Below are 57,671 nucleotides of genomic sequence, written 5' to 3'. Positions count from 1 at the left end.
GGATGAAAGCAATGACCTGTGGACCACTTATCAGCGTGTGCAGGAAAACCTGATTAAGGGAGGAATCAGTGGCCGTAATGCTAAAGGTGGACGGACGCATACCCGTGCTGTGCGTGGCATTGATGGGGATGTGAAGCTTAACCGTGCGCTTTGGGTGATGGCAGAAACACTGCTCACGCAACTGCAGTAGACGTTTCATGTTGCCATATTGTTAATGTCGGACATTACCTGTCCGCATTGCGACGTACTAGCGGTCCTCACTCCCCGGGGATGGCCTGAAACTCCCGTCACATCTGGCTTTTGCAGAAATGAAAAATAGTTACTGCGGTGTCCATACCCTGACCGCGCCCCTCTTTAAAGTAATCACATCATTTTCAGTCAGTTAACTTTCCCGGAGAACTTCTCATGACACAGGCAGAACGTCGCCATGACCGACTGGCGGTCAGGCTGTCGCTGATAATCAGCCGCCTGGTTGCCGGGGAAACGTTGAGTGTGCGTAAGCTGGCGGCAGAGTTTGGCGTATCGGTACGCACGCTGCGACGGGATTTTCGTGAACGTCTTATGTACCTCGACCTTGAGTATCAGTCCGGCTATTGCCGCCTGCGCACCGCTGGCAGTGAGATGCAGATGGTGCCTGATGTGCTTATCTTTGCCCACCGCAGCGGGCTGGCCGGGCTTTTTCCGGGCCTTGACCGCCGACTGGTGAATGCGTTGTTGATGTGTGATGAAGCTCCATGCGTTATACCACCTGCCAGTCCGGCATCCTCACCGTCAGAACCTCTGTCATTCTGGCGACTGGTTCAGGCAATTACTGACCGCAGAAAAGTCACACTGCTTGCTGACGGGCAGCGCTGCGAGCGATTGGCTCCGTGCCGGTTACTCATCCACCAGCAGACCTGGTATCTGATTGCCGAGCATAACGGACATATTGCCGTGTTCACGCTGGATGAAATTCATCTGGTTCAGCCCCTGCAGGAGTCTTTCAGACGTAACGACAATTTATGCCGTCTGGCTGAAGACCCGGTGTTCATTCAGGCCTTACCCCATTTTCGATTTATTCAGCAGTCACTGCTTGCGTTTGTTCCGGTTGATAACAGGCCGGAATAGCGCAACTTTTTATCCACCGGGCAGCAAAGAGGAGTCCGATGCTGTTATCGCCAGAGTTGTCAAAAACCGGGGTATCCAGCCGACTCCTCGCCCTAACACTGCCCACTGATGTACCGGTGGGTATTATCCGGGGCATTTATGTATTCACAAAAACTATTCATCTGATTTCAGTAAGGAAAAAAATGAAACTGATTAAATTATTACCTCTGCTGGCAATGGTTGCTGGCTCCAGCTTTGCTGCATCACCGGAGAGTACGGTCAAAGCATCAGGCTGTCTGGCGGTAAACGATATGCTTGAGAACCTCAATTCGCGGGAGTCTTGTGTTTCAGTCGATATCACCAGAACATTATCTGAAGGCCGTTATCTGGCGGTTGCTAACCTGAGTAACGGCAACATCTACCCGGTCCGCATAACCCTCAGTGAGGGTGTCATTACCGCACGTCCGGATACGGATGAAATTGATAAGCTCAATCAGCAGCAGGCGCAGAAGCGCCGGGAAGAGCAGTTACAGAAAAAGCGCGATTATTACAAAGCTCATCCACAAAAAGAGAGCGACTTCGATAAAGCGAAAAAGGCACATCTGAACCTTACTCAATATCACTCAGCCGCCTGCAGGGCCATTGGTCAAAAAGTATGGGATTCCATTAATGAAGATGTGTCGTGCCTGATGATTGAGAATGCACAGCCGATCAGTGATAACACTCAAACAGGAACAGCCATTCTGAGCGGGCCAGGTGCGAGCAAATTTAAGCTCCCGGTGAAGTTCAGCGTGTTCAGCGAGGATTTTATCCGTGTTGACGCCGATATTGCTCCAGCTGCGCTGGCACAGCTAAAGGCACAGATAGACACATATAAAGAAAAACTGAACCAGCGCTAATGAACTAAAAAGGATAACAGTATGAAAATTAAACACTGTTTGCCTGTCCTGCTGTCTCTGCTGACCCCGGCCATCACTCATGCAACGGTAACTGAACAACAGTGGGGCGAATGGTACGGTAATACGGGCGGTATGGAGTTTGCACTCAGCAGCGACAATCAGGCCGGAGAGAAGCTGACCATCAGTTGCAGCAATAAAAAGATGGTTGTGGCCTGGCAGCTCCCGAAGGAGGATTACCGCGCCACCTCTGATGAAGGAATGAGCGAGGTGTACCTTCTGATAAACGATGAAAAATACTCGCTTGAGAATGAAACTCTGCTCCCGGGCGAGACTGTTCCGGCTCAGGTGGCTTTTGAAGCACTGAAGCACACAGGAGCAAAAGACACACTGGCTTTCACCGCCTTTCAGTCAGGGGAATCGAAACCGTTCAGTGCCCGTGGCTTGCACGATGCGCTAAAAGATATCACCTGGCAGGATTGTCTCGATCAACCCTGACGGCTTTTCACATTAGTCATTCGACCAGCCCTGTTGCACATGTGCAACAGGGCTTTTTACTTTTTAAGGTCTTCAACATGCCTGAATCCCCGTTACTACCACCTGGTTCTTTTACCCGGCAGCAGGCCAAAGTCATTATCAGTCTGTACCACAACGTCACCATCGAAGATGACCAGAACACGCATTTTCGTCTGGTTGTGCGCGACGATGATGGCGGCATGGTCTGGCGTGCATGGAATTTTGAGCCCGATGCCGGTGCAGGACTCAACCCAAATATCCGGCGCTATGGCATCCGCAGGACGTTACTCACCGACTGACAAACCCCATTCCCGACGGCCATTTCCTGACCATCCTTTATTACCCCACACGCCAGCCCTCGCCGCTGGCGTTTTTTATTAACGGAGACATTTACATGACAACGCAGACACAGCACGACCTCGTACTCGCTAACCAATCCGAATTTGAACTGACCGTCACGCAGGTACCCGACGAACAGCGTATCGATTTCTGGCCTCGGCACTTTGGCACCATTCCGCAGTGGATAACCCTGGAGCCACGTATTTTTGCATGGATGGACCGCTTCTGTGAGGCCTACAGCGGCGGTATCTGGTCCTTTTACACCCTCAGCAATGGCGGCGCGTTTATGGCCTCTGACGCTGACGATAAATGGCATATGTTCAACAGCATGAACGGCAATGGTGCCCAAATGAGTGCAGAAGCCGCAGGTATCGCTGTCTGCCTGATTGAATACAGCCATCACGCCTGTCGCACCGAATGCGATGCCATGACGGAGCACTATCGCCGCCTGCGGGACTATGCCCTGCAGCATCCTGAAGCCCACGCCATTTTGCGCATCATTGACTGACCAGAGGAACAACGAATGAAACAGCTGTCCTTTTTACCCGGTGAGATGACGCCACAGGACCGGCGTCTCATTCAGCGTGCTCTCAGGGCTCTGGACCGACACCTGCATGAGCCCGGGGGGGTCTTCACCACCACACATGCTGTCCGTGAATGGCTGCGACTGCATATGGCCGCGCTTGAGCGGGAAGAGTTCCGGGTGCTGTATCTGGACAACCAGAATCAGCTTATTGCCCATGAGACGCTCTTTAGCGGCACGATTAACCGCACCGAGGTGTATCCCCGGGAGGTCGTTAAGCGTGCCCTGTATTTCAATGCCGCAGCGGTGATACTGGCGCATAACCATCCTTCCGGTGAGACGACGCCCAGCCAGGCTGATAAAGCCCTCACGCAGCGACTGGTGCAGGTACTTCAGCTGGTGGATATCCGTGTCCCTGACCATCTGATTGTCGGTGGCAGGCAAATCTATTCGTTCGCGGAACACGGTCTGCTGTGAGGTATGACATGAAAATTATCAGTAAACGCCGGGCGATGACGATTTACCGCCAGCATCCTGAGTCCCGAATCTTTCGATACTGCACCGGCAAATACCAGTGGCACGGTAGCGTCTGTCATTACACAGGCAGGGAAGTTCCGGATATCACAGGAGTGCTGGCGGTATACGCCGAACGCCGCCAGAACCGCAACGAACCGTATGTCTGTCTGATGAGTATCACCCTGAACTGATAATAAAGGAGGTTATAAATGAGCAACATCACATGGGGCCTGCAGCGGGATATCACGCCACGCCTGGGAGCCCGTCTGGTACAGGAAGGAAACCGGCTGCATTATTTAGCTGACCGGGCCAGCATCACCGGCAAGTTCAGTGACGCCGAATGCCAGAAGCTGAATGAAACATTCCCGCACTTTATCAGCCAGATGGAATCGATGCTTACCACCGGGGAGGTGAATCCCCGACAGGCCCACTGCGTCATCCTATACCACAACGGTTTTACCTGCGAAGCCGATACCCTTGGCAGTTGCGGCTACGTATACATCGCAGTTTATCCCACTCAACGCTAACTAATTTCACGAGAGCAAGCATGAAACCTCAACCTGCTACAATTTCGCGGGCGACGAAGCCTTCTCTGTCGCCCCTGACTGTCTGGCAAATCTTACTGACACGCCTGCTTGAACAGCACTATGGCCTGACACTGAACGACACGCCATTCAGTGATGAAACTGTGATTCAGGAACACATTGATGCCGGTATCACACTGGCTGATGCCGTGAATTTTCTGGTGGAAAAATACGAGCTGGTCCGTATCGACAGGAAGGGATTTAGCTGGCAGGAACAATCTCCTTATCTACGGGCTGTAGATATTCTGCGGGCAAGACAGGCAACTGGCCTGTTGCGATAAAGCCGTAATATTTCGACATGCTGAATCTTGCGAACCTCCTTCCCGAATTACATTCCTGATCTGTCTTCCTTATTTACTCATTTCAACATGCGCCTGCTACTCCCGGCAGGCGTGTTTGCTTTTATATGGAAAAAATCATGCAAACAGAAGCTGAAGTCTTAACTGACCATAATGAGCTAATTTGCTCGACCAGTATTGAACGTATCGTCACAGGACGTGATGCTGCGCTGAGCGAAATAGAAGTCCTGATCCATCAGCTTGATGACATCTCTCGGCTAACCTCCAGCATCGGTGGTGATGTGGCAGAGCATTGGGCGATGCGACAGGGCCATTCCTTTGACTGCTGGCTGATGCAACCCGTGGACAAAGCGATGCCGATTATAATCCGCAATATCGATCGCAGCATCTGGCGCGATCTGATGCTGAAGTCCGGGATGTTGACCTTAATGGATGCCGAGGCTCGTAGTCAGTGGGCTAAAAACCTCGAAGAGGGTGATCTTCCGGCCATCAGCGAAGCCAACATCCTGAGTACCTTTGAACAACTCCACCACAATAAACAGGATGTTTTCGAACGAGGGATTATCAACGTATTCAAAGGGCTAAGCTGGAACTATAAAACCAACAATCCTTGCTGTTTCGGTAGGAAGATCATCATCAATAATCTGGTGAAGCATAACCGATGGGGCTACAGCCTGAATTGGGGCTGGCGGCTCGATCAGTTAGCCGATCTGGAGCGGATGTTCTATTTGTTGGATGGTAAAACTCTTCCCGATAATCGGCATGATGTTTCCATCCGGTTTATGGAATTTGTGCGTGATAATCCGGATCAGCAAGTTTTCGAGGACGAACTTTTTATCATTAGATATTTTCGGAAAGGCAGTGGGCATATTACTTTCAAACGCCATGATTTAATTGAATGTATGAACGATATCATCGCAAAACACTATCCTGGATTACTAGGTAGCCGTTATTGAAGATTTTGACGCTTGAGGCTAACAAGCTTATGATCCAGCTTAATTTCTTTTCCTCATGAAGGGACTGGTATGGGCAACAGAATGTGGATGATTCGTGGCGATGGCGGCAAGCTCTATGACGATTTTCGCGATAAGCAAATTGTAGGCATCGGTTGGTCTCAGCTGGCTCCATTAGTCAAACCCGGCCTGTCCCGAGCCCAGTTACTCGCCTTATACCAGGAGGCAGATCCCTTAACAAAGCTGGGAACAGCCCGTTCTGGTGCATCGCAGGTCTGGCGTTTTGTGAATGAGATCCAAAAGGGTGATTGGGTTATTACCTATTCGCCAGCCAATCGTACTTATCTGCTAGGTAAGGTTACATCTGATTTCCAGTACCACCCTGAATGGGTAGAAGAGGGGATGGGAATCGCTCGACAGGTTAAATGGAATACTGAAGAAATCGATCGCGATCGATTGTCTGTTGCTACCAAAAACACATTGGGCTCCACGCTGACGGTTTTCCAGCTTCCAGAATATGCTCTAGAAGAGCTTTTGCAGGATAAGAAACCTACGGTAGATGTGATTACTCAGAATCCAATTGCGATGGATGAAGATGAGGTCGTTTCTGATCCGCTCCGCGATATGGAAATGCTCGCGTTTGAAGGTATCAAAGATCGCATCAACTCTCTTGACTGGGACGAGATGCAAAATCTGGTTGCCGGAGTTTTACGCAGTATGGGCTATAAAACGCAGGTGTCACCTGCGGGAGCCGATCGGGGTAAAGATATCATTGCTTCACCTGATGGATTCGGTTTTGAAAATCCACGTATTATCGTTGAGGTAAAACATCGCAGGGAGCAAATGGGAAGCCAACAGATCCGCAGCTTTATCGGAGGTCGCCATAAAGACGATCGCGGGCTTTATGTCAGTACCGGTGGTTTTACAAAAGATGCTCGATATGAAGCCGACCGTTCTACGATACCACTAACGCTCTGGACGCTTGATGATCTCGTCCGTGCGCTTATTGAGAACTATGAGCAAGTGGATATTGAGACCAAACTTTTGGTACCTCTGAAGAAAACTTTCCTGCCTGCCTGAATCTTGCTTTGACTGCCATATCGGTGTTTTACTGGTATGGCTTTATACCTACTTGCGATGTCTGTTTTTTGTACGGATTTTAACTTGTGGGTACAAGTGCGGGTATAACCATTTATGCCTGTTTATAAATTACATTTGTATCAGTCTATTAGGTGTGAAATTCGAGTCCGGCCTTCGCACCAAAAACGAAAAATAAACGTCAACGGGCTTGCCGGAAACCGCGCCACACAAGATTTGCCATTTCAACAATAGATCGCCTCGCCCTGACTCCCGAACCTCAACTAATTCAACAAGGTAATGCCGAAAATCACGCCCACCCAACAGAACTCCCCCTCATCACCTCTTTGCTGAATGTATCGTCGTTAGCCAGCGGGTGGTGTTTTCAGCCAGAGCATCGTTCCTGAAGAGGGCGCTGCCGGATACCACGCGATCGACGCCGCTGGCAATGATCTCCGGGAGTTCTTCCAGGGTTAGCGAACCGTCAACGGCCAGCAGAATGGAATCTCGCTTGCCGGATGCATTGAGTAATGCGACAACCTGGGCGATGCGCCTCAGCAAGGCTGACCTGCTGAGCTTGCTACCGTAGCCAGGATTCACCGCCAGAATTTGCACGATCTCAACGTCTTCAATAACCGGCAGAATGTGTTCCAGTGGTGTTGCCGGGCACAGGCTAATCCCTCGCAACACCGGCATCGTACCACCGGAGACTTCTGCAGTTTGCTCACCAAGCCAATGGAGCATATGGTGCAGATGCGGCGCGTTTTCCACCTGTAACGTGACGCAGTGCGCGCCCGCCTTTACGCTTGCCTGCACGACGGGCCAGGGATTATCCACCATCAGGTGAACATCCTTAATCATCTGCTGTGGCAGTTGCGCGATAGCCCAGGGACCAACGGTGAACTGAGGGCAAAAATGGCCGTCCATCAGATCCAGGTGAAGAACAGGTTGTTCAAGCGCGCGAAGATGTTGCTGGTACTCATTGAGTTTGAGCCACTGGCCGGCAAGAATACCGATGCTTAACGGGTAGCGCTTCATCAACGATACGCACTCTGCGCGATTCAAACCGGAAAAGGGACGGTTCATTTTTGAGATCCTTATGGCATCAGTCCATTGAAGACGCGTTTTTTTCGTGGGCAGCTCATCAGCGATTCCAGTTTTTCAACGCAGGCGAGGTAGTGGGGCGTTGTTTTATGGAACGCCACGGCGGCTTCATCCTTATAGGCTTCATAAATATAAAAGCGGCTCTTAACCTCCGGATCCTGCAACACATCAAAACGCAGATTCCCCTCTTCACGCACAGACCCCAGATGATTGAGGCGAAATACGTCGATAAATTCGTCAACCTTATCGTCGTGGACGTTAATTTCCACCAGAGTGACATGCATACTGTTCTCCTTGAAACGCATGGGCCCGCCAGGCAGGCCCATGACCTTTTAGTTTTTCTCGCTCAGATAGAGTTCATACGCGCGTTCAGCGGTTTCATTGCGATGTACCACCGCGTGGACGGCCTTCATCATGGCGACAGGGTGATCGGACTGGAAGATGTTACGTCCCATATCCACACCGGATGCCCCCTGGTCGATGGCCTGCCAGCACATCTCAAGCGCTTCACGTTCAGGTAATTTTTTACCGCCGGCGATAACAATCGGGACCGGGCAACCCGCGGCGATGCGCTCAAAACCTTTATCGACATAGTAGGTCTTGATGATCTGCGCCCCCATTTCTGCGGCGATACGGGTGGCGAGTGAGAAGTAGCGCTGATCGCGCACCATGTCTTTCCCCACGCCGGTTACCGCCATCGTCGGCATACCGACTTTGATGCCGGCATCGATCAACTGAATGATATTTTTGATCGACTGGTGCTCGTACTCACTGCCGATATACACCTGTGCCGCCACGGCGCAACTGTTGAGACGAACGGCATCATCAATGGAAAGTGCGACCGCCTCATTGCTAAGCTCGGTGAGAATAGAGTTAGCGCCTGAGGCGCGCAGGACCACCGGCTTGTTGGTGGCGGGTGGCACGACACTGCGCAGGATGCCACGTGTGCACATCAGCACATCGGCGAGCGGGAACAGCGGGGCGATATTGATATCAATACGCTCCAGTCCCGTCGTCGGCCCCTGAAAATAGCCATGGTCAAACGCGAGCATGACCGTTCTTCCCGTCTCAGGATTAAAAATGCGCGACAGTCGGGACTGCATCCCCCAGTCAAGCGCGCCGCATCCCTTAAGCGTGAACGGGGTGTTGCGCTGCGGCGTATCGGTATGGAAATCCTTGCCATCTTTGATGTCATCTAAATCAGCCATTTTTTACTCCATGGTTAAGGAATGAAACTCAGAAATCGTATTTGTCGATGTTCTCTTTGGTGAACACCACGCGTTCAGGCAGAAGCACAATGCCGTTGCCTTTCGCTTCATAGCTGTAGCCCTGAACGCTGTTCGGCGAGACCTCGACCTGGCCCACGCCCGGAATGTCCAGCTTGTCGCCGGTATTCATGTCGCCTTTTTTCAGCAACGCGTCAGCCACGTATACGGAGATCTTGCCCTGCTGGACCACGTCCCAGAGGCCAAACTCTTTCACCGTGCCGCGTTCAACATAAGGACGCATCACGTTTGGCGTACTGAAACCGACAATCGCCACGCTGGTGTTTTTCAGGTTTTCAGCGGCCTGAGCGGCGGCGGGAAGGGCGTTGGCATCCGGTGCGATGATGGCGTCAAGATCGGCATACGCTTTAATGATGCCTTCTGCGGTTTGCAGCGATTTGGTGGCGTCGTTATAGCCAAACTGAGTGGTGACGACTTCCCAGCCCGGATGATCTTTGGCGATTTTGTCTTTTGCCTCTTTCACCCACTGGTTCTGATCGGTCACGGTCGGGCTGGAGTAGAAGAAGGCTACTTTGGCTTTCTCTTTTTTGACCTGGTTTGCGGCCATATCGACCAGCATGCCGCCTAACTGAGCAGGCGTGCCCTGGTTGATATAGTACGAACGGCATTCCGGCTTGGTGTCAGAATCCCAGGTCAGCACTTTCACGCCGCGCTGCATGGCGCGTTTTAACGCCGGACATAAACCATCCGGCGACACGGCGGAAACCACAATGGCGTTATACCCCTGGTTGACGAAGTTATTGATGAGCTGAACCTGACCGGACACGCTGGGCTCCGTCGGACCGTCATAGGTGACATCGACGCCCAGCGCTTTGCCCGCCTCCAGGGCACCGTTACCGCCACTGGTAAAGAATCCCACGCCAACCAGTTTGGGGATAAACGCGATTCGCTCTGCGGCATAAGCGTTGAGGGTGAACGCCGCCAGGCTAAGGGTACTGATTACGGCAATTTTTTTAATGCTCTGAATAGTCATGTACTTTTCCTTTAGGGCAATGGGTTTCAGGCCTGCCGGATAGCGCGACGACGCGCCAGCCAGTCTTTAATTTGCTGACGATGCAGGCTGACGGAACGACCTACGACAACGACAATAAGTAATGCGCCGGAGAGGGCGCTGGATACCTGATTGGGCACGCCAGCCATCTGCAACCCCTGCTGCAGATAGCCCACTAACAGCGCGGCGATGGCAGTACCGAGAATGGACCCGGAGCCGCCGTAGATATTGGCACCACCGAGAACGACCGCCGTGATGGCCGGCATCAGGAAGGAGGCGCCCAGATCGGAACGCGCAGAGCCAAAGTAAGAGACCAGCAGCACCGCGGCGACCGCCGAGGCAAAACCGGTCATCGCGTACAGCGCGTACAGCGTCCGGTTCACCGGGATAGCGCTATACAGCGCCACGCGGGGGCTCTGCCCAATCAGAAAGACATTTCGTCCGGCGTGGGTTCGATGCATCAGTAACCAGAAAAAGAGCACGCTGACGAGAAAGAAGATCAGCGGCACGGGCAGGCCCAACACATCGAGGTTGGCAAAATCGGTGAAGCCCTGTGGGAAGCCGCCGATACCTTCATAACCGGTCGCCCCTGCCATCCCCGAAAGCAGCAATGCGCTGCCGCCGAACAGGTATAACGTTCCCAGGGTGATGACCAGAGGGTTTACGCCCGTGTAGATAATCAGCCCGGCGTTGATCAGTCCGCACAGCGCGCCCAGCGCGAGCGTCAGGACAATGGCCAGCGGCAGCGGGATGCCGCCCTGGAACATCACGCCCAGCGCGATGGCGCACAATCCCATTGTGGAACCAAAAGAGATATCGATCCCACCGCTGACGATCACCATGGTTAAAGGCAGGGCGACAATACCAATGCAGATAAAGTCGCTGGTGCTGAACAGCAGAACGTTCAGATCCAGCAGGCGTGGGTTCAGGGCGCCGAATCCCAGAATTTCAATCACCAGTAGCGCGGCGAGCGCCAGTTCCCAGCCGTAACGATGTAAACGAGTCATCAGGCAACCTCACGTTTTTTGGCGGTGCGCACGGTATCCGCTGCGCTTTTTGCCGACGGATGCGGCTGGGGCGGCGGAGTGAAGCGGGCATATTTTTGCCGGCGGATATTACGTTCCAGCGCGCAGCGCAGGCGGCCATCAAATACCAGCACTGCCAGCAGAACCAGACCGGCAATAAAGTCATTCCACCAGGCCGGAATGCGCAGCAGGACCAGTACGCTATCGATTTGCGTCAGGAAATAGGCACCGAGCACGGCACCAACGATCGTCCCGGAACCGCCCAGCAGGCTGATTCCCCCCAGCACACAGGCGGCAATGGCTTTCATTTCCAGCCCGGTTCCCGTCTGATTAGGGATAAAGCCAATCTGTGAGGCAAAGACGATCCCGGCCAGCGCCGCCATGCAGCCATTGAGCGAGAAGGCCAGAATACGGATGGCTTCGGTACGCACGCCCAGTTGCCGCGCGCCCTGCAAATTATCTCCGGTGGCATAAAAACAACGGCCAAAAGCGGTTTTTGCCAGCAGCCAGGCCATCAGCAGCATCAGCAGCAGGGTCAGCCAGCCGATGGCGGAGATCCCAAGGAAAACCGGAGCAGAGAGTTGCTTAAGCTGCGCCGGCAGTCCTTCAATCCATTTACCGCCCGTCCAGAGCAGCATGACGCCGCGATACAGGCCCAGTGTGCCCAGCGTGGCGACAATCGCCGGGATTTTCAGCCAGGCGACCAGCACACCATTGATAAATCCTGCCAGCAGTCCCAGTAACAGCGTCGCGACGCAGGCCACAGGCAAGGGATATCCTGCGTTCAACAGCAGCCCCAACAGTACGGCGCACATCCCGGTTATCGATCCGACCGATACGTCGATATTGCGGGTCAGCATCACCAGCGTCGCCCCCATCGCCAGCAGCATGAGGATTTGGGCGCTGCTGAAGATCATCGTCAGCGTCTGAACGCTGAGGTACTGGCTGTCAAGCATCCCCGGTAGAACGAACAGCAGCAGCACAGCCAACAGTGCGGTTGCCTCGCGGTTATTCTGGATAAATTTCAACATGGCGCTTCCCCGGAATGTGGTGTAGTCCCTGACGTGCGGTCGCCAAACGCTACGTGCATGATGGTGTCGACATTAATCTCGTCGCCTTGCAGGGCATCGTCGCCCGTTTCCCCCTGGTGCATGACGTAAACGCGATCGGCCATCTGTTCGATCTCTTCCAGGTCAGACGAGATGAACAGCACCGCAACATTCTGCGCCGCAATACTGCGGAGCAACTGATAGATGTCGTTACGGGCAGAGACGTCCACCCCGCGCGTCGGCTCATCGACAATCAGCACCTGCGGCGAGGCTTCGAGGCATTTGGCAATCAGAATTTTTTGCTGATTACCGCCGGAGAGCGTACGGGCAGGCTGTTCGGAATCGTTCAGCTTAATATTGAGCGCGCGACGATAGCGTTCGAGCGTGGCGCTGTCTTTTGCCGGATTTGCCCAGAAACCGCTGTGGTTGTGGGTTAACGCGCAAACATTCCACGCCAGCGAGGCGTCCAGATTCAGCCCTGACGATTGCCGATCTTCCGGCAGATACACCAGGCCGTGTTGCAGACGTTCGCGCGTGGAAAGCGCGGAGATATCTTTGCCGCCGAGCACCACGCTTCCGGCTCGCAGAGGCCGTAGCCCGTAAAGCGTTTCGGCAAGCTCGGTGCGCCCGGCACCGACCAGACCGGCCAGACCTAATATTTCCCCGGCGCGGACCTCGAAGCTGATGTTCATAAACCCTTCGCCGGTCAGATTCTCGAGGCTCAACACCGGCGTGCCCGCGTCGTGCTGCGGACGGTTGCCGGGTAGTTCCAGCCACAGTTTCTGTGTCGCACTTAGCGCGTTTGTGCGTGAGGCGGGCGTGATGGCCTGGATAATCTCGTCAGTGGTCAGTTCCGCCGTTTTCCCGGAAAGCGCAATGGTGCCGTCCCGCATCACGCTAATGTAATCCGCTATCTGGCGTATCTCTGGCAGCTTGTGGGAGATAAAGACGATCCCCACGCCGGTGCTCAACAATTCACGCAGGCGGCTGAATAAGCGATCGGTTTCCGCAGGCGTCAGCGAGGCGGTGGGTTCATCGAGGATCAAAATTCGCGAATCACGCATCAGCCCGCGCATGATTTCGACCATTTGTCGGTCGGCCACATCCAGTGAACCTGCCGGGCTGTTGATATCAAACTGGCAGCCCAGCGCGGCCAGCATTGCGCTCATTTTTTGCGTCGAGCTCTGGTGTTTGGGCAGACCAAAGAGAATGTTCTCTTTTACCGTCAGGCTGGGGAAGAGCAGCGGCTCCTGCGGCACAAGATAGATGCCTAACTGATGCGCCAGGATGGGCGTCAGTTTGGTACAGCGGGATCCCTCAATCTCAATGATCCCGCTATCCGCTGGGGTAATACCGGCGATGATCTTCATCAGCGTGGATTTCCCGGCGCCATTCCCCCCCAGGAGCGCATGGACTTCGCCTTTGCGCAAGACAAAGTCAATGCCTTTCAGTACTTTGACACCAGAGTACTGCTTACAGACAGACTGTGCGCTGAGCAGTGGTGCGATCTTTTCTTGACTCATTTGCATGCCACCTCCGTTCGGCCTGGGTAGAATCAGGTTGAACAAATGTATTGTGCGATTCGAATTGTTCATAACCTTATGACCTAACTGCTCATAAAACCGACGAATAGATCACGTTTTATGCTAAAATGATCATCAATATTAAATTTGTTCAAACGAAAGCCCCTGAAATGTGGGTTTAATCACAGTTATTAACGACCAATGAATGAACAATTGTGTTCAGAAATTCGATATGTTCAAAGTGAAGACAGAATGATGACTATTAATGACCCGATGATTTCCGAGCAAGGGATGTGTGAAGAAGAGCTGGTGGCGCGCATTGCGTGGTTCTATTACCACGACGGTATGACGCAGAGCGACATCAGCAACAGACTGGGGCTGACGCGGCTGAAGGTGTCGCGGCTGCTGGAGAAGGGGCATCAGTCCGGGATTATTCGCGTCCAGATTAATTCTCGCTTTGAAGGCTGTCTGGAATATGAAACCGAATTACGTCGTCGCTTTGACCTGAACAATGTGCGGGTCATCCCGGGACTTCCCGGCGCGGATGCCTGCGTTCGCCTGGGGATCGGCGCGGCGCATATGCTGATGGAGTCACTCCAGCCGCAGCAGATTCTGGCGGCGGGCTTCGGTGAGGCGACCATGAATACCTTAAAGCGGCTGAGCGGATTTATCTCTGCTCAGCAAATTCGCCTGGTGACGCTGTCGGGTGGCGTGGGGCCATACATGACCGGGATTGGACAGCTCAACGCGGCCTGTCCGGTCAGTATTATTCCGGCGCCGCTTCGCGCCTCCTCAGCGGAGATTGCCCAGACGTTAAAAAATGAAAACAGCGTCCAGGATGTCCTGCTGGCCGCCCAGGCTGCCGATGCGGCGATTGTCGGCATCGGCGCAATCAACCAGAAAGATGAGGCCACCATTATTCGCTCAGGCTATATCACTAAGGGTGAACAACTGATGATTGGCCGCAAAGGGGCCGTGGGCGACATTCTGGGTTACTTCTTCGATGGCGAAGGGCAGGTGATTTCGGAGATGAAGATCCACGATGAACTGATCGGGTTAACCCTCAATACCCTGAAGACGATCCCGACCGTGATCGGTGTCGCCGGGGGCGTGAATAAAGCGGAAGCGATCGCTGCGGCGATGAAAGGGGGTTATATCAACGCATTGGTCACCGACCAGGAAACTGCCGCCGCCATTGTCAGCGGGCAGTAATGCGTATCTGCCGTGCAGGCGCCCGGCAGGGGAGTAACAGAATTTCCGTTTGTACCGTGGAGAAAGCATTGACGACCTGACAGATATAATAAGCCGAGGACAAAAACGATGGCCCGACCCTGTACCCTCTCTGAATCAGCACATTACCTGATGGCACTGGACGCCGGAACCGGAAGCGTCCGTGCCGTGATTTTCGACCTTGAAGGCAAACAAATCGCGGTGGGACAAGCGGAATGGCGGCACCTTGCCGTACCGGATGTTCCCGGCTCAATGGAGTTTGATCTGGGGAAAAACTGGCAACTGGCCTGTGAATGCATCCGTCAGGCATTACACAACGCCGGGATTGCGCCGGAAGCGATTGCTGCTGTCTCCGCCTGTTCGATGCGCGAAGGCATTGTGGTTTATGACGCAGAGGGAACGCCCGTCTGGGCCTGTGCAAACGTGGATGCCAGAGCGGCACGGGAAGTCAGCGAACTGAAGGAGATCCACGACTACACCTTCGAAAGCGAGGTTTATCGCAGCACCGGTCAGACGCTGGCGTTGAGCGCCATCCCGCGTCTGCTCTGGCTGGCGCACCATCGTTCGGATATCTATCGTCGCGCTTCGACGGTGACGATGATCAGCGACTGGATGGCCTACATGCTCAGCGGCGAGCTGGCGGTGGATCCTTCCAATGCCGGAACCACGGGCCTGTTGGACCTCAAAACGCGCGACTGGAAGCCGTCATTGCTACAGATGGCCGGACTGCGCTCGGATATTCTCTCACCGGTAAAAGAGACCGGGACGCTGCTGGGAAAAGTGACGGCCCAGGCCGCCGCACAGTGCGGGTTAAAAGCAGGCACACCGGTGGTTGTCGGAGGCGGAGATGTTCAGTTGGGCTGCCTCGGCCTTGGGGTCGTACGTCCGGCGCAAACCGCCGTATTGGGCGGAACATTCTGGCAGCAGGTAGTGAATTTACCCGCGCCGATTGTTGATCCTGAGATGAACGTGCGCATTAATCCACACGTCATTCCGGGGATGGTACAAACCGAATCCATCAGCTTTTTTACCGGTCTGACGATGCGCTGGTTCCGCGACGCTTTCTGCGCCGAAGAAAAGCTGATTGCCGAGCGTCTGGGCGTCGACACCTACACGCTCCTGGAAGAGATGGCCTCCAGGGTACCGGCAGGCGCATGGGGAGTGATGCCGATTTTCTCCGACCGGATGCGTTTCAAAAGCTGGTATCACGCAGCCCCTTCATTTATCAACCTGTCCATCGATCCAGAAAAATGCAATAAGGCCACGCTGTTCCGCGCGCTGGAAGAGAATGCGGCCATTGTGTCGACCTGCAACTTACAGCAAATCGCTGATTTTACGGGGATCCATCCCACGTCGCTGGTGTTTGCGGGAGGAGGCTCGAAGGGCAAGCTCTGGAGCCAGATTCTGGCGGACGTTTCAGGGCTGACGGTCAACGTTCCGGTGGTCAAAGAGGCAACGGCGCTGGGCTGCGCCATTGTCGCCGGCGTCGGGGCAGGGATCTGGTCATCCATGGCTGAGACCGGTGAACGACTGGTGCGCTGGGAGCGGGAGCATGTGCCAGACAAAGAGAAACATGAGCTTTATCGGGAATCACGAGAAAAATGGCAGGCGGTATATCAGGAACAGTTAGGTCTGGTCGATCACGGGTTGACCACCTCGCTGTGGAAAGCGCCGGGTTTATAACAGGAGATCGTCATGATTAAATCGAATGAAGCGCAGCATGAGTACCGTTTTGGCGACAGTGGTCCGAAGTATCTCATTCGCGGTCCGGTATGTGACATGGGCGTCGTCATGCTCCAGCCCGGTCAGTCTTTTCCCAATCATCAGCACATCGAAGCCTGTGAAATTTTTTATACCCTGGCAGGCGAAGTGACGCTGTACCTGAACGGTGAGCCCTACACGTTAGGCTCAGGGGATGTTCTGCACTGCGATCCCGGTGAAGCGCATTTTCTGGTGAACAACGGGGATGTGCCGTGGAAGGGCGTCTTTGTGAAATCCCCCCATATACCGGGTGACAGCCATCCCGTCGAGCCTGCCGGGTATTAGCTTCCGGGATTTGTTAATAGACATCAGCGGTCGGATAGTCATTTGTTATCCGACCGTTTCGCTGCGATTTCCTCCTCGTTACATCTCGTTGCTCACCATTTTGTGATCAAGGCTAAAAAACACACAGACTGCCGCTCTCTCTGATTTACCTCTACGCACGGCCTGCATTACAGTGAATTTATAAATAAGAACGTTGTTCTATAATGTAGAACAACACTGGAGCGCCTGAACCCCGTCGCTCGGGAGAGTGAGAAGATGTCTATCAACACCATTTTTACGCCGCAGGACGAACAGTTCTATGCGGTGAAAACCCACGCAGCCGGCCCCCAGGGCGCGTTGCCGCTGACGCCGCAGATGTTACTGGAATCCCCCAGCGGCAATCTTTTTGGCATGACGCAAAATGCCGGAATGGGCTGGGATGCTAACAAGCTCACGGGCAGAGAAGTGCTATTGATTGGCACCCAGGGGGGGATTCGCCATTCGGATGGTCGTCCCATCGCACTCGGTTATCACACCGGGCACTGGGAGATTGGCCTGCAAATGTCGGCGGCGGCGAAGGAGATCACCCGCCTTAGTGGTATTCCGTTCGCGGCGTTTGTCAGCGACCCGTGTGACGGTCGCTCGCAGGGGACGCACGGGATGTTCGATTCACTGCCTTATCGTAACGACGCGGCGATTGTCTTTCGTCGTTTGATTCGTTCACTGCCGACACGGCGGGCGGTAATTGGCGTGGCAACCTGCGATAAGGGCTTACCCGCGACGATGATTGCGCTGGCGTCAATGCACGATCTGCCGGTGATCCTCGTGCCGGGCGGGGCGACACTGCCGCCAACCTTTGGCGAAGATGCCGGAAAGGTACAAACCATCGGGGCGCGTTACGCGAATAACGAACTGAGTTTGAAAGAGGCGTCCGAATTGGGGTGTCGCGCTTGCGCGTCGCCCGGCGGCGGATGTCAGTTCCTGGGCACCGCAGGGACCTCGCAGGTGGTGGCGGAAGCGTTAGGACTGGCGCTGCCGCACTCGGCGCTGGCGCCATCAGGCCAGGAGGTGTGGCTGGAGATTGCGCGTCAGTCGGCACGGGCAGTGATGGCGCTGGATGAGAAGGGGATTACCGCCCGCGACATCCTCACCGATAAAGCGATAGAGAATGCGATGGTGGTGCACGCGGCCTTCGGGGGATCGACGAATTTGCTGCTGCATATACCGGCTATCGCCCATGCCGCCAGATGTCGCCTGCCGGATGTAGCGCAGTGGAGCGCCATCAACCGCAAGGTGCCGCGGCTGGTCAGCGTGCTACCTAACGGGCCGGATTATCACCCGACGGTGCGCGCATTCCTGGCGGGAGGTGTGCCGGAGGTGATGCTGCACCTGCGTCGACTGGGGTTACTGCATGAAGATGTGATGACGGTGACCGGGCAGACGCTCGGTGAAAATCTCGACTGGTGGGAGCACTGCGAACGACGGGTGAAATTCCGCCAGTGCCTGCGCGATCGGGACGGTGTGGATCCGGATGACGTGATCCTGTCGCCGGAGGGGGCAAAAGCCAAAGGGATGACCTCCACGGTGGCATTCCCGGTGGGCAATATCGCGCCTGAAGGTTCAGTTATCAAAGCGACGGCTATCGATCCGTCAGTGGTGGATGAGGACGGTGTGTATCGCCATACGGGCGAGGCACGCGTCTTTGTCTCCGAAGAGGCGGCGATCAAAGCCATCAAACAGGGGCAGATCCAGCAGGGCGATATCATGGTAATCATCGGTGGCGGGCCATCCGGCACCGGCATGGAGGAGACTTACCAGCTCACCTCGGCGCTGAAGCATATCTCATGGGGGAAAACCGTATCGCTCATTACCGATGCCCGTTTTTCCGGCGTATCCACCGGCGCTTGCCTGGGGCACGTTGCGCCGGAAGCGCTGGCGGGAGGGCCTATTGGCAAACTGCGCACGGGGGATGTGATTGAAATCGTGGTCGATCGCCTGTCATTGAAAGGCAGCGTGAACTTTATCGGCAGTGCGCAAGCACGATTGACGCCGGAGGAGGGCGCGACGGTACTGGCGGCGCGCGAGTTACATCCCGACCTGAAGGCCCATGACTATCTGCCAGATGATACGCGACTGTGGGCCGCGCTGCAGGCAGTCAGTGGTGGCACCTGGAAAGGGTGTATCTATGATACAGATAAAATTATTGAGGTGATTAACGCCGGGAAAAAAGCACTTGGGCTTTGAATAATTAAAATTAATTTACCCGATCGCCGAAAAATTATTTCGGCGACTCATAATATGAACATGAAATATATTATCCTTTACGGGAGGGGTGCCTTTTTTTATTTTTCGGGAAAGTGAATCGTTATCACAGAAGTTAAAATACATAATCACTAAAGCAAATATGACAATTGTTGCCTCATCTAATCTCTCTCTACAATCTTCCTCGTAAGCATCATCTGATAAGCACACGGATAAAGGGTGTATTCCTCACAAAGTTCTCGTTCAGATATTTAATTTTGTAGGTCCCGGTCATTCGGAACGTATTTCTCTCATATGATCTGGAGGTAGAAATGCAGTTAACAATGAAAGATAAAATTGGTTATGGACTGGGGGACACCGCCTGCGGGTTTGTCTGGCAGGCCACGATGTTTTTACTGGCCTATTTCTATACGGATGTCTTTGGCCTGTCGGCAGGCGTGATGGGCACATTATTCCTGATTTCGCGCGTGCTGGATGCGATAACCGATCCATTAATGGGGTTAATGGTCGATCGAACGCGTACCCGCTACGGCCAGTTTCGCCCCTATCTGTTGTGGGGGGCGATCCCGTTTGGCATCGTCTGCGTATTAACGTTTTATACGCCTGATTTCTCCGCTCAGGGTAAAATTATCTACGCGTCTGTCACCTATATTTTACTGACTCTGGTTTATACCTTCGTTAATGTCCCCTATTGTGCAATGCCCGGCGCCATTACCGCCGATCCAAAAGAGCGTCATGCTTTACAATCGTGGCGTTTTTTCCTGGCCGCTGCCGGTTCATTAGCCATTAGCGGCATTGCTTTGCCGTTGGTGAAAATTATCGGCAAGGGGGATGAACAAGTCGGGTATTTTGGCGCGATGTGTGTGCTGGGCATTTGCGGTGTGATACTGCTGTTTGTGTGCTTCTTTACGACCAAAGAACGTTATACGTTCGAGATTCAACCTGAATCCTCTGTTAAGAAAGACCTTAAATTGCTAATGGGGAATAGCCAGTGGCGAATTATGTGCGTCTTTAAAATGATGGCCACCGGTTCGAACGTTGTTCGCGGTGGCGCAACGCTCTATTTTGTAAAATACGTGATGGACCATCCTGAACTGGCAACGCAGTTTCTGCTCTATGGTAGCCTGGCGACCATGTTTGGCTCCCTTTGTTCGTCTCGTCTGCTCGGTCGCTTTGACCGCGTCACGTCGTTTAAGTGGATTATTGGCATTTACTCACTGATCAGCCTGAGTATTTTCTTTATTCCGTCGGACAATATCGCGCTGATATTTGCGCTGAATATTTTGTTCCTGTTTGTCTTTAATACCACCACCCCGTTGCAATGGTTGATGGCCTCTGATGTGGTGGATTACGAAGAGAGCCGAAGCGGGCGTCGCCTCGATGGCCTGGTATTCTCCACCTATCTCTTCAGCCTGAAAATCGGACTGGCCATTGGTGGCGCGCTGGTGGGCTGGATCCTTGCCTTCTCCAGCTACTCGGCAGGTAACGCCGTGCAGCCAGATAACGTCCTGACAACCATCAAAATCCTCTTCTGTATCGTACCGGTCGTACTTTACGTCGGTATGTTTACGCTGCTTTCGTTCTACAAACTGAGCAGCAAGCGTGTGGAAGAGATCAGCCAGCAACTGCAACGTCAGCGCACCGCGCAGCCTGAGAAAAACCCTGCCGATGCCGCTGTGGCGGTGAACTGAGGAGAGAACCATGTATCAGATTGAAAACCCGATCCTGACCGGCTTCAACCCGGACCCGTCTCTGTGCCGCGTGGGGGAAGATTATTATATTGCCACCTCAACCTTTGAATGGTTTCCTGGCGTGCGTATTTATCATTCTCGCGACCTGAAACACTGGTCTCTGGTCAGTACACCGCTCGACAGCGTGGCGCTACTGGATATGAAAGGTAATCCGGACTCTGGCGGCATCTGGGCACCTTGCCTGAGCTATGCCGATGGCAAATTCTGGCTGCTGTATACCGACGTTAAAATCGTTGATTCGCCATGGAAAAATGGCCGCAACTTCCTGGTTACCGCCCCGTCTGTTGAAGGGCCGTGGAGCGCACCCGTTTCAATGGGCAACGGCGGGTTTGACCCTTCACTCTTCCATGACGCGGATGGACGAAAATACTATATCTATCGCCCGTGGGGACCACGCCATCACAGTAACCCCCATAACACCATTGTGCTGCAGGAGTATTTCGCTGACACACAAACGCTTTCGCCGCATCGTTCAACGCTCTTTACCGGTACACCGTTAGGCTATACCGAAGGGGCACATATTTATCACCGCGAGGGCTATTACTATCTGGTGGTCGCGGAAGGAGGAACCAGCTACGAACATGCCGTGGTGGTATTGCGGGCGAAAAATATTGATGGGCCATACGAGCTGCATCCTGATGTGACGATGATGACCAGCTGGCATCTGCCGGAAAATCCGTTACAGAAGAGTGGTCATGGTTCATTGCTGGAGACGCATACAGGCGAATGGTATCTGGCGTATCTGACCAGTCGCCCGCTGCATCTTCCGGGAATCCCGCGATTAGCGGCGGGCGGGCGGGGATACTGTCCGCTCGGGCGTGAGACAGGGATTGCGCGTATCGAGTGGCGTGACGGCTGGCCCTATGTGGAGGGGGGTAAACATGCCGCGCTGACGGTGCCGGGGCCGCGGATGGCGGAGCAGGCCGCCGCCGGAACGGGGGCGTGGCGGACGGATTTTGACAGTGAAAGGCTCGACCCGGAACTGCAGACCCTGCGTATCCCGTTTGATGACCAGCTTGGGTCGCTTACCGCCAGACCCGGATTTTTACGTCTGTATGGCAATGATTCACTGAATTCCACCTTTACCCAGTCAACGGTCGCCCGCCGCTGGCAGCATTTCTGTTTCCGTGCTGAAACGCAGATAGCTTTTTCCCCTCGCTACTTTCAACAAAGCGCAGGGCTAACCTGTTACTACAACAGTAAAAACTGGACATACTGCTTTGTGGACTGGGAAGAGGGGCGTGGGCGGACGCTGAAGATTATTCAGCTCGACCACAACGTGGCGCACTGGCATCTTTACGATAATCCGATTCTGGTGCCGGAGAATGCGGAAAACGTCTGGCTGCGCGTGGATGTGGACCATCTGGAATACCGCTATAGCTACTCATTCGATGGCGATCGCTGGCAGACCATTCCGCTAACGTTTGAGGCGTGGAAACTTTCGGATGATTACATTGGCGGCAGAGGCTTCTTTACCGGGGCATTTGTCGGTTTGCACTGTGAGGATATCAGCGGCGACGGCTGCTACGCCGATTTCGCGACATTCTCTTATCAGCCCAACGTATAGCGAGACGCTGGCTAGGGTTGACGGTAGCCCAGCGTTATCGACAACCCCAGCCCGGCATCCATCAGTTTCTGGCGCCAGGCTGTCAGCTCATTGTCGTTAACGCGAGAAGTGAGGGTTGAGAGGCTCAGGGCCGCGATAACCCGCGATTCATGATTCCAGACCGGTACCGCGACGCAGCGCACGCCGGGCTCATTCTCTTCGTTATCCAGCGCATACCGGTTGCGGCGGGTTTCTTTCAGCTCGGCAAGCAGCGAGGCACGATCGGTAATGGTGGAGGGCGTAAAGCCGTTGAACTGATACCCCTCTAACACCGCGGCAAGTTCTTCATCATCCAGCCAGGCGAGCAGTACCTTACCGATAGCCGTGGCGTGAACGGGCAAACGTCGACCAATTCGCGAGTAGGCGATGGCAGCCTGCTTACCTTCAATTTTCTCTATGTAGACGCCTTCGCTGCCGTCCAGAATACCCAGATGCGTGGTCTGTCCCGTTTCCTGCGAGAGACGGGTCAACCAGCTTTTTGCCTTCTGGCGAATATCCATCGTGCCCACAACAAAATGGCCACGCTCGACCAGCTTCATCCCCAGACGGTATTTCCCGTTTTCCGGGTTCTGATCGATATAGCCATGCAGCTGAAGCGTTTTGAGGAGCGAGTGGAGGGTACTTTTGCTCAATCCCATCAGTTTGCTTATCTCGGTGATTTTGAGTTCCGTCGCCTGTTCATTAAACAAGTCGAGGATCTGCAAAGCACGTTCAACAGACTGAATTATTGGCATAATTTTCCACCGTCCACGAAGGATTTTTCTTGTGTGACCGTACTATTTTCGTTGCGGAAAAGCAATGCCGGACACGCTTGCATGATGCACGTTTTTGGCCGGATAAGCGCAGGATTGCCCGATGCTTGTGTAGTCTACGGGTGGGGCAACTCTCGCTACCCTGGCTGCGTTGAAGGCATCTCGTTGCAAACTTATCCTTCAAGTCTGCAAATTCTCTCATTCCCCCAACTCAAAGACATTCTGATTATACTTGCGCCATAAACTCATTTTGCTGATCCCCAGATGGGCGGCGACTTTCTCCTGATCCTGTTCAAAAAGATCCATATAAAACGCAATAATCTGTCGCTCAAGATCTTTAATCACGGCTTTCAGTTGCCCCTTACTCAGATCCGCGACGATCGTTCCGGTCGCCTGTGACGAGTTGAAGGATTTAAGCGCGTTAAAACCGGTGAGATTTAATATTTCAAACAGCGAAGCGTCGGGGAATCCGGCGGATAATAGCGCCAGCCGTTCAATGATAAAATTCAGTTCGCGCACGTTTCCCGGCCAGTTGTAGGTGGAAAACAGGGCGATGAACTGCGCCAGCTTATGCCCACAGCCCGATTTTTCGAGGAAGTGGTCAGCCAGAAAACGGACATCGCCCTCTCTTTCCCGCAGCGGAGGTACCATCAGCGGTAAGACGTTTAGACGATAATAGAGGTCGCCGCGAAACGAGCCTTCCTCCGCCATTTTCTCCAGCGACCGGTTGGTGGCGCCAATAATCCGCACATCGACAGGAATAATGTCCTTTCCCCCCACGCGCATAATTTCGTATTCCTGTAAGACGCGTAATAAACGGCTCTGAATGGGGAGCGGCAGTTCGCCAATTTCATCGAGAAATAAAGTTCCCTGGTGCGCCAGTTCAATCAGACCTTCTTTTCCTTCGCGCCGCGCCCCGGTAAAGGATCCGCCTTCATAACCAAACAGTTCGCTTTCCAGCAGGGTTTCCGGGATGGCGGCGCAGTTAATGGCGACAAAAGGACCCCGGTGGCGTTTACTCTGGTTATGAATACTTTGCGCGAATAACTCTTTACCGGTGCCGGATTCTCCATAAATCATCACCGGGGAGTGGGTATTCGCATAAATTTTTGCCAGATGAATCACCGACTCCATGTGTTTATTTTGCGTGAGGATATGCTCAAACCGGTAACGGGCGGTGAAGCCTTTTTTCATCAGCTTGCCACGAATAATCCGTTCCACTTTTTGAATTTGCGGCGTATCGGTAAACGAGCACACCACTCCGATACACTGCGTTCCACGAAATATCGGCACCCGACTGGTAATGATGGACGTATTATCCAGATCCATAATCTCCCGAATTTCGGGGGATTTTGTCAGCAATACCTGATTAATCCGCGTATTTTTGATGACGGTATCCACCGGTTTGCCAATCACCTGCGAGGCCATCAGGCCAAATATGTTTTCTGCGGATTTATTGAAAATCTGGATCTCGTTATTTTCATTGGTGACGATGATCCCTTCCGTAATCGAGGAGAGGATGATCTCCAGGCGCGCCATATCCTGCTGCTTGCGGTGAGTTGTCTCAACGATAGCCATCGCCTCGCGCAGGGCACTATTCACCGATTCCAGGCCATTTTCGATCAAAATTCCCTGCATCGCATAGTGCTCCGCCGTGTCTGAGACCGGTAATCCTCCCGCTACAGTCTGGAAATTTCTCGCGCGGCATTTTTTGAGTTTATCGACCATATCGGCGTGCGACAGAAAGATAAATTCTTCAATCTCCACTTCCAGTGCGGTCGCTACCAGATTTACGTCAGATAAATAGTTCTGATAATTAAAAAAAGCGATTTTATGCGGATGTTTTTTCAGCGGTGTGAGCGATTTAAGTAAATCCAGCGCGGACGTGAGAATACGCACCACGGGAATTTTGGTCACGCGATCGATATAGTCCGCCGTACCGCCACGACTAATAATGATGTCATAAAAATCAGGATCGAGATTGCGGGCGATCCCCGCCGCTTTTTCCAGACTGCCGTGAAAGACATGGCAATTAAAAATACCGGCGCATTGTTCAGTAACAACGGCTGCCAGTGCCGGATAGGGGGTAATCAAGGCCAGGTTGGGTAATGTTTTGTGTGACATAAATCACCATGTAAAATTTGTGGCTATCACAAATCAATATCACAACTGTTATAGATTTCAAAATTGAAAGGCGTTTTTCCCTCTTTCAGATAAATAATAAAAATCAATAAGGTCAGTAATATCATCTGGTTATGATGTTCATTTCTGTTTTATTCATTTCTGGCACGCATCTTGGATTGCACAGGGTACAGGCGAGCAGCCTTGTTGCACTATCCAATAAAAAGTGAGGGAAAGAATGAATAAACAGTCTGGTGTATTAAGTGGGGTTCGCGTTCTGGATTTAACCCGGGTACTGGCTGGCCCCTATTGCGGGATGATGCTGGCGGATTTCGGCGCAGATGTCATTAAAATCGAATTGCCGGGAAAAGGGGATGATTCGCGGGCTAACGCGCCGCAGATTAATGGCGAAAGTGCCTATTTCATGAATTTAAACCGCAATAAGCGCGGGATGACGCTGAATCTTAAATCGGAAGAAGGTCGACAGATATTCCTCGATTTAGTCCGCGACAGCGACGTGGTGCTGGAAAACTATCGTCCAGGGGTGATGGAAAAACTGGGGCTCGGTTATGAGGATTTACGCAAAGTAAATCCGGCGATTATTTACGGCGCGGTTTCCGGCTTTGGTCATACCGGACCGTATTCGAAACGCGCGGGCTACGACATTATCGGCCAGGCCATGAGTGGATTGATGAGCACCACCGGTTGGCCTGATACACCGCCTACTCGTACCGGAACAGCCATTGCCGATGTGGTTGGCGGAATGAGTTGCGCCATCGGCGTCCTTGCCGCTTACGTTAATCGTCTGAAAACCGGTGTCGGTGAAAAAGTGGATATTGCGCTGGTCGACTCGATGGTATCGTCACTGGAAATTATCAACATTATTTACCTTAATACCGGACGTATTCCGACGCGTATTGGTAACCGCTATGAAGCGATTTATCCGTATGACTCTTTCCAGGCGCGTGATGGCTACGTCATTATTGCCTGCGGTAATGACAAATTATACGGTCTACTGAAACACGTCCTGCAAATAAGCGCCCTGGAAGATGAGAAATTTAAATCTAACCTCGACCGTGTCGCCCACCACGCCGAACTGAAAGAAATAATCGAATGCTGGACCCGCGATTTAGATATCGACACCATTGTGACGTTGCTGCTGGATGCCGGTATTCCTTCTGCGCCGATCAATACCATCGACCGCGTGACGCAGGATCCACATATTGCCGGAGCCCGCGAAATGTTTGTCGATATTGAACACCCGGTCGCCGGGAAAATTACCATGACTGGCAATCAGGTTAAATTCACGCATAACAAGGCAACCATCAGAATGCCTGCGCCAACGCTCGGTCAACACAATTACGAAGTGCTTAAAGAACGTCTGAACTATTCAGATGAAAAAATTGAGCAACTCATTCGTTCAGGCATTCTGTAAGGGATTTCACCATGTCGACATTTATCCAGATTACGGAAGTGGGACCGAGAGACGGCTTTCAGAATATCAAAACGTTTATCCCCACCGATTTAAAAATAAAAATTATCGATCGTCTGGTTGAGGCGGGTATCGGTGCGATGGAAATCACCTCGATGGTCAGCCCGAAAGCGATCCCGCAAATGCGTGATGCCCGTGAGGTTATTCAGCATGTTCTGACCACGCATCCGCATATTATTCCCTCCGTGTTAGTACCGAACATAAAGGGGGCCAGCCTCGCTAATGAGGCGGGTATTAAAAATATTAACTATGTCGTTTCGGTCAGCCCGGCGCATAACAAGGCCAACATTAACCGGACCCATGCCGAATCGCTGGAGGACCTTTATAACATTCGCCAGACCTTTGCGGATATGACCATCACGCTGTCGCTGGCGACGGTATTTGGCTGCCCGTTTATTGGCGAGACGAGTCGTGAAACGTTGATGGATATGATCAAGTTTGCGGATGACCTCGGGATTTCGGCGATCACCCTGTGCGATACCATCGGCGTCGCCAACCCGACCCAGACGTTGTCCGTGCTGCACGGGATCCAGCAGAAATTCCCCAAAATGGATATTGGTTTGCATCTGCATAATACCCACGGCATGGCGCTGGCCTGCATGTTTGCTGGCGTTCAGTCCGGGATCACGCGCTTTGAGACCGCCGTCGGCGGACTGGGCGGGTGTCCTTTTGCGCCAGGCGCCGCCGGCAATGCGGCGACCGAGGATGCGGTGAATATGTTTAACCGAATGGGGCTCGATACGGGGATTTCCCTGCCTGACCTGCTGGATATCGCAAACCTGATCCGCAGCACGATCGAGCCGATATTGTTGAGCAGTCTTTCGCGTGCCAGAACCTACGGTGAATTTAATTTTTGCAGCGAACAATTCTGACCTCTGATACGGAAACAGACATGATGAATAATAATATCGGGAAACCGAAGATGACCCATTACAGATGGTGGGTCATGAGTTTTATCTTTGTTACCTACACCGTGGCGAACGCCGACCGCGCGAATATCGGCTTTGCTATTCCGTTTATTCAGGAAGAGTTTCAAATCTCGAATACCATGGCCGGGTTGTTGATCAGCCTGTTCTTTGCCGGATATGCTTTTTTTCAGATCCCTGCCGGGTATTTAATTAAGAAATTCGGGATGCGTAATGCCTTTGCGATGGGGATGTTATTAACCTCCGTGTTTACGGGGTTGATGGGGATGGTGAATAACATTTTCCTGCTGAAGATCCTGCGTTTTATGGTGGGCGTTTGCGAGTCGCCGGTGGTCATTGGCTCGACGGTGACCATTAACCAGTGGTTCCCGTCGAAGGAGAAAGGGACGGCGACCGGGCTGTTTCTGGCGGGATCCAAGTTTGGTCCGCTGATTGTCCCGCCGCTGTGCGCATGGATAATCACCGTCTGGGGCTGGCGTTATATCTTTGTCTTCTTCGCTATTCCGGGCATGCTGCTGGCGATCTTCTGGTATCTGATGGTTCGCAATAAGCCGGAAGAAAGCCGCTTCGTTAATGAGCAAGAAGTCGCTTATATCCGCGAAGAACAGCTTCCGGCGACGACCCAGGAAGCTGCCGCACCGGTCGCGCCAGAGTTCAATTATTGCTGGCTCGACAAACTGATTCGCACAAAGCAGGTGGAAGAACTGTCCTGTTCGAAGCAGGTTTTCCGCTGCTGGGATATTTACGGCGTCGCGCTGGGATACTTTTCGATGGTGGGGATCGTCAGCGTGCTGATGTCCTGGCTGCCCAAGTATCTGATCACCGAGCGCGGATTCGATCTGACGAGTTCTGCCGCACTGGCAGCGGCACCGTTCCTCGGGACGGTAATGGGCAACTTTATTGGCGGCGTTCTTTCCGACCGGGTGCTGAACAAGCGGCGTAAACCGCTGATGTTGCTCAGTGCCGGGGCGACGATTTTCACCATGTACTCGCTGGTTTATGCGCCGGAAAGCAAAATCGTTCTGTCGCTGATGCTGTTCCTGTTGGGGCTGATGCTGTCGCTGGGCTATTCGGCTTACTCGGTCTACGCGATGGGACGGGCGAATAAAGACATTTACCCGATCGCTTATAGCGTAATCAACATGGGCGGACAACTGGGCGGAATGTGTATGCCGCTGATTGTGGGCATAATTCTGGATGCCTACAACTGGGATGCGGTGTTCATGGCGATGACCGGGTTCTGTGTTCTGTGCTTTATTCTGGTCTCCACGGTCATTGAACCCTTGTCGAAAAATATGAAGGTCAACTACCGGTAACCGGCGTGATGAAGTGCGGGTAAGCATATGGGCTAACCCGCACTTCGCCGTCCGCGTGTTTAACTCACCATCGTCGTCATCTGTCCCGGAAAACTGATTTGAATCACCCCGCCCCAGGCGCACATAAGTCTGGACTGCGCATTCAGTGCCGGAGCGTTGCCGACCATGATTGTTGGTGAACCGGGCGCCCACGGCGCAACGGTTGCGGGAATACACGGCATGGGGGTAAGCACGCCCAGCGCAGCAGCGGTGGCCGCCGCCACCGTAGGGTTAGCCAGGCTGCTGCACATGCCAAAGGGCAGAATATTAACGAACGGTCGGTTATCCATAATATTTGCCATCGGCAGGCTATTGACCAGCGTACGGTTGACGGGCAGGACGTTCAGCGTCGAAGGCGCAATGCCAAACGAGCACTGCATCATGGCCCCGGTACAAACGGCGGGACAACTCATGGTAGCACCCCCAGTTGCCGCCAGAGTCGGCGGGCGGATTCATCTCCGCTGATTAATTCCTGAAGTAGCTCCGGCAAGGGCGTGTGTCCCCAGGCCCAGGCGCGCTCAAGCAGATAAGGTACCGGACTGTGCGGCTCCGTTCGTTGCAGATAGCTGGCAACCTGGCGAAGCATCTGATAGGCCTCCTCGCGACTGGCGAAAGTGACGGGGGACGATATCGTCGGCGGTTCATTGACGGCCGCCGTCTGCGTGTTTTCAGGTGGTGCGCTGCCCAGCGCCTGTTGGCAGGTTTTGATCTTTTGTTCCAGCACGCGAAAGGAGGGCGCGGACGCTTCCGGCCAGTGCTGGCAGACCGCGTTCAGGCGCTGCAGCCAGTGCAGACTGGCCTCCAGCGCTTCGGCGACAGGGCGGCTGGCCTCGCTGAACGGTGGGCTGGGATGATGACCCTGCTGCCACTGGCCGAGCGTGATGCTTTCGCCGTTGACCGCAAACAGCGGGGCATTGGCAACCAGCATGGCATAATGCTGTGCCACCCAGCTAAGCGGTGCGGCGCGATAATCATAATCCCCGTCTCTGATCTGCGGATGCAACTCGCCCGGGTAATGTTCCAGCGCCAGCGTCAGCAGCGCCAGCGCGCGCGGCAGGGCCGACACTCCGTGCAGGCGAATCCAGGCATCGCCAAGCCAGGCCATCACCACCAGATCTTTACTTCGTGTGGTGGTCAGGTGGCTGGCCAGTCTGGCGACCTCCTCCCAGTCGGCGCGCCGTGGTGCGCTCTGCCAGACGCCGGCGGGCAATGACTCATCGTCCTCCTGGCGCGCGCTGACCAACCGATCGAACTCGGGCGAATAGCGGATGGACTCCCCACAGGGGCTGTCCGGACTAATGGGAATAAGTAACGCGTCTATCTGTTCCATTGATGTTCTCCCGAAAATCCCTGTTCAGTCAGGATGACCCAGGGCAGCGGTGCATTGTCTTGCGCATTCAGTAACGCAAACTGGATATTGACGGTTGTACGCGAGCGCTGTTGTCCGTCGCTCACGGGCAGTGAAAAACGAAGCGGCACAGGCTGCGCCAGTGCGCCGCCGATGCGCTGCTGGTCTGTCATACGCAGCAGCGCCCATGCCCCTTGCCAGCGCCAGCGTGCGGTGTCGCCCGCCACGCTCAGGCCGACGACGGCGGTATCCGGTACGGGACGCCACGCAGAATTTGCCGCCCAGCGCAGGCTGAACGTCAGATTATCGCCGCTGCGCCAGTGCAGATCGGCGCTGGTGCCGCCGGGCCAGATCAGGGTCTGCTGATTACCGCTTAACCGCCAGTCGACGATTTGCTCCGCACCGGCTTCCTGATTGCGCTGCGTCCGCCAGTTCACCCGTACCACCACACCGTCTGGCGAGACCAGTGCGGAAAGCAACGGCTGTGCGGCGGCTAACTGGCGAATCAGCGCGGGTTGGTCTGCGAGCGTTTCCGGCGGCAGTTTCACCAGCAGCGACACCAGTTCGCGAACCCGATCCACATCCGCATCCGGGGCATGGGGTAACGCCGTGAAAGGGAAACGCCCGGCAAGCCAGTTGTTATACAACGTGAAGATGTTTTGCACCACGCCGATGCTGCCCTGCTGGCGCAGTTGCTGACAGTTTTGCGCCGAGGCGCTGAGCAGCGCGTTCAGCGAGGCGCTGTAAAAATCCTGCTGACCCGCTGCATGAAACGAGGCCAGTTCGCTCTGACAATTTTGGACGGTTAATGTGGGTAACGTTGCGGCGAGGGTTTGCAGTTGCGCCGGTGCGCTGGTGGGATCCTGCTGTTGCAGACGCATTAACGTCTCCTGCGAACTGACCCAGCGGGCGATTTGCTGATTTTGCGCGGCGGTCAGCCACGGACGCTGCGTGCTGAGCCATTCTATCGGTTGCTGGTAGCGGGTGAGCGTCGCGGAAATTTGCTCCGTCTGGGCGGCGACCCAGCCCATCACCTGCTGTCCGCTCGCCTGTGCCTGCTCCGGCGTCGCCGTGTTGACCGACGGCGGGCGGATGCCGGGCAGACGTGCGCCGCCTTCATCATTGACCCGCGCAATGATCTGTGCGGCAACCTGCTGGCGCAGCGCGCTGGCGAGGGCCGGGCGATTGATCTGCGTCAGCGCCGCGATGACGCGATCGGCGTTTTCCGTGTTGAGCTCTCGCGCCGGTGCGGTGCCAGGAACGCCGCGGTAGAGCGTCTGACGAATGGCGCGCTCGACGGCATTCTGCGCCAGTTCATTGAGCCGGGGTCGCCAGAGGCTGTCGGGGAGCTGTTCACTATACCGCTGATAGCCGGCAAACAGCGTTGCAGCCTGCTGAATCTGTGGATCGCCGGGATAGCCTAAGCTCTCAGGAGGCGGCTGCCCCGCGCCTCGCTGCCAGAACGGTTGATTCAGCAGATCGCGTAAACTTTTTTGCAGCGCCAGAATGTCGGGGGAAACATGGAATTCGCCCTCTGTGGATTGCGCGGTCAGCGTGGAAAAATGCAGTAGAGAGCGATCAATCTGAGCCACCAACCGCTGACGCAGTTGTTCCTCATCGTTAAGTAGATTATGAATGGCCGTCCGGTCGAGCAGGCGCCGCGCCTGCGTCTGGGTCTGCAAGGTGTTCAGAGCAAGCCGTGCAGGGGAGTGCGCCGCGTCCTGACTGAGACTATTGAGCGTGGTCAGGGCGTTCTGCAGCCGACTTATCTGCCGCATCAGCAGGCGTACGAAATCCGCGTTAATCTCTTCGTTACTGCTGAATGTCAGCAGCAGCTCGTCGAGTTGCCTGGCATAGATTTCCAGGCTGGCGTTATCGTAGATTTGCGCCAGCCAGCGCCGGGTCTCGCGGGTAAACTGTTCGCTGTTGCGCTGGGTCAGTTCGCTGGCATCGGGCAGGTTCATCTGGCTAACGGGGAGTGTGGCGAGCATCTCATTAAGCTCAGATGTGGCGGGCAGGGCAGCGACTTCCACGTTAACCCCCCAGACGGTTGAAGAGACCTCGGCCAGCGTCTGCACCGTGGGGCGTTTGACCTGTGTCAGTTGCAGCAACGGCAGATACTGGGTCTCCATCTGCTTCGTCTGCTCGAGTAAAAACAGGATCTGCCGGTAACGCTCTTCCGCCAGCAGATCGTCCCGCTCGCGCAGGCCATCGCCGCGCGTTGCGCTCTGATGTTGCAGGCAGATGCTGTTCATCGCCGGCACCAGCAGGCTGCGCAGCGTTGCATCATGAAAGGTGGTGCTCAGTTTGCTGTCAGTCCGGCTGAACAGCGATCCTGGCCAGATGAGCGAGCGAAAATGCCACTGCGGGACATCATTCACCATCCGCCAGTACCGCGTGGCAGAACGTTCACCTGGCGTATCGCTGGGGGCAATTTGCGTCGCGAGACTCTGCAACTGGTTATGCAGCAACAGGGCGTTGGTATGCTGAGACGGCCAGCGCCAGAGCATCACCGCCAGCCAGACGACGCACAGCGCGCTGTAGCCCGCGAGGACAATAAAATGGCGGCGCAGATTAAGCCGCAGCAGGCGACGTACCGGCAGCGCCAGCCCTCGTTCCGCGGTGATTTTGTCATGCAGAAGCGTCTGACAGAACGCCATCTGCGGCTTTTCGTCCACCACGTGATGTGCGACAAACCAGATCCCACGCAGTAGCGGCGGTTCATCGCGGGCATTGCTGCTCAGAAGCCCATCGAAACTGGCGTGAAGCGCCGTCGCCAGCGACGGAAAAAACTCCGGCAGACGAAACAGCGATGCTGGCGTACTACCACTGAGCGCGCCAAGTTCAGTGACCGCCTGGCGCAGTGAGAAGCGGGTGTTCTCCAACGCATCGTCAATCCACTGTGGTTTCCAGACGGCTTCCCGGGGACAAGAAATCGCGCTCCCGATGGCGCTTCCCTGAGCCAGGGACGGGAGCTGGCGCAGCAGCGTCCGCACGCCGTCCTGCGCCTCCATACCGCTGATTAACAGATAAACAGGCAGGCTGAGGCCGCACACCTGCTGGATCTGCTGGCAGCGTTCTGACAGATAAGCGTATGCATCACTCTCTAAATCCGCGAGCGGAAGCGTCAGGATCAGCGCATCCAGCGGGCGCTGAGGGCGACTTTTCACCAGTGCCGCCATCATCTTTTGCCAGTCGTTCTGCCGGATAAGCCGTTTTTTCCCCGTGGTTTGCAGCGAATGCGGCACGCAGAGCAGGCTGCACTGTGCATCAAACCACCACTGCCCGAACCAGGACTCCGCGCCGTCGGTTAATGACCAGGTGCGGCACAGCAGACGGTTGTCCTCCTCGTTGCCCAGCATCAGGATCCGGGTGCTGTCGTAAGGATCCTGTCCGCCATTGGCGCGCTGGATCTCCTTTTGCGCGCGGATAAAGGTGTCGTTACGATATTGCCATTGCCACCAGACGCACCACAGCGTGATCGCCAGCAGCACCAGCACGAGGATCGTAAGCGACAGCCACGGCTGCGTCATGGCGTCTCCTCCGGGCAAAGTTGCGTCGCGGAAAAGTTCGGTAGCGTATTCACGCCAATGGCCTCTTCGAGGCCCAGCCACAGATGTTGGCTGAGCAATAACAGCGCCAGCAGCACGATCAGCGCGACCAGATGCAGACGAGAGTGATCGGGCAGACGGCGGCGGGGAGGCAGTTGCAGTGGTGCCCCCAGCGAGTCGGCATTCAGGCGTGCGGCAATGTCATCGGCCCGGGGATCCTGCTGAAAAGCAAAATGCCACAGTAACCGACAGGTCTCCTGATGCGTGGTTTCATTGAAATCGTCGCGGTTGATGCCAAAGCCCAGCGTCAGGCAGCGTAAATAGAGTGCGGCGACATCGCGCTGGCCCGGTTGACGTTCGCTGAGCAGGGTTTGAATACGCTGCGGTAACGCATCCCCCGCGCGATGCGTTTGCCAGAGGTGGTATTCCAGCGGGCACGCCTGCCACTGGAGGTGCGCTGGCCATGACGTGTAGAGCACCGTCTCATCAATCAGCGCGACCAGCGCATACACGGCGGCATCGATCTGCGCCTGAAACGGACTCCCTAACACCCGGTTCAACCGCTGCGTGTAGTCCGCGACGACCTGATTACTCCAGTCGAACGCCTGTTGATACAGCATTTCCGGTGCCAGCGTGCTGGTTTTCCAGTGTTCAAATTGCGCCAGCCAGCGGGTAAAAACCGTATCAAACAGACGGCTTGCGGGCATGTCAGCCGCCATCGGCATGATGTTGCGCCTCCTGCCGATAAAGCATGATCCGCTCAGGTCTGACGCTGGTCTCATGCAGCGGGGCGATGACCAGTAGGGCGTCGTGCTCAAACCATTGCGTGGTGAGCGTAAGGGTAAACAGCGCGATGGTGCTGTCGGTTTCCCACTCCGTCCGCTGTTGTGCCGCAAGCGGTACGACGGACATGCCGTGCATGCGCTGGCGGCGTAAGATCGGCAGAAACGGCTGGCAGGCAATCAGTGACGCCTGTAGCCAGTCGACTGCCGACAGCGGGCTACCGTCGGGCATCAGGATACCTATCACCACCTGCTCACCCGCGCGTGTCCCGCCAGGCAGCGTCAGGGAGAAGTCGTCCTCCCCGGCAGTAAAATTCAGCCGCAGTCGACGGCGATGGATATGTGCCAGTTGCGTGCGCAGCAGCGTAAACAGCGCGGTAAATCCTGGCTGCATATTTTCGTAGTCGAAACCGGGAAGCCAGGGCAAGGGTTTATCCTGAGTCAGGACAGCGGTCTGACCGCAGAATAAACACAGTGTGCGAAACAGATCCGCCGGATGGGTCTTTCCGCTGTTTACCAGACATTCCAGCAGCGGCAGCACTCCCTGAATACTTTGCAGGCAAAGCGTCAGCCAGAGCCAGTTGTGGGTATTGTCGTTCTGCCTGGCAAGTTGCGCTTCACGGCTGAGAAACAGGATCTTCTCTCTGGCCAGCAGACAAAGTTCACGAGCCTGTTGGCAGAGCGTACTGCCCTCGATCACCTGAGGCGACGGGGGAAGCCAGTCGTTGCGGCGAAATCCCCCTTCGGTATAGACCACCTGAATCAGCGGCAGGCAGAGGAGATCGGCGCGTTCATGCAGACTGACCAGACGCGGTGCCGGCTGCCAGCTGGCAATGGATTCGGGAAACTCTCCGCTGGTTAAATCGGGCAGCGGTGCGCTGGTGACGGAACGAAAGCGGGTGGTAAACGGCTGCCACTGACCACCGCGGTTTGCCGACGGCAGCGCCAGCCAGAGCGTGTGTTCGCTGTCAGCGGCAGCCGGAAGCAGGCGAGTGCAGTCAAATTCCAGCGGCGGATCGCGTTGGATATCGTAGTCAATGGGTAAGCCATCGGGCATGATCGCCGTCAGGCGTAAGAGTCGCAGAGTACCGGCGCAAAGCGCGGCATCGTCAATCTCCAGATGGTTCACGCCCCAGAACCACGGGTTAGCATGACCGGCAAGCGCGGCGGCGAGGGCGTCATGGCGCAGCGACTGCAACTGGAAATGCTGCGGCAGCATCGCCATCCCTTCATACCAGCAGACCATTGCCGGAATTGTCGTCATATTACTTTCCTTGTTCAGGAGCCAGTACCGCCTCGTCCGCCATCAGTTGCAGATGCAGGGCGGTGGTTTTGTCCAGTCGCAGGCGGTGCTCGCCTTCGCTGCGATAGCGGGCAAACAGCAGCGTGGCTTCTGCAGGAGCGCCGCTCAGCGGATTGTCATCAGCGGTAAAGCGGGAGCCGGGAACCAGTTCCAGAGACCACACGTGCAAACCGCCAGGGTAATCGCGCTGTAGTTGCGCTCTGGCGTTAAACCACTGCGTTGCCGAAAGCGTCTGCACCACAGGCACAAGTGAGGCATCGGCAATGGCGACAATATCCACGGCGACAGGGGTGTTATCATTCGCTTCCGCGACGGTATCGATGACCACCGTCTTTAATTCCACCTGATTTGACCAGAATGAACAGCCATTATTAAGCAATGCTAAACAAGTAATAAATATTATTCGGGCCAAATGGCATCTGCCGTTAGTCATATAAATTCCTTTTATATCCCCGTTAAGAAAATAATTAATGGTGAGGTTTGTTTAGTTGATTTAAATCATTATTCGGCGTTAATCATTAAATAAACAGGTGAAAATAGGGTGTGCCCGTAGAGTGAATATACCGTATGGAATATTCACTCTATCATCTACTTTTCAGTATCTTATTGAATAATGAATCTTTTGTTCTTTGCATGTGATATTGATCAACCAGGAAGATTCTCATCCAGAAAACAAAAATTGGTTGATATTTATTTTCCATTGTGTTTTTTATAATGGCGATTGATTATTCTGAAATAACGTTTTCAAATAAAGGTGCACGCAAGATTGCACTCGGGATTTTTATTGCGAAAAGGACAAGTTATGGCAGAGAGTATTCAACATAAACTCAGTCGTATTAGACCACCGCGGGTGCAAATTACCTATGACGTGGAAACGGGTGGAGCAATAGAAAAAAAGGAATTGCCTCTTGTTGTCGGTATTTTAGCCGATTTATCCGGCCAGCCGGCGACCCCACCTGAAAAGCTACGTGACCGGCGGTTTGTCGATATCGATCGTGATAACTTTGATGATGTGCTCGCGTCGATCGCCCCCCGCCTGGCGCTCCAGGTGGAGAATCGGCTGGCGAATGATGACAGCAAATTCAACATCGAGCTTCATTTCAAAACCATCGACGATTTCTCTCCTCTCAACATTATCGATCAAGTGAAACCCCTTCAGCGCCTGTTTCTTGCTCGTCAGCGCCTGCGCGATCTGCTGACCAAACTGGATGGCAACGACGATCTGGATGCCCTGCTCCAGCAGGTGGTCAATGACAATGCTGAACTTCAGGCGTTGCGGCCAACAACCGAAGGCAAGCCGGCAGAAAACGCCTAACCGAAGAGGAACGAACAATGGAAACGGTTCAGGAACAGGCTGAAACGGGCGGGCAAACGGTCACGCTGAGCGTATTGGATCGCATCATTCAGGAAGGGCGCATGGCGCGCGATGAGCTGCAGCAGACCTACGCGCGCGACATGCTGGAAGAGCTGGCAACGCAGATCCTTGATGAAGGCATGACGGTGGAAAGCGACACCGTCGCCATGATCAACCACCGTATCGCACAAATTGACGCGCTCATTAGCGCTCAGCTTAATGAGGTGCTGCACCATCCGGATATGCAGCGGCTGGAGGCGTCCTGGCGTGGGCTTCATCAGTTTGTGATGAACACCGAAACCAGTTCCCGACTCAAGCTGCGCCTGCTTAACGTCTCGCGTAAAGCGCTGCAAAACGATCTCGAAAAAGCGGTGGAGTTCGATCAAAGCACGTTGTTCAAAAAGCTGTATGAAGATGAATACGGCACCTTTGGCGGCAACCCCTATAGCGTGCTGGTCGGCGATTATGAATTTGGTCGCCATCCGCAGGATGTGGCGCTGCTGGAGAAAATTTCGCAGGTCGCGGCGGTGGCTCATGCCCCCTTTATTGCCGCAGCCAGCCCACGTCTGTTTGATATGGGATCGTTCGCTGAGCTTGGCGTGCCGCGCAGTCTGGCGAAGATCTTCGAAAGTGCTGAGCTGATCAAATGGCGGGCATTCCGTGAAAGCGATGAGTCCCGCTATGTGACGCTGGTTTTACCCCATGTATTACAGCGCCTGCCCTATGGCCCGGATACCGTACCCGTGGAAGGCGTCAACTTCGTTGAGGACGTCAACGGCCTGGATGCCAGTAAGTACCTGTGGGGTAATGCGGCGTGGAAGCTGGCAAACCGGATCACCGATGCCTTTGCGTTGTACGGCTGGTGCGCGGCGATTCGCGGAGCGGAAGGCGGCGGGCTGGTGGAAGATCTTCCGGCGCATACCTTCAGCACGCCTTCCGGCGACATCAGTTTGCGCTGCCCGACGGAGATTGCCATTACCGATCGCCGCGAGAAAGAGTTGAACGATCTGGGGTTTGTTGCCCTGTGCCACAAAAAGAACAGCAACTCGGGCGCATTTTTTGGCGGGCAAACCACTAATCAGGCACGGATCTACAACACGCCGGAAGCGAATGCCAACGCGCGCATTTCCGCGATGCTGCCTTACATCCTTGCCGCCTCCCGCTTTGCCCACTATCTCAAGGTCATTATGCGCGACAAAGTCGGCAGTTTTATGAGCCGCGACGAGGTGGAAAGCTATCTCAATAACTGGATTGCCGACTACGTTCTGCTGCGCGACAGCGCGCCGCAGGAGATCAAAGCCCGCTACCCGCTGCGTGAAGCGCGGGTTGACGTCAGCGACGTTCCCGGTAAGCCGGGAGTTTATCGCGCCGTCGTTTTTCTGCGCCCGCATTTCCAACTGGAAGAGTTGACGACCTCAATTCGTCTGGTTGCTGAGCTGCCGCCACCGGCAGTCGCCTGATTAATAAGGAGATAAATCATGGATGCTATTTTTTTAAAACTGGACGATATCAAGGGTGAAAGTCAGGCAGATGGCTTTAAAGATCAGATTGAGATCATGTCCTTCAGCCACAACGTGGCGATGCAGGTGACCAACGATGTCAGTAACACCGAGCGTACCTCCGGGCGCGCGCACGTAGGGGAGATGTCGCTAACCAAGTTTGTCGATCTCGCCACCCCGGTGCTCAACGAATACTGCTGTAGCGGCAAAATGATTAAAGAAGCAAAGCTGACGCTGTGCCGCAATGATGACGGCAAAATGCTGCCTTTTATCGTCTACACCCTGAGCAATGTCATCATTTCTCACCTGAGCGTAAGCGGCGGGGACGGTGGAAAACCGGTCGAAACGATGTCGCTGAATTTCACCAAAATCAAATGGGAAATTACCGCGCAGAAATCGGAGGGGACCCAGCAGGGAACCAGTTCTTCGGTCTGGGATATGACGATGAATAAGAAAGGGAGCTAATGATGAGCTCCTCCATACCGGTTGCGCTACTCGACAGGCTGGCGGATGAGGCTATCTCACCACGCGAGTCGGTCTACCGGGAACTGCGCAGGTTGTTCAACACCCGCGCGCCGAAAGACGCCGCGTCGCTCCCCGCGCTGCTCGCCTGGGGCGTTCCCGAATGGCACGGCATCAATGCGGATGATGATCGGGTGCTCGACTGGTTTTGTCGCCAGCTCAGACGCACGATTTTGCATCTTGAACCCCGCATTAAAGCGTTGACGGTGAGTGTCAAAGAGGCGCGCCACACCACGCTGGCGCTCCATCTGGAAGCGCAACTGTGGGATGACGATGCGCTGCTGGCGCTGGATCTGGCGTATCAAAATGGTCGTTGGCGGTAAAGCCAACAGGAGAGAACGATGGACGACAGGTTGCTGGAGGATTATTTGCAGGAACTCCGGTGGTTGCGTGCCGCCAGCGGTGAATTTTCCCGCCAGCATCCGAAGATCGCCGCCCGCCTGCGTTTAAGCGAATTTGACTGTCCCGACCCGCACGTCGAGCGGCTGCTGGAAGGGTTCGCGCTGCAAAGCGCGCGCCTGAACCAGCGGCTGGACGAAGGGTTTAGCGAACTGAGTGAATCGCTTCTGGAACTGCTCACCCCGCATCTGCTGCGCCCCTATCCCTCATTTGCCACCGCCCGTTTTACGCCCGATCCGCTGGCAGGCGATCTGACGCAGGGCTACACGCTGCCCGCCGGTACGCCGCTGTACGCGCTGACGGCAGAGGGCGAAACGGTCTGGTGGCGTACCGCATTGCAGCATACGCTGTGGCCGGTCGCGATCGATGACCTCACCTGGCTCGACGCGAGTGCGGCTCGTCAGGCATGTGGGCTAAGCCAGGCGCGGGGCGCATTGTCGCTTCGGCTTCGTTGTTTACCACCCTATAAGTTTTCCACGCTGACGATGCGCACGTTGCGCATTTACCTGGGGGGTTCTGCGCAGGTTAACGCCGCGCTTTTCGACCTGCTCTATGCCCACACGATAGGCCCACTGCGCCCGCAGCCGGTAGGGCTCGAAAATGCGGAGCACCTGTTGGCGAGCGAGCCGGGCGTCGAGTCGAGCGGGCTGGCGTTGAGCGCCTGGATGCACTGCCCGCAGGCGCTGATGTATTTCGATTTGCCGATCCCGCAGACCCCGCACGGCGACACGATGACGCTCTGCATTCCTTTTCGTCGCGCCCCGGACACGGCGCTGAATCTGACTCGGGACGATGTGCGTCTCAACTGCGTACCGGTGGCGAATCTGTTTACGCGAACCTCGGAACCGCTGCCCGTCGGGCACACGCACAGCGAATACCGGCTGGTCGCCGATCTCTACGACAAAGAGATGCAAATCTACCGCATTGTTCAACTGTGGATGAGCCGACGCGATGAAGCCTGGCCGGTGCCGCCCTATTACGGCGCGCAACAGCATGCTGATGCTCGATGGTTCTGGCATGCGCGGCGACATTATCGGCAGGAGAACGATCTCTGGCTGACGCTGGTGGACAGCCGTTTTGATCCCTTTGCCGCCGATGAAGCGTCCACGCTGACGGCAACGCTTCTGTGTACCAACGGTGAGTGTGCGTCGTCGCTGATGGCCGGAACCCCTCTGGCCTTTGAGTTTCCGGGGCCGATAGCGCAGGCGTGCTTGCTGGGCACGCCGACGAGTCCGGGTCAGTCCGTAAGGCAGCGGAACGCACGCTGGAAGTTGGTTTCCTCGCTGGTGCTCAATCATGTGTCGTTGACCGAAGGCGACGAGGCGCTGGCGTCACTGAAAGAGATGCTCTCTCTGTATGCCTCTTCGGGGGAATCGGCGGCGGTCTGGCAGCAAATCGACGGCATCCGTGCGATGCGCTGCGAACGGGCCAGCGAACATTCTGGTCGTGATGCTTGGCGTGGCTGGCGTAACGGTATTCGGGTCACGCTGACGCTGGATCCTCAGGCGTTCACCGCCAGCAGTCGCCTGCTTTTTGCCGCGATCATCGCCCGTTTTCTGGCGCGTAACGCCACGGCAAACTGCTTTGTACATACCGTGTTGCAGGATGACAGCGAGGAGATCCCGCTATGGCGCGATACCGATCCCAGCCTGCCGATAGTGTGATAGCGCAGCTTCGGCGCGAACCCTGGCGCTTTTCGCTGGAGCAGTGCGTCCGGTTGCTCGAACTGAGCGGCGTGTCGCCTGAACTGCGCGGTGAGCTGGGGCTGACCTTTGCCCCGGCGGAGATTGGCCGTTTGCAGGGGGCGCGCGTAGAAGTGCGAAGCCTCGGCCTGGGCGGAGCGGACGGCGTTTTACCCTACGAGGAACTGGAGGCGCTGCCACAGGCGGCACAGGATTTCCTCAACCTGTTTGAGCAGCGGATGATTGAACACGACTGCCGAAGCCGAAGCGTATATCGGCTGGCGACGCCTTATGCCCGACGAGAGCAGGCGGCAGGCGGCGAACTCATGCAGGCGCTATGTGGATTTTTGACCACGGCGCGTCCGGCGCAGGTGCCGTTATCGCTGATCCAAAGCGGTCTGTTGGCAAACCGCAGGCGCGGTGCCGCAGGATTTGTCGCACTGGCGGCGGCGATGATGAACATCAGCGTGTCGGTGGAAGCGTTTGTGGGGCGCTGGCAGGGATTACCCGCCGATGCGCAGAGCCGCACCGGCTGTCGGCTGGGGCGCAACAGCGTGGCGGGCCGCCACGCCTGGCATCAACACGCGGGCATCCGGCTCCATCTGATCGTCAGCAGTGCCGCGCAATGGCGCACATTTTTACCCGGTGGCGAAGGCTTCACCACGCTGAGCCTGGCCGGACGCCTCTGGTTTGGCGCGGCGATTTCGCTGGAGCTGGTCATGCGCGGGACGTTGACGCTTGACACGCATCTGTCCCGCGCGCGGCCTCCGCGCCTGGGGCGTACTGCACAGCTACAGGGGCGCAAAGCGTCGCCGTGCTGCTGTCGTCTGTTTTTCAGGGAGGATGAACATGGATTTAAACGCGTTGGTACAACGACTGAACCCGAATTGCTTTCGCGCGCTGGAACTGGCGGCTGAACGGAGCCGGGGACAGGGACACTGGTTTGTTGAACCCGAACATTTGTTGTTAGCTCTGCTGGATGAGGAACAGGGCGATCTGGCCTGTTGCCTCAGCGAGGCGGCGATCCCTGCGGACAGGCTGCGTGAAGAGATTCAGCGCACCCAGGCGCAGTTTAAAACCGGCTGTACGCGCATGCCGGTCTTTTCCGTCCAGCTAGTGGAACTGCTGGAAGGGGCGATTCTGCTGGCGACCTTCCAGCGTCTTGCACAGGTGCGTTCGGCGTTACTGTTGCTGGCATTGCTGACCCGCGAACGGCTGCGTAGCCAACTGGCACAGGGGATGCCGTTGTTGCTCGGCATTCAGGCCATGACGCTGGAAAATCAGTGGCGGAACTGGTGCCGACTTTCCGTGGAGGAACAAAACGGGCCGCAGTCTGATGATCGCCCTGACCATGAAAGCGGCGTACTGGAGCAATTTACCCACGACCTGACCCGCGATGCGCGCGAGGGACGGATCGACCCGATCATCGGTCGCGATAGCGAGATCCGCCAGTGTATCGACATTCTGCTACGTCGTCGGCAGAACAACCCGATTCTGGTTGGTGCGCCTGGCGTCGGGAAAACGGCCGTCGCCGAAGGGCTGGCGCGACGCATCGCTGAAGGCAGCGTGCCGCCGCCGCTGCGCGACGTGTCGCTGCTGGCGCTCGATCTTGGCCTGTTGCAGGCCGGCGCGGGCGTAAAGGGCGAATTTGAGCAGCGGCTGAAAGGCGTGATCGACGCGGTCAAAAAATCCTCTCAGCCGATTATTTTGTTTATCGACGAAGCCCATACGCTGATTGGCGCGGGTGGCGCCGAGGGCGGCAGCGACGCCGCCAACCTGCTGAAACCGGCACTGGCGCGCGGTGAGCTGCGAACTCTCGCGGCGACCACCTGGCAGGAGTACAAAAAATATTTCGAGAAGGATCCGGCGCTGGACCGGCGCTTTCAGCGTATCCAGATTGAAGAACCGGACGAGCATCGCGCGGTGGTGATGCTGCGGGCGGTCGCCGATAAGCTGGAAGCGCATCACGGCGTGCAGATCCTCGACAGTGCAATCCACGAAGCGGTGCGCCTGTCGCAGCGCTACATCTCCGGACGACAGCTGCCGGACAAAGCCATCAGCGTACTCGACACGGCCTGCGCACGCGTGGCGCTGGCGCAGCATGACGTACCGCCTGCGCTCGAAGAGATCCGCCAACAACGGGCGGCCATTGAGGAAGAGGGGCAACGGCTGAATCGCGAGCTGCTGATGGGCGTTGATCATCACGACCGGCTGTGCGAGCTGGAGGCGCAGGCGGAGAAACTCCAGATTCAGGCGCGGGAAGTGGAAGGGCGCTGGCAGGATGAGCGCCAGCGGGTCGGCGAGCTGCTCTCCGCCCGTCAGCGGATGCTGAATCTTAGCGAACGACTCGATGAGGATGACGAAGAACTGGAGCAACAGTTGGTGGAATGCGCGGCGCTGATTGGCAAGCTGGAAACCGCCGCCGCGCAGCTGCGCGAGGAAGTACCGCTGGTGGCCGATTGCGTAGACGCCGCCACCGTCGCCGCCGTGATTAGCGGCTGGACGGGGATCCCGCTCGGGCAGATGCTGACCGATGAAGCCCACGCCCTGCGTACGCTGGTTGAGCGGATGAGCGAACGGGTGATGGGACAACAGGCGGCGCTGGAAACCATCGTCCAGCGCCTGCGCGCGTATCGCAGCGGCCTGACCGACCCGCAGAAGCCGGTCGGCGTGTTCCTGCTGGTGGGGCCAACCGGCGTCGGCAAAACCGAAACCGCGTATGCGCTGGCCGATGCCCTGTACGGCGGTGAACGTAACCTCATCACCATTAATCTTTCCGAGTATCAGGAAGCGCACACCGTCAGCCAGCTCAAAGGCGCACCGCCGGGTTACGTCGGCTACGGCAGCGGTGGGGCATTAACCGAAGCCGTGCGCCGTCGCCCCTATTCGGTGGTGCTGCTCGACGAAATCGAAAAGGCGCACCCGGACGTGCTGGAGGCGTTCTATAACGTTTTCGATAAAGGCGTGATGGAGGACGGCACCGGGCTGATTGTCGATTTTAAAAATACGGTGATGCTGGCAACCAGCAATATCGGGGCGGAACTGATTCTGGAGACGCCGCTTTCTGAATTAAATAGCGAGTGGTTTAACGGGGAATTACGGGAGACGCTACTACGTCACTTTCGTCCGGCGTTTTTAGCAAGGATGACCACGGTGGCCTATCGCTCGCTGGATGAAGAGATATTAAAAGGGATTGTGCTGACGAAGCTGGAGAAATTAGCGCAGCGGTATTTAGTGGCGACCGGGGAGCGGTTAAATATGGATGAGGGGTTAATTGCGCGCGTTATGGAGAAATGCCAGGGCGCAGGAGCCAGGGATGTGGAAAACCTGGTGGTAGGGGAAGTGATGGGGATATCTTTTCAGTAAGGATAACGAATGTTGATAAATGATTTTTGTGCATGCGTTGAGGCATGGCGAGCGTCAAAAGCGGGGCAAATTGCACTCCTGGACTCTGCGGGCAATGGCTGGGAAACGTGGGCTCAAAGCGAGATTTGGTTATATTGCATCACCAATCCACTGTTTGTGGTTCACAGAGAAAAACCGGCTTATGGTGCAGCTCACCTCGATACCCGACGGGTAGATTTTGTGGTTACAGGTAAAATTCCGTTTATGAGGCCAACAGGAATCAGTACCGTTGAGCAGATATTTGTGGAATTAAAATGCGGCGCATATGCAACGCCTGCGGCTATCCATGCAGATATCACTAAGTTTAGCAGTTTTTATTATTACTCCACCTTTTCAAGGTATGTCATGTCCATTACCCACGCCGGAGTGGCCTATTACTCTGTGTGAATGACCGCATCAGCCTTATCCGGCCTACAACGGTCGCAAATTCTGTAGGCTCGATAAGCGCAGCGCCATCGGGCATTACATACCCTACAAACAGAAAAGGAATTTCCCGATGCAAGACACCGCCCTCATCAAACTCACCGCCCCGGTCCTTACCGCCACTCTCGCGCAAACCGACTCCCGGATTAACGAAGTGACAACCGCTACAGTCGAGCAAACAGAAGACACCGAACTGAACCGCATTGCCGACGAGAACGAAGGTAGAAAGCGAGTAAAGGTGTCTTTAAACGATCTGTAATTACGTTATTTTGGATGCAGAACTGCCGGATGGCGGCTTCGCCTTATCCGGCCTACAACGGCTGAAAATCCTGTAGGCCCGATAAGCGAAGCGCCACCGGGCATTACATACCCTACAAACAGAAAAGGACTTTCTCTATGCCAGACACCACCCTCATCACACTCACCGCCCCGGCGTTTACCGGCCTGACCGCCGCGACCGTTAATACTGAATCTCAACTTAACGGACTGACCACCGCCACGGTTACCGTCACCACCTCTGCGCCGTTAACGCTTGATACCGCGCTGGCGACCCATCTTACTGCCACAGTCAACAACGCCGACTATGACGGGCTGATTGCGGAGATTCACCAGCTGCCCGCGACGCGTAACGCCGACTGCTATCAGTTTGTGCTGCGTCCCTGGCTGTGGTGGCTGACGCTTTCCAGCCATAATCGCGTCTTTCAGAACCTCAGCGCGCAGGAAATTGTCGAGAAGGTGTTTAAGGACGGCGGCTTTACTGACTACACATTTCAGCTCAAGGCCAAACCGGCAAAGCGCGAGTACTGCCTGCAATACAACGAGAGCGACTTTAACTTTGTATCGCGACTGCTGGAACAGGAGGGGATCTTCTGGTTCTTCACCCATGTCGCGGGCAAGCACACGCTGGTGCTGGCGGATGACAACAGCGCGTTTCCGTCCATCCCCGGCGAGAAAAAGGTGAAGTATCTGGCGGCGCAGAGCGGTGAGCGGGAAGCCGGGGCGATTCGTTCGGCGGCGCTGCGCGTGCAAGCTACCGCGCAAGGATTTCAGACCAGCGATTTCAACTACGAGCAGCCGAAGGCCGCGCTCTTTTCGCAGGCGGGTGAGAAGAAAGGCGGGGTGCATTATCAGCATCCAGGGCGGTTTAGCGTCAAAGTCGACGGTGACGCGCTGGCGGCGTGGAAGGTTAACGCCCTGACGTCGCAGGCGAAGCAACTGGTCGGCGAAAGCGACTGCGCGACGTTAACCGCGGGCCACTGGTTCACCCTGACCGATCATGATGATAAGACACTGAATACCGACTGGCTGGTCACCGCCGTCACCCACGACTACGACGGTGAGCACTACCGAAACCGCTTTACTGCCATCCCGAAAGCCACGCTCTATCGACCGCAAAGCAGCACGCCGAAACCGTTTATGCACACGCAAACGGCAACGGTGGTCGGCAAGCAGGGAGAGGAGATCTGGACCGATAAACTCGGCAGGGTAAAAGTGCAGTTTGCGTGGGATCGGGAAGGCAAACGTGATGAAACCAGCTCCTGCTGGCTGCGGGTGGTGACTGCCTGGAGCGGCAACGGCTTCGGTACACAGTTTATCCCCCGCGTCGGCCAGGAGGTCGTGGTGAGCTTTATCGACGGCGAGCCGGACAAACCGCTCGTCACCGGCTGCGTCTATAACGGCGTCAACGCGCTGCCCTATCCGCTTCCGGCGAATCAGACCCAGTCCGGCGTTAAAACGCAAAGCAAAGCAGGCTTTAACGAACTGCGTTTCGACGACAAAAAGGATGCCGAACTGCTGGCGATGCAGGCGCAAAAGGATTTCCAGCTTACCGTGCTGAACGACAGTAACACGACAGTCGGCCACGATGACATTCAGAGCGTGAAAAACGACCGTACACGCACCGTTGAAGAAGGCAATGAAACCGTCACGCTGAAGAAGGGCAACCGGGTGGTCAACATTGAAAAGGGTAGCGATACGCTGACGGTCAAAGATAAGCGTAGCGTGACGGTGAAAGGCGATCAGGAACACGCGGTGGACGGCAATGAGACGCACAAGGTCAAAGGCGACTACACGCTGAACGTCGACGGCAATCTGACGATTAAGGTCAGCGGTACGCTCACGCTGGAAAGCGGTAAAACGTTGACGGTGAAGAGCGGGGCGGATCTGAAAGCCAGTGCGGCTGCGAGCCTGAATCTTGACGCTACCAGTATTGCCAGCGAAGCGAAGAGTTCGCTCACCCAGAAAGCCGCAACGATAAGCCAGGAGGCGAAAGCCACGCTGACCAGCAAAGCCAGCGCGATGCAGACCCTGGAGGGCGGCGGAATGCTGACGCTCAAGGGCGGGTTAGTGAAGATCAACTAATGAGCGAGCGACTGGACTATCAGCAGGACACCACCCGGCTACAGGCTGGCCTGACGGACGGCCAGCTCAGTGGCGAGATGCGTATTGAGGAGCATGGGCGTCGGCTGATGGCGATGCACTATCAGCAGGGCGTTTTGCACGGCGTCACCGAAAGCTGGTACCCCAACGGTCAACTGGCAATGCAGCAGGAATATCATCACGGCAGGTTGCAGGGCGTGGCGCGCTACTTCAGCGAAGAGGGCGTGTTGATCCGTGAGGAGCACTGGCGGGAAGGGCAATTGCACGGCGAGTGCCGCTGCTTTTATCCGTCCGGGCAGATGCAGATGCGTGAACAGTGGCAGGACGGCCTGCGTCATCAACAGAGTGAACAGTTCTATCCCGATGGGGCCTGTGCCATGCGACAACAGTATGTCCTCGGTCGCCTGGCCCACGAACCCGAGCGCTGGCTACCGGATGGCCGTGCCATCAATGCGTGGGGGCAACCCCAGTCGCGGTTCAGTAAATGGACGGAGCATCTGTAGGCGCGATCGCGGCAGGTCAATGAAAGGTATGAAACTGCACGCGCTGACTACGACTTTCCTGTTATGGAGCGCGGGCACAGAGTTCATAAAAATTAGTGTTACTTCCCTCCGGTTCGTCATCGTTTTACACGAGCGGCTTTCTGTACCTGCATAACGGTGTTTGCGCAAAGGTGATGATGTATGGTTGATCGAATGTACGTTCCGCCACTGGCTTCACGACGGGTGAAGCGAACCCAAATTCGCTCACGCGACAAATGGGTTGAAACGGATCTGTTTGTTGAGCAGGGGGTCAGGTATTTTTTTCGTGTGACCGGTAAGTGGTGCGATATGAACCATTGCTGCGACGCGAATGGTTATACCGCCGACTATCTTAATTTTGCCCGAATCTGGCTGCGTTGCCGCCACGAACCTGCGACCTGGTTTACCTTAATTGGCACTATCGATAAATCAACCGATACCATGTTTGTGATTGGTGACGGTGCCCGACTAAATAACGGCTGGATTGCGCCTCGCAGCGGTGAGTTAGTGGTCTTTGCGAATGATATTTCGGGGATGTACTGGAATAACTTTGGTTCGGTAGTGCTGGAAGTCTGGCGATGAAAAATGTAAGCGCATCGGAGGGTATCAATATGAAAGCTATTTAAGAAAATAAAATATTCTCCTGCTTATTATATTTTACAGAGAATGACGGGAGTTTGTTAAGATGTGCCGAAATCGTGAAATTGTGATTGACCTTTTATTTAAAGCAGTGACCGTTATTTTTTCTTTGTTTTTATTTGGTGAACCAATTGTTTATTAATTGATCTTTTATTGTTTTTTATTTGTACTAATACCCATGCTATTTTTGTGCTATTAGTCACGCTTATTGCTCGTTTTTGCCTCTTAAAAACACATCTGTGCCTTTTTTTTGTACAGATTGTGCGATTTCAAAGTGTTTAAGATATTTTGTTTGTTTCTTAACTTATTGTTTTAATTGTTAATTATTGGCAATGCTAACATCTGGAAATCATTTAAGATGAATTAAGCTTTTTTTTCTTTCCACTCCTCGTCGTAATACTCAGAATATTCCCTATCCAGTGATGTCCGCATTCCTGATAACGCTTACTGCGAATACCCGGGTAAGTGTCATTTTTAGGCTCTGCGAAAGGAAAAGAAAGCACGCTAATAATAGCGTTTTCTAAACAGGTCAACTCTGGAATATATATATCATTATCAGTGTGAGCGTGATTGTCGCTCAGGATGGCGTGAGCCGGAAAAATTGGATATCAGGTCTGCAATAGCACATTGATAATTGTATATCTCATTACAGGTATGTTTACCCCGTATTCTTCCTGGCGGATGTAATACGGTTGCCTGGTATAGCCGAAAATCGTCATTATATTTTTAGGATATTTGTTTTGAGCACTCGTATTGTTTTTTCATGGGTTACTCTGGCTCTTTCTCTCTGGGTAGCCACAACGCCATGTTTCGCCGCATTAGCCAATGTCGAAGAAACGAATCTGAAAGAAAGTATTTTATTTGCTTTTGATCGTGACCCTTCGGTAAGCAGCCAGGCCGCACAAATGGGTATTGGCCAGGCAATGACCGATGAAGCGAAAAGCGGCTGGATGCCACAAATTGGTTTAACCGCCAGCACCGGTCAAAATAAGACCACGGATTCCAGCGGTTCTCTCAATAACTCCGCTGCATGGGGCATTAGCGTCACACAGTTAGTTTATGACTTCGGTAAAACCAACAGCGCGATTGCCCAGTCAGAAGCCCAGTACGAAAGCTATCGCTATCAACTGATGAGTACGCTGTCTGATGTCGCGTCAAAAGCGGCGCTGGGCTACGTTGAAGTAAAACGCTATAGCGCATTGGTTGACGCCGCACGCGAGAATATCGTCGCGCTGGAGAAAATTCAGCATCTGGCGCAACTTCGCGCCAGTGCAGGTTTGAGTTCGACTTCAGACGATTTGCAAACGCAGACCCGTATTGCCGGAATGCGCGCCACGCTGGAGCAGTACTCCGCCGCGCTGCAGAAAGCGAAAGCGGTCCTCGCCGTACAAACGGGTGTCAGTGCTAACCGTTATGCCCGCCTGCCTGAAAACCTTGAAGTTAAACAAGTCACTGTTGAAAACATCGACTACGCGAAGATCCCCTCGGTACTCGCGGCACGGGCGATGGTGACCTCCGCACAACACGGCGTCGAGCGCGCAAAAGCACAGCATATGCCGACGGTGAGCCTGAAAGCGGGCCGTACTCGTTATGAGTCAGACAACCGCGGTTACTGGGACGACCAAATTCAGTTAAGTGTGGATGCGCCGCTGTATCAGGGGGGGGCGGTCTCCGCTCGTGTTGACCAGGCAGAAGGCGCGAAAGCGATGGCCGCCTCCGAAGTGGATCAGGTGCGTTACGAGATTCTGCAAAAAGCCTCTGCGGCGATGGCGGACTGGAAAGGTGCACGAGGCCGTGAAGATGCCGGCAAGTTCCAACTGGTCAACGCCGAACAAACCCGTCGCGTTTATAAGCACGAATACACCCTGAGCAAGAAAAGTATCAATGACCTGTTGAGCGTCGAACAAGACGTCTGGCAGGCGGAGTCTTCACGAATCAACGCTGAATTTGATGGCTGGAATGCGGCTATCAGTTACGCGACGGCAATCGACAACCTGCTGCCCCTGATCGGGATAGAAAAACAGGCGTCGAAAAAGCTGCCTGATCTTCAGTAGCGACGCGAACCCCACTCAACCGACTCTCTCCGGGAAAACACCGGACGACTATTACTGATTAACTGACCTTATGAGCCAGATGATGAATACCTTAAAAACCGCAAACATTATTAATCGTCACACCGCAAAGAAAACCGTACTGTCCGGCGAAGGCAACCTTTCCGTAGCTGTCTCTGGTGCATCTATCATTGAAATCCTGGGTTCCGCTCAGGATGTGGCGCGTTATGTCCGCCAGGGTAATGACCTGCTGATTTACATGAAAGATGGCAGCGTGATCCGTTGCAGTGGCTATTTCACTGAAGAGCCGGAGTCAAAATTGCACTCCGAGCTGGTATTCAGCGATGAAACGGGCCTGACACATGTGACGTTTGACGAGATTGGCGATGTCGCCAGCCTTGATTCCGTGGAACTGACGGCGCACGCGACGCCTGTCGACAGCCTTGAGCCTCTGATGGCGGAAGCGGCCAGCGACGATAATGATTTCCCGTGGGCGTGGCTCGCGGGGGCAGGACTGGGTGGCGGCGCAATTGGCGCACTGCTGGCTAATGATGATAGCGGTAAAACCAAAACTGTCACTGAAACCCAAACCGAAGTGGTTGATAACACCAAAAATACGCCGACGTATATGGTCACCGATAAGAAAGGGGACAAACAGGGCGGACTGTCAGCCAATGACACGACCGATGACAACACCCCAACCTTCAGCGGGACGGGTCATCCGGGCGCCACCATTCAGATTAAAGACAGCCACGGCAACACCATTGCCAGTACGATGGTGGATGCCAATGGCGTCTGGACCGTGCTGCTGCCAGTGCAGACCGACGGGACTCACACCTGGTCTGTTGTGCAGATCAACGGCAACGACACCACTTCCGCCGGTAGCATTACGATCAATGTAGATACCACCATTGCCACATTGACGCTGGCAACCACCGCCGGCGATAACATCGTTAATGCCAGTGAACAGTCCGCTGGTTTTACACTTTCTGGTGCCAGCAGCCATTTGGCACAGGGCACAACACTGACGGTAACGCTGAACGGTAAAACGTACGTCACCACCGTGGGTGCAAACGGCGAATGGCAGGTTAACGTGCCGGCCGCCGATGCGAACGCGCTGGCAGACGGCAGTTGGACCGTCGCGGTTAGCGGACAAAATGCGGCGGGTAATGCGGTCTCGGGCAGCCAGGTTATTACGGTAGATACTCAGCCACCGCTGCTGTCGATGGACAACATCGCCATCGACCAGATTATTAACGCCGCTGAGCATAACGCGTCTCTGGTTTTGAGCGGGAAAACCACGGCTGAAGCCGGGCAGACGGTAACGTTGATGTTCAATGGCAAAACGTACACTGCGACCGTGGCAGCCGATGGCACCTGGTCTATGACGCTGGATGCGGCTGATGTGCAGGCGCTGGCGGACGGTAACCACTCCCTGACGGTATCGGTAAACGATAAAGCCGGAAACGCGACAAACATTTCTGAATTAGTGACCGTTGATACCACGGCGCCGATTCTGACGGTCAACACTGTTGCAGGCGATAACATACTGAATGACGATGAACAGGATGTCGCACAACTGATCTCGGGGATGGCGAATGGTGCCGCGCCTGGCGACGTTGTCACCGTTCAGTTTGGTAACCAGACCTTTACCGGCGTTGTACAAGCGGACGGTAGCTGGAGTGTCGGCGTTCCGGCGTCGGTGTTCAATTCCATGAGTAACGGCCAGCATACGATCACGGTGACCGTGACGGATGCGGCAGGCAATACCAGCACCGCGACTCATGATGTGACGCTCAACAGCATGGCTGTTGGGATCACCGTGGACCCTATCAGTGTTGATAACGTGCTGAATGCGCAGGAGTCTATGCAACCGCTGACCCTCAGCGGCACCAGCACCCTGGCTGACGGCAGCACGGTGACCGTGATGCTCAACAATATCGCCTACACCGCGACGGTCAATAACGGTACCTGGTCTGTTCAGGTGCCGGTTTCTGACGTGCTGAATCTGGCGAACACAATTTATAACGTGACCGTCAGCGGGACAGATTCCATTGGCAACAGTGGGACGACCACCGCATCATTCCTTGTCGACACGACGCTGCCGCAGGTGATTATCAATAATTTCGCCACGGACAACCTGGTGAACAACACCGAAGCCAATAGCGATCAAATCTTAAGCGGTCGCGTGACAAATGCCGCAGCAGGCGACACGGTTTCCATCATGGTGGGCGGCAAGCATTATACCGCCACCGTAGAAAATGATTTGAGCTGGAAAGTAACCATTCCGGCGAGCGACCTGAACAGCGTTGGTGATGGTGATCTGACCTTTACCGCTTCTGTAACGAACAGCCACGGCAACACCGGTACCGGCGATCGCGATATCAACATCAACGCGTCGTTGCCTGGCCTGCGTATCAATACCCTCTCTGGCGACGACATTATTAACGCCATCGAACAACATCGGGATTTGGTGGTCACCGGGAGCAGCAGCCATCTGGCGGCAGGTACGACGGTCAACGTGACTATCAATAACGTGACTTACCAGACGGTCGTTGATAGTAGCGGTAACTGGCAGATTGGGGTACCGGCTGCGGATCTGCAAAGCTGGACCGCAGGCCAGGTGGTGGTGAATGCCAGCGCACAGGATGCCTGGGCAAACACGGTGACGGTTGACCACCAGGTCGAACTCGATCTGGATCCTGTCGCGATCTCCATTGATACCATCTCCACCGATGATCTTATCAATAGCGCCGAAAAAGGGGGCGACCTGCTGATTTCTGGTCAGACTCAGGGCGTTGAAGTGGGTCAGACGGTAGTGGTGAAGTTCGCCGGTCAGACCTTTACTGCGCTGGTTCAGACCGATGGTTCATGGAGTGTGACCGTGCCGCCTTCGGCCATTGCATCACTGACCGACAGCCGCGAACAGATCAGCGTTAGCGTCACCAATGTCAGTGGTAACACGGCCGATGCGGGTCGTACCGTCACTCTGGATACCTCTGCGCCATTGATTACGATCAATACCATTGCCGCTGACGATATCCTTAACGCCACCGAATCACTGGCGGACCTGGTGATCACCGGGACCACCACGGCACCGGCCGGTCAGACCGTCACCGTGACCATTAACGGCAACGATTACACCGCGCTGGTACAGGCGAACGGCAGCTGGAGCGTCACCGTTCCGACGGGGAGCGTCTATTCCATCATGGCCGTCGCTGGCGTACTGACCACCGGCACGGTTACCGCCACGGTCTCTGACGCGGCCGGCAACACCGGCTCGGCGAGCCATGCCCTGACGGTTGACACCACGTCACCGGTGGTGACCATCAGCACCGTGGCGTCCGACGACATCATCAACCGTGCCGAGCACGGCCAGACCCAGATCATCAGCGGCTCCGCCAGCGGGGCGGCGGCGGGTGATGCGGTCACCGTGACCGTGAACGGCAAAAACTACACCACGGTGGTGGACGCGGCGGGCAACTGGAGCGTCGGCGTGCCGGCAGCGGACATCAGCGCCCTGAACGACGGCACCACCACCATCGCCGTGACCGTGACGAACACGGCCGGCAACAGCGGCTCCGCGACCCACGATGTGACCGTGGACACCGCGGCACCGTCCGTCACCCTTAACAGCGTGACCGCCGACGACGTGATTAACGCCGCCGAACAGGGCGCGGACCTGGTGCTCTCCGGCACGACCACGAACGTGGAAGCCGGTCAGCTGGTCACCGTGACCCTGAATGGCCAGACCTATACCGCGCAGGTGCAGGCGAACGGCGAGTGGACCCTGACCGTACCGTCTGCGGACCTGTCCGGTCTGACCGACGGCAGCGCCCGCGTGGAGGTGAGTGTGAGCAATGCCGCCGGCAACAGCGCGTCGGCGACCCGCGACTACAGCGTCGACACCACCGCGCCGGTCATCACCATCAGCACCCTCGCGGCGGACGATATCCTCAACGCCACTGAAGCACAGGCGGACCTGGTCATTACCGGGACCACCACCGCACCGGCCGGTCAGACCGTCACCGTGACCATTAACGGCAACGACTACACCGCGCTGGTACAGGCGAACGGCAGATGGAGCGTCACCGTCCCGGCCGCAGAAGCCGGTGCCCTGACCACCGGCAGTGTTACCGCCACGGTCTCTGACGCGGCCGGCAACACCGGCTCGGCGAGCCATGCCCTGACGGTTGACACCACGTCACCGGTGGTGACCATCAGCACCGTGGCAGCCGACGACATCATCAACCGTGCCGAGCACGGCCAGACCCAGATCATCAGCGGCTCCGCCAGCGGGGCGGCGGCGGGTGATGCGGTCACCGTGACCGTGAACGGCAAAAACTACACCACCGTGGTGGATGCGGCGGGCAACTGGAGCGTCGGCGTGCCGGCAGCGGACATCAGTGCCCTGAACGACGGCACCACCACCATCGCCGTGACCGTGACGAACACGGCCGGCAACAGCGGCTCCGCGACCCACGATGTGACCGTGGACACCGCGGCACCGTCCGTCACCCTTAACAGCGTGACCGCCGACGACGTGATTAACGCCGCCGAACAGGGCGCGGACCTGGTGCTCTCCGGCACGACCACGAACGTGGAAGCCGGTCAGCTGGTCACCGTGACCCTGAATGGCCAGACCTATACCGCGCAGGTGCAGGCGAACGGCGAGTGGACCCTGACCGTACCGTCTGCGGACCTGTCCGGTCTGACCGACGGCAGCGCCCGCGTGGAGGTGAGTGTGAGCAATGCCGCCGGCAACAGCGCGTCGGCGACCCGCGACTACAGCGTCGACACCACCGCGCCGGTCATCACCATCAGCACCCTCGCGGCGGACGATATCCTCAACGCCACTGAAGCACAGGCGGACCTGGTCATTACCGGGACCACCACCGCACCGGCCGGTCAGACCGTCACCGTGACCATTAACGGCAACGATTACACCGCACTGGTACAGGCGAACGGCAGCTGGAGCGTCACCGTTCCGGCCGCAGAAGCCGGTGCCCTGACCACCGGCACGGTTACCGCCACGGTCTCTGACGCGGCCGGCAACACCGGCTCGGCGAGCCATGCCCTGACGGTTGATACCACGTCACCGGTGGTGACCATCAGCACCGTGGCGTCCGACGACATCATCAACCGTACCGAGCACGGCCAGACCCAGATCATCAGCGGCTCCGCCAGCGGCGCGGCGGCGGGTGATGCGGTCACCGTGACCGTGAACGGCAAAAACTACACCACCGTGGTGGACGCGGCGGGCAACTGGAGCGTCGGCGTGCCGGCAGCGGACATCAGCGCCCTGAACGACGGCACCACCACCATCACCGTGACCGTGACGAACGCGGCCGGCAACAGCGGCTCCGCGACCCACGATGTGGAGGTTAATACCGCAACCGTCACGCTGGCAGTAGATACCATTGCCGTCGATGACGTGATCAACGCGCTGGAAGCGGGGAGTGATCTCATCATCAGTGGAACCAGCGGTCAGTTGCCTGCAGGTACGATCGTCACGATGATGCTGAACGGACAGAGTTACACCGCGACCGTACAGGCGAACGGCACCTGGACCGTGACCGTACCGGCAGCCGATGTGGCGCAGCTTGGCGACGGCCAGCGTTATACCGTCTCTGTGACGGCGCAGGACAGCGCTGGCAACAGTGCGTCGGCCTCCTCTCTGGTCTCGGTGGATACCTCTGCTCCGGTTGTCACTATCAACACGATCTCCGCAGACGATGTGCTCAACGCTGCCGAACAGCAGCAGCCTCTGACTATTCAGGGCAACACCAGTGCAGAGCCGGGTCAGGTGGTGACCATCACAGCAGGCGGTCAGTCCTGGACTGCCGTTGTCGCCGCCGATGGTACCTGGAGCGTTACCGTTCCGGCAGCGGATCTGGCTGGACTCAGTGAGGGTGCGTTGATTGTGACGGCCACCGTCAGCGATAAGGCGGGCAATGAAAGCCAGACAACGCATAACGTGACGGTCGATACCACGGCACCGCTTATCACGATTGATACCGTGGCAAGCGACGATATCGTGAATACTGGGGAGCAGCGAGCCGGACAAACCATTAGCGGTACGACAACCGCAGAACCGGGTCAAACGGTAACGGTGACCTTTAACGGTCATTCCTATCAGGCCACGGTGGATGCCAGCGGAAACTGGTCGGTCTTTGTGCCAGCAACGGATTTCAATGGTCTGGTGGATGGAAATTACACCATCACCGCCACGGTGAACGATACGGCGGGCAACGCGGGTGATACCAGCCACGACGTGACGCTGAACGGTGATGCTCCGACGATTACCATCAATACGCTCAGCACCGATGACATCATTAATGCTGCAGAGCACGGGACATCGCTGATCCTCAGCGGGACGACCACTGCCCCGGCGGGTCAGACGGTCACGATCACGCTGAACGGCCAGACATATACAGCCGTCGTGGACAGCAACGGTCAGTGGAGCTGCGTTGTGGGCAGCGCCGATGTTGCCGCGCTGGCAGATGGCACGGCTTACACGGTGCAT

50 protein-coding genes (2 of these 50 only partly in view) are annotated in these 57,671 nt (G+C 55.6%); 35 read left to right on the top strand and 15 right to left on the bottom strand.

The genetic code is table 11. The features are described from left to right. From QQZ17_RS02415 to QQZ17_RS02360, 12 genes are all read left to right on the top strand, one after another. Positions 1–190, top strand: partial view of a DUF932 domain-containing protein gene (locus QQZ17_RS02415; protein WP_152401862.1) — the 3' end only. The gene continues 632 nt to the left of window position 1, outside the view; the window shows 190 of its 822 coding nt (coding positions 633–822); the start codon falls outside the window, past its left edge; the stop codon is at positions 188–190. 215 nt (positions 191–405) lie between these two features. Then, the gene (locus QQZ17_RS02410) at positions 406–1,107 is read left to right on the top strand and encodes a DeoR family transcriptional regulator (RefSeq protein ID WP_152401863.1); all 702 of its coding nucleotides are present in this window, start codon (positions 406–408) and stop codon (positions 1,105–1,107) included. 38 nt (positions 1,108–1,145) lie between these two features. Then, on the top strand, positions 1,146–1,985 hold the full coding sequence (locus QQZ17_RS02405; RefSeq protein WP_152401865.1) for a hypothetical protein: 840 nt from the start codon (positions 1,146–1,148) through the stop codon (positions 1,983–1,985). A gap of 21 nt (positions 1,986–2,006) precedes the next feature. Beyond that, positions 2,007–2,480, top strand: a complete 474-nt coding sequence (locus QQZ17_RS02400; protein WP_152401867.1) for a hypothetical protein — start codon at positions 2,007–2,009, stop codon at positions 2,478–2,480. Between the two features lie 77 nt (positions 2,481–2,557). Next, a complete protein-coding gene (locus QQZ17_RS02395; protein WP_152401869.1) occupies positions 2,558–2,797 on the top strand; it encodes a DUF905 domain-containing protein in 240 nt (79 codons plus the stop codon). 95 nt (positions 2,798–2,892) lie between these two features. Then, complete coding sequence (locus tag QQZ17_RS02390; protein WP_152401871.1) at positions 2,893–3,345, top strand: antirestriction protein; 453 nt, start codon at positions 2,893–2,895, stop codon at positions 3,343–3,345. A gap of 15 nt (positions 3,346–3,360) precedes the next feature. Next, the gene (locus QQZ17_RS02385; RefSeq protein ID WP_152401873.1) at positions 3,361–3,837 is read left to right on the top strand and encodes a JAB domain-containing protein; all 477 of its coding nucleotides are present in this window, start codon (positions 3,361–3,363) and stop codon (positions 3,835–3,837) included. A gap of 8 nt (positions 3,838–3,845) precedes the next feature. Continuing rightward, complete coding sequence (locus QQZ17_RS02380; RefSeq protein ID WP_152401875.1) at positions 3,846–4,067, top strand: DUF987 domain-containing protein; 222 nt, start codon at positions 3,846–3,848, stop codon at positions 4,065–4,067. A gap of 18 nt (positions 4,068–4,085) precedes the next feature. Further along, positions 4,086–4,403 (top strand): type IV toxin-antitoxin system YeeU family antitoxin, encoded by a 318-nt coding sequence (locus QQZ17_RS02375; RefSeq protein ID WP_152401877.1) that lies wholly within the window; start codon positions 4,086–4,088, stop codon positions 4,401–4,403. A 20-nt stretch (positions 4,404–4,423) separates the two neighbouring features. Then, positions 4,424–4,741, top strand: a complete 318-nt coding sequence (locus QQZ17_RS02370; RefSeq protein WP_152401879.1) for a TA system toxin CbtA family protein — start codon at positions 4,424–4,426, stop codon at positions 4,739–4,741. Positions 4,742–4,878: 137 nt separating this feature from the next. Further along, entirely contained in the window at positions 4,879–5,715 is an 837-nt protein-coding gene (locus tag QQZ17_RS02365; protein WP_152401881.1) for a DUF4942 domain-containing protein, read from the top strand. A 69-nt stretch (positions 5,716–5,784) separates the two neighbouring features. After that, positions 5,785–6,792 (top strand): restriction endonuclease, encoded by a 1,008-nt coding sequence (locus tag QQZ17_RS02360; RefSeq protein WP_049017154.1) that lies wholly within the window; start codon positions 5,785–5,787, stop codon positions 6,790–6,792. Between the two features lie 336 nt (positions 6,793–7,128). On the opposite strand, the gene QQZ17_RS02355 is transcribed toward QQZ17_RS02360, so the two are convergent. Genes QQZ17_RS02355 through lsrA form a run of 7 tightly spaced genes read right to left on the bottom strand, consistent with a single transcriptional unit; the run spans position 7,129 to position 13,773 of the window. After that, on the bottom strand, positions 7,129–7,875 hold the full coding sequence (locus QQZ17_RS02355; protein WP_152401883.1) for an epimerase: 747 nt from the start codon (positions 7,873–7,875) through the stop codon (positions 7,129–7,131). Between the two features lie 11 nt (positions 7,876–7,886). After that, the gene (gene lsrG / locus QQZ17_RS02350; protein ID WP_044264508.1) at positions 7,887–8,177 is read right to left on the bottom strand and encodes a (4S)-4-hydroxy-5-phosphonooxypentane-2,3-dione isomerase; all 291 of its coding nucleotides are present in this window, start codon (positions 8,175–8,177) and stop codon (positions 7,887–7,889) included. A gap of 48 nt (positions 8,178–8,225) precedes the next feature. Beyond that, positions 8,226–9,101 (bottom strand): 3-hydroxy-5-phosphonooxypentane-2,4-dione thiolase, encoded by an 876-nt coding sequence (gene lsrF, locus QQZ17_RS02345; protein ID WP_042321783.1) that lies wholly within the window; start codon positions 9,099–9,101, stop codon positions 8,226–8,228. A 28-nt stretch (positions 9,102–9,129) separates the two neighbouring features. Next, positions 9,130–10,152: an autoinducer 2 ABC transporter substrate-binding protein LsrB gene (lsrB, locus tag QQZ17_RS02340; protein WP_152401885.1), complete on the bottom strand. Its 1,023-nt coding sequence runs from the start codon at positions 10,150–10,152 to the stop codon at positions 9,130–9,132. Positions 10,153–10,178: 26 nt separating this feature from the next. Beyond that, positions 10,179–11,177 (bottom strand): autoinducer 2 ABC transporter permease LsrD, encoded by a 999-nt coding sequence (gene lsrD / locus QQZ17_RS02335; protein WP_152401888.1) that lies wholly within the window; start codon positions 11,175–11,177, stop codon positions 10,179–10,181. Continuing rightward, positions 11,177–12,226, bottom strand: a complete 1,050-nt coding sequence (lsrC, locus tag QQZ17_RS02330) for an autoinducer 2 ABC transporter permease LsrC (protein WP_152401890.1) — start codon at positions 12,224–12,226, stop codon at positions 11,177–11,179. Before lsrC ends, lsrD begins: the two co-directional genes overlap by 1 nt. Next, positions 12,220–13,773 carry an autoinducer 2 ABC transporter ATP-binding protein LsrA gene (gene lsrA / locus QQZ17_RS02325; RefSeq protein ID WP_152401893.1) on the bottom strand — a complete coding sequence of 518 codons (1,554 nt, stop codon included), beginning with the start codon at positions 13,771–13,773 and terminating at the stop codon, positions 12,220–12,222. The genes lsrC and lsrA overlap by 7 nt, the downstream gene beginning before the upstream one ends. 249 nt (positions 13,774–14,022) lie before the next feature. On the opposite strand from lsrA, the gene lsrR reads away from it, so the two are divergent. The 6 genes from lsrR to QQZ17_RS02295 all read left to right on the top strand — a co-directional run bounded on the left by lsrR (position 14,023) and on the right by QQZ17_RS02295 (position 22,602). Continuing rightward, complete coding sequence (gene lsrR / locus QQZ17_RS02320) at positions 14,023–14,979, top strand: transcriptional regulator LsrR (RefSeq protein WP_152406252.1); 957 nt, start codon at positions 14,023–14,025, stop codon at positions 14,977–14,979. Positions 14,980–15,087: 108 nt separating this feature from the next. After that, positions 15,088–16,680 carry an autoinducer-2 kinase gene (lsrK, locus tag QQZ17_RS02315; RefSeq protein WP_152401895.1) on the top strand — a complete coding sequence of 531 codons (1,593 nt, stop codon included), beginning with the start codon at positions 15,088–15,090 and terminating at the stop codon, positions 16,678–16,680. Positions 16,681–16,692: 12 nt separating this feature from the next. Further along, complete coding sequence (locus QQZ17_RS02310) at positions 16,693–17,043, top strand: cupin domain-containing protein (protein ID WP_046487256.1); 351 nt, start codon at positions 16,693–16,695, stop codon at positions 17,041–17,043. A gap of 255 nt (positions 17,044–17,298) precedes the next feature. Continuing rightward, a complete protein-coding gene (locus QQZ17_RS02305) occupies positions 17,299–19,266 on the top strand; it encodes a YjhG/YagF family D-xylonate dehydratase (RefSeq protein ID WP_152401897.1) in 1,968 nt (655 codons plus the stop codon). 329 nt (positions 19,267–19,595) lie between these two features. Next, entirely contained in the window at positions 19,596–20,975 is a 1,380-nt protein-coding gene (locus QQZ17_RS02300) for a glycoside-pentoside-hexuronide (GPH):cation symporter (protein WP_152401899.1), read from the top strand. Between the two features lie 10 nt (positions 20,976–20,985). Next, positions 20,986–22,602 carry a glycoside hydrolase family 43 protein gene (locus QQZ17_RS02295; protein ID WP_152401901.1) on the top strand — a complete coding sequence of 539 codons (1,617 nt, stop codon included), beginning with the start codon at positions 20,986–20,988 and terminating at the stop codon, positions 22,600–22,602. An 11-nt stretch (positions 22,603–22,613) separates the two neighbouring features. Here the strand turns inward: QQZ17_RS02295 and QQZ17_RS02290 are convergent, their stop codons facing one another. Further along, positions 22,614–23,375, bottom strand: coding sequence for an IclR family transcriptional regulator (locus QQZ17_RS02290; protein ID WP_152401903.1), 762 nt, complete (start codon positions 23,373–23,375; stop codon positions 22,614–22,616). 216 nt (positions 23,376–23,591) lie between these two features. Further along, the gene (locus QQZ17_RS02285) at positions 23,592–25,517 is read right to left on the bottom strand and encodes a sigma-54-dependent Fis family transcriptional regulator (protein ID WP_152401906.1); all 1,926 of its coding nucleotides are present in this window, start codon (positions 25,515–25,517) and stop codon (positions 23,592–23,594) included. A 235-nt stretch (positions 25,518–25,752) separates the two neighbouring features. On the opposite strand from QQZ17_RS02285, the gene QQZ17_RS02280 reads away from it, so the two are divergent. From QQZ17_RS02280 to QQZ17_RS02270, 3 genes are read left to right on the top strand one after another with little or no spacing between them, the layout of a single operon-like run. Next, a complete protein-coding gene (locus tag QQZ17_RS02280) occupies positions 25,753–26,949 on the top strand; it encodes a CaiB/BaiF CoA transferase family protein (RefSeq protein ID WP_152401908.1) in 1,197 nt (398 codons plus the stop codon). Between the two features lie 11 nt (positions 26,950–26,960). Next, complete coding sequence (locus QQZ17_RS02275; protein ID WP_152401910.1) at positions 26,961–27,878, top strand: hydroxymethylglutaryl-CoA lyase; 918 nt, start codon at positions 26,961–26,963, stop codon at positions 27,876–27,878. Between the two features lie 20 nt (positions 27,879–27,898). After that, positions 27,899–29,248 (top strand): MFS transporter, encoded by a 1,350-nt coding sequence (locus QQZ17_RS02270; protein WP_152401912.1) that lies wholly within the window; start codon positions 27,899–27,901, stop codon positions 29,246–29,248. Positions 29,249–29,307: 59 nt separating this feature from the next. Here the strand turns inward: QQZ17_RS02270 and QQZ17_RS02265 are convergent, their stop codons facing one another. Genes QQZ17_RS02265 through QQZ17_RS02240 form a run of 6 tightly spaced genes read right to left on the bottom strand, consistent with a single transcriptional unit; the run spans position 29,308 to position 36,614 of the window. Beyond that, a complete protein-coding gene (locus QQZ17_RS02265) occupies positions 29,308–29,700 on the bottom strand; it encodes a DUF4280 domain-containing protein (RefSeq protein WP_152401914.1) in 393 nt (130 codons plus the stop codon). After that, entirely contained in the window at positions 29,697–30,617 is a 921-nt protein-coding gene (gene tssA / locus QQZ17_RS02260; protein ID WP_152401917.1) for a type VI secretion system protein TssA, read from the bottom strand. Before tssA ends, QQZ17_RS02265 begins: the two co-directional genes overlap by 4 nt. Beyond that, entirely contained in the window at positions 30,605–34,168 is a 3,564-nt protein-coding gene (locus QQZ17_RS02255) for a type VI secretion system protein (protein ID WP_152401919.1), read from the bottom strand. Before QQZ17_RS02255 ends, tssA begins: the two co-directional genes overlap by 13 nt. Further along, positions 34,165–34,911 carry a DotU family type IV/VI secretion system protein gene (locus QQZ17_RS02250; protein ID WP_152401921.1) on the bottom strand — a complete coding sequence of 249 codons (747 nt, stop codon included), beginning with the start codon at positions 34,909–34,911 and terminating at the stop codon, positions 34,165–34,167. The genes QQZ17_RS02255 and QQZ17_RS02250 overlap by 4 nt, the downstream gene beginning before the upstream one ends. Next, positions 34,895–36,232: a type VI secretion system baseplate subunit TssK gene (gene tssK / locus QQZ17_RS02245; protein ID WP_152401923.1), complete on the bottom strand. Its 1,338-nt coding sequence runs from the start codon at positions 36,230–36,232 to the stop codon at positions 34,895–34,897. Before tssK ends, QQZ17_RS02250 begins: the two co-directional genes overlap by 17 nt. Position 36,233: 1 nt before the next feature. Further along, complete coding sequence (locus QQZ17_RS02240) at positions 36,234–36,614, bottom strand: T6SS protein Cts2N (protein ID WP_284554103.1); 381 nt, start codon at positions 36,612–36,614, stop codon at positions 36,234–36,236. 459 nt (positions 36,615–37,073) lie between these two features. On the opposite strand from QQZ17_RS02240, the gene tssB reads away from it, so the two are divergent. The 14 genes from tssB to QQZ17_RS02170 form a co-directional block, all read left to right on the top strand. After that, on the top strand, positions 37,074–37,586 hold the full coding sequence (gene tssB / locus QQZ17_RS02235; RefSeq protein WP_152401927.1) for a type VI secretion system contractile sheath small subunit: 513 nt from the start codon (positions 37,074–37,076) through the stop codon (positions 37,584–37,586). Positions 37,587–37,603: 17 nt separating this feature from the next. After that, the gene (gene tssC, locus QQZ17_RS02230; RefSeq protein WP_152401928.1) at positions 37,604–39,085 is read left to right on the top strand and encodes a type VI secretion system contractile sheath large subunit; all 1,482 of its coding nucleotides are present in this window, start codon (positions 37,604–37,606) and stop codon (positions 39,083–39,085) included. 18 nt (positions 39,086–39,103) lie between these two features. Then, positions 39,104–39,589 carry an Hcp family type VI secretion system effector gene (locus QQZ17_RS02225; RefSeq protein WP_152401930.1) on the top strand — a complete coding sequence of 162 codons (486 nt, stop codon included), beginning with the start codon at positions 39,104–39,106 and terminating at the stop codon, positions 39,587–39,589. Continuing rightward, entirely contained in the window at positions 39,589–39,969 is a 381-nt protein-coding gene (gene tssE, locus QQZ17_RS02220) for a type VI secretion system baseplate subunit TssE (protein WP_152401932.1), read from the top strand. The genes QQZ17_RS02225 and tssE overlap by 1 nt, the downstream gene beginning before the upstream one ends. Before the next feature lie 18 nt (positions 39,970–39,987). Next, entirely contained in the window at positions 39,988–41,709 is a 1,722-nt protein-coding gene (gene tssF / locus QQZ17_RS02215) for a type VI secretion system baseplate subunit TssF (RefSeq protein WP_152401934.1), read from the top strand. After that, positions 41,673–42,644 carry a type VI secretion system baseplate subunit TssG gene (locus tag QQZ17_RS02210; protein ID WP_152401936.1) on the top strand — a complete coding sequence of 324 codons (972 nt, stop codon included), beginning with the start codon at positions 41,673–41,675 and terminating at the stop codon, positions 42,642–42,644. The genes tssF and QQZ17_RS02210 overlap by 37 nt, the downstream gene beginning before the upstream one ends. Then, complete coding sequence (gene tssH, locus QQZ17_RS02205) at positions 42,577–45,093, top strand: type VI secretion system ATPase TssH (RefSeq protein WP_152401937.1); 2,517 nt, start codon at positions 42,577–42,579, stop codon at positions 45,091–45,093. Before QQZ17_RS02210 ends, tssH begins: the two co-directional genes overlap by 68 nt. Positions 45,094–45,102: 9 nt before the next feature. Next, positions 45,103–45,519, top strand: a complete 417-nt coding sequence (locus QQZ17_RS02200) for a hypothetical protein (protein WP_152401940.1) — start codon at positions 45,103–45,105, stop codon at positions 45,517–45,519. A gap of 109 nt (positions 45,520–45,628) precedes the next feature. After that, entirely contained in the window at positions 45,629–45,814 is a 186-nt protein-coding gene (locus QQZ17_RS02195) for a hypothetical protein (protein WP_152401942.1), read from the top strand. 137 nt (positions 45,815–45,951) lie between these two features. Next, positions 45,952–47,916, top strand: coding sequence for a type VI secretion system Vgr family protein (locus tag QQZ17_RS02190; protein ID WP_152401944.1), 1,965 nt, complete (start codon positions 45,952–45,954; stop codon positions 47,914–47,916). Beyond that, positions 47,916–48,437 carry a toxin-antitoxin system YwqK family antitoxin gene (locus QQZ17_RS02185; RefSeq protein ID WP_152401946.1) on the top strand — a complete coding sequence of 174 codons (522 nt, stop codon included), beginning with the start codon at positions 47,916–47,918 and terminating at the stop codon, positions 48,435–48,437. Before QQZ17_RS02190 ends, QQZ17_RS02185 begins: the two co-directional genes overlap by 1 nt. 180 nt (positions 48,438–48,617) lie before the next feature. Continuing rightward, complete coding sequence (locus QQZ17_RS02180; RefSeq protein WP_235922362.1) at positions 48,618–49,037, top strand: hypothetical protein; 420 nt, start codon at positions 48,618–48,620, stop codon at positions 49,035–49,037. 797 nt (positions 49,038–49,834) lie between these two features. Beyond that, positions 49,835–51,148 (top strand): TolC family outer membrane protein, encoded by a 1,314-nt coding sequence (locus QQZ17_RS02175; RefSeq protein WP_152401948.1) that lies wholly within the window; start codon positions 49,835–49,837, stop codon positions 51,146–51,148. An 82-nt stretch (positions 51,149–51,230) separates the two neighbouring features. Continuing rightward, on the top strand, positions 51,231–57,671 hold the beginning of the coding sequence (locus QQZ17_RS02170) for an Ig-like domain-containing protein (protein ID WP_446715167.1). 6,561 nt of this gene lie beyond the right edge of the window; only the first 6,441 of its 13,002 coding nucleotides appear in the window; the start codon lies at positions 51,231–51,233; the stop codon falls past the right edge of the window.

The sequence above is a fragment of the Citrobacter sp. T1.2D-1 genome (genome assembly GCF_950098555.1).
Lineage (GTDB): Bacteria > Pseudomonadota > Gammaproteobacteria > Enterobacterales > Enterobacteriaceae > Citrobacter_A > Citrobacter_A telavivensis.
The sequence above is the reverse complement of the archived record's forward strand: the minus strand, read 5'-3'. Positions and strand labels throughout refer to the sequence as shown.

Coding starts and splice junctions, on each gene's coding strand:
- QQZ17_RS02410 (WP_152401863.1), top strand. CDS start 406: ATGACACAGGCAGAACGTCGCCATGACCGACTGGCGGTCAGGCTGTCG.
- QQZ17_RS02405 (WP_152401865.1), top strand. CDS start 1,146: ATGCTGTTATCGCCAGAGTTGTCAAAAACCGGGGTATCCAGCCGACTC.
- QQZ17_RS02400 (WP_152401867.1), top strand. CDS start 2,007: ATGAAAATTAAACACTGTTTGCCTGTCCTGCTGTCTCTGCTGACCCCG.
- QQZ17_RS02395 (WP_152401869.1), top strand. CDS start 2,558: ATGCCTGAATCCCCGTTACTACCACCTGGTTCTTTTACCCGGCAGCAG.
- QQZ17_RS02390 (WP_152401871.1), top strand. CDS start 2,893: ATGACAACGCAGACACAGCACGACCTCGTACTCGCTAACCAATCCGAA.
- QQZ17_RS02385 (WP_152401873.1), top strand. CDS start 3,361: ATGAAACAGCTGTCCTTTTTACCCGGTGAGATGACGCCACAGGACCGG.
- QQZ17_RS02380 (WP_152401875.1), top strand. CDS start 3,846: ATGAAAATTATCAGTAAACGCCGGGCGATGACGATTTACCGCCAGCAT.
- QQZ17_RS02375 (WP_152401877.1), top strand. CDS start 4,086: ATGAGCAACATCACATGGGGCCTGCAGCGGGATATCACGCCACGCCTG.
- QQZ17_RS02370 (WP_152401879.1), top strand. CDS start 4,424: ATGAAACCTCAACCTGCTACAATTTCGCGGGCGACGAAGCCTTCTCTG.
- QQZ17_RS02365 (WP_152401881.1), top strand. CDS start 4,879: ATGCAAACAGAAGCTGAAGTCTTAACTGACCATAATGAGCTAATTTGC.
- QQZ17_RS02360 (WP_049017154.1), top strand. CDS start 5,785: ATGGGCAACAGAATGTGGATGATTCGTGGCGATGGCGGCAAGCTCTAT.
- QQZ17_RS02355 (WP_152401883.1), bottom strand. CDS start 7,875: ATGAACCGTCCCTTTTCCGGTTTGAATCGCGCAGAGTGCGTATCGTTG.
- lsrG (WP_044264508.1), bottom strand. CDS start 8,177: ATGCATGTCACTCTGGTGGAAATTAACGTCCACGACGATAAGGTTGAC.
- lsrF (WP_042321783.1), bottom strand. CDS start 9,101: ATGGCTGATTTAGATGACATCAAAGATGGCAAGGATTTCCATACCGAT.
- lsrB (WP_152401885.1), bottom strand. CDS start 10,152: ATGACTATTCAGAGCATTAAAAAAATTGCCGTAATCAGTACCCTTAGC.
- lsrD (WP_152401888.1), bottom strand. CDS start 11,177: ATGACTCGTTTACATCGTTACGGCTGGGAACTGGCGCTCGCCGCGCTA.
- lsrC (WP_152401890.1), bottom strand. CDS start 12,226: ATGTTGAAATTTATCCAGAATAACCGCGAGGCAACCGCACTGTTGGCT.
- lsrA (WP_152401893.1), bottom strand. CDS start 13,773: ATGCAAATGAGTCAAGAAAAGATCGCACCACTGCTCAGCGCACAGTCT.
- lsrR (WP_152406252.1), top strand. CDS start 14,023: ATGACTATTAATGACCCGATGATTTCCGAGCAAGGGATGTGTGAAGAA.
- lsrK (WP_152401895.1), top strand. CDS start 15,088: ATGGCCCGACCCTGTACCCTCTCTGAATCAGCACATTACCTGATGGCA.
- QQZ17_RS02310 (WP_046487256.1), top strand. CDS start 16,693: ATGATTAAATCGAATGAAGCGCAGCATGAGTACCGTTTTGGCGACAGT.
- QQZ17_RS02305 (WP_152401897.1), top strand. CDS start 17,299: ATGTCTATCAACACCATTTTTACGCCGCAGGACGAACAGTTCTATGCG.
- QQZ17_RS02300 (WP_152401899.1), top strand. CDS start 19,596: ATGCAGTTAACAATGAAAGATAAAATTGGTTATGGACTGGGGGACACC.
- QQZ17_RS02295 (WP_152401901.1), top strand. CDS start 20,986: ATGTATCAGATTGAAAACCCGATCCTGACCGGCTTCAACCCGGACCCG.
- QQZ17_RS02290 (WP_152401903.1), bottom strand. CDS start 23,375: ATGCCAATAATTCAGTCTGTTGAACGTGCTTTGCAGATCCTCGACTTG.
- QQZ17_RS02285 (WP_152401906.1), bottom strand. CDS start 25,517: ATGTCACACAAAACATTACCCAACCTGGCCTTGATTACCCCCTATCCG.
- QQZ17_RS02280 (WP_152401908.1), top strand. CDS start 25,753: ATGAATAAACAGTCTGGTGTATTAAGTGGGGTTCGCGTTCTGGATTTA.
- QQZ17_RS02275 (WP_152401910.1), top strand. CDS start 26,961: ATGTCGACATTTATCCAGATTACGGAAGTGGGACCGAGAGACGGCTTT.
- QQZ17_RS02270 (WP_152401912.1), top strand. CDS start 27,899: ATGATGAATAATAATATCGGGAAACCGAAGATGACCCATTACAGATGG.
- QQZ17_RS02265 (WP_152401914.1), bottom strand. CDS start 29,700: ATGAGTTGTCCCGCCGTTTGTACCGGGGCCATGATGCAGTGCTCGTTT.
- tssA (WP_152401917.1), bottom strand. CDS start 30,617: ATGGAACAGATAGACGCGTTACTTATTCCCATTAGTCCGGACAGCCCC.
- QQZ17_RS02255 (WP_152401919.1), bottom strand. CDS start 34,168: ATGACGCAGCCGTGGCTGTCGCTTACGATCCTCGTGCTGGTGCTGCTG.
- QQZ17_RS02250 (WP_152401921.1), bottom strand. CDS start 34,911: ATGCCGATGGCGGCTGACATGCCCGCAAGCCGTCTGTTTGATACGGTT.
- tssK (WP_152401923.1), bottom strand. CDS start 36,232: ATGACGACAATTCCGGCAATGGTCTGCTGGTATGAAGGGATGGCGATG.
- tssB (WP_152401927.1), top strand. CDS start 37,074: ATGGCAGAGAGTATTCAACATAAACTCAGTCGTATTAGACCACCGCGG.
- tssC (WP_152401928.1), top strand. CDS start 37,604: ATGGAAACGGTTCAGGAACAGGCTGAAACGGGCGGGCAAACGGTCACG.
- QQZ17_RS02225 (WP_152401930.1), top strand. CDS start 39,104: ATGGATGCTATTTTTTTAAAACTGGACGATATCAAGGGTGAAAGTCAG.
- tssE (WP_152401932.1), top strand. CDS start 39,589: ATGATGAGCTCCTCCATACCGGTTGCGCTACTCGACAGGCTGGCGGAT.
- tssF (WP_152401934.1), top strand. CDS start 39,988: ATGGACGACAGGTTGCTGGAGGATTATTTGCAGGAACTCCGGTGGTTG.
- QQZ17_RS02210 (WP_152401936.1), top strand. CDS start 41,673: ATGGCGCGATACCGATCCCAGCCTGCCGATAGTGTGATAGCGCAGCTT.
- tssH (WP_152401937.1), top strand. CDS start 42,577: ATGGATTTAAACGCGTTGGTACAACGACTGAACCCGAATTGCTTTCGC.
- QQZ17_RS02200 (WP_152401940.1), top strand. CDS start 45,103: ATGTTGATAAATGATTTTTGTGCATGCGTTGAGGCATGGCGAGCGTCA.
- QQZ17_RS02195 (WP_152401942.1), top strand. CDS start 45,629: ATGCAAGACACCGCCCTCATCAAACTCACCGCCCCGGTCCTTACCGCC.
- QQZ17_RS02190 (WP_152401944.1), top strand. CDS start 45,952: ATGCCAGACACCACCCTCATCACACTCACCGCCCCGGCGTTTACCGGC.
- QQZ17_RS02185 (WP_152401946.1), top strand. CDS start 47,916: ATGAGCGAGCGACTGGACTATCAGCAGGACACCACCCGGCTACAGGCT.
- QQZ17_RS02180 (WP_235922362.1), top strand. CDS start 48,618: ATGGTTGATCGAATGTACGTTCCGCCACTGGCTTCACGACGGGTGAAG.